This window comes from Butyricimonas sp. Marseille-P3923, from assembly GCF_900184685.1.
In the GTDB taxonomy this organism is placed as follows: domain Bacteria; phylum Bacteroidota; class Bacteroidia; order Bacteroidales; family Marinifilaceae; genus Butyricimonas; species Butyricimonas muris.
On sequence record NZ_FXXL01000005.1, the window covers coordinates 288,358 to 346,028 of the forward strand.

Annotated in this window: 47 protein-coding genes (2 of these 47 only partly in view); 15 read left to right on the forward strand and 32 right to left on the reverse strand. The window is 45.7% G+C overall.

Annotated features, from left to right (window positions below; genetic code table 11):
• The 8 genes from CS948_RS04805 to gnd all read right to left on the reverse strand — a co-directional run.
• Positions 1 to 131: the start of an RNA polymerase sigma-70 factor gene (locus tag CS948_RS04805; protein ID WP_099290584.1), read on the reverse strand. It extends 430 nt beyond the left edge of the window; the window shows 131 of its 561 coding nt (coding positions 1-131); the start codon lies at positions 129 to 131; its stop codon lies beyond the left edge, outside the window.
• Between the two features lie 562 nt (positions 132 to 693).
• On the reverse strand, positions 694 to 1,668 hold the full coding sequence (locus CS948_RS04810; RefSeq protein ID WP_099290585.1) for a phosphatidylinositol-specific phospholipase C: 975 nt from the start codon (positions 1,666 to 1,668) through the stop codon (positions 694 to 696).
• A 69-nt stretch (positions 1,669 to 1,737) separates the two neighbouring features.
• A complete protein-coding gene (locus CS948_RS04815; protein ID WP_176554921.1) occupies positions 1,738 to 3,348 on the reverse strand; it encodes an ABC-F family ATP-binding cassette domain-containing protein in 1,611 nt (536 codons plus the stop codon).
• A 283-nt stretch (positions 3,349 to 3,631) separates the two neighbouring features.
• Positions 3,632 to 4,408, reverse strand: a complete 777-nt coding sequence (locus tag CS948_RS04820; RefSeq protein ID WP_099290586.1) for a Cof-type HAD-IIB family hydrolase — start codon at positions 4,406 to 4,408, stop codon at positions 3,632 to 3,634.
• A 105-nt stretch (positions 4,409 to 4,513) separates the two neighbouring features.
• On the reverse strand, positions 4,514 to 4,927 hold the full coding sequence (locus tag CS948_RS04825; RefSeq protein WP_099290587.1) for a DUF2721 domain-containing protein: 414 nt from the start codon (positions 4,925 to 4,927) through the stop codon (positions 4,514 to 4,516).
• A 4-nt stretch (positions 4,928 to 4,931) separates the two neighbouring features.
• Entirely contained in the window at positions 4,932 to 5,783 is an 852-nt protein-coding gene (locus CS948_RS04830) for a patatin family protein (protein WP_176554947.1), read from the reverse strand.
• A complete protein-coding gene (gene zwf / locus CS948_RS04835; RefSeq protein WP_099290589.1) occupies positions 5,771 to 7,273 on the reverse strand; it encodes a glucose-6-phosphate dehydrogenase in 1,503 nt (500 codons plus the stop codon). The genes CS948_RS04830 and zwf overlap by 13 nt, the downstream gene beginning before the upstream one ends.
• A gap of 6 nt (positions 7,274 to 7,279) precedes the next feature.
• Positions 7,280 to 8,755, reverse strand: coding sequence for a decarboxylating NADP(+)-dependent phosphogluconate dehydrogenase (gene gnd, locus CS948_RS04840; protein ID WP_099290590.1), 1,476 nt, complete (start codon positions 8,753 to 8,755; stop codon positions 7,280 to 7,282).
• A gap of 119 nt (positions 8,756 to 8,874) precedes the next feature.
• Between gnd and CS948_RS04845 the strand changes: the two genes are divergently transcribed.
• Positions 8,875 to 9,456, forward strand: a complete 582-nt coding sequence (locus tag CS948_RS04845; RefSeq protein WP_218014298.1) for a sugar O-acetyltransferase — start codon at positions 8,875 to 8,877, stop codon at positions 9,454 to 9,456.
• On the opposite strand, the gene CS948_RS04850 is transcribed toward CS948_RS04845, so the two are convergent.
• From CS948_RS04850 to CS948_RS04870, 5 genes are all read right to left on the reverse strand, one after another.
• Entirely contained in the window at positions 9,453 to 10,361 is a 909-nt protein-coding gene (locus CS948_RS04850) for a PLP-dependent cysteine synthase family protein (protein ID WP_099290592.1), read from the reverse strand. The two genes, CS948_RS04845 and CS948_RS04850, sit on opposite strands and share 4 nt — an antisense overlap.
• 377 nt (positions 10,362 to 10,738) lie before the next feature.
• On the reverse strand, positions 10,739 to 11,641 hold the full coding sequence (locus tag CS948_RS04855; RefSeq protein WP_099290593.1) for a fimbrillin family protein: 903 nt from the start codon (positions 11,639 to 11,641) through the stop codon (positions 10,739 to 10,741).
• 124 nt (positions 11,642 to 11,765) lie between these two features.
• Positions 11,766 to 14,279 carry a leucine-rich repeat protein gene (locus CS948_RS04860; protein WP_099290594.1) on the reverse strand — a complete coding sequence of 838 codons (2,514 nt, stop codon included), beginning with the start codon at positions 14,277 to 14,279 and terminating at the stop codon, positions 11,766 to 11,768.
• A gap of 118 nt (positions 14,280 to 14,397) precedes the next feature.
• Positions 14,398 to 15,510, reverse strand: a complete 1,113-nt coding sequence (locus tag CS948_RS04865) for an AraC family transcriptional regulator (protein WP_099290595.1) — start codon at positions 15,508 to 15,510, stop codon at positions 14,398 to 14,400.
• A 44-nt stretch (positions 15,511 to 15,554) separates the two neighbouring features.
• Positions 15,555 to 15,914, reverse strand: a complete 360-nt coding sequence (locus CS948_RS04870) for a DUF1016 N-terminal domain-containing protein (RefSeq protein WP_099290809.1) — start codon at positions 15,912 to 15,914, stop codon at positions 15,555 to 15,557.
• A gap of 151 nt (positions 15,915 to 16,065) precedes the next feature.
• On the opposite strand from CS948_RS04870, the gene CS948_RS04875 reads away from it, so the two are divergent.
• Complete coding sequence (locus tag CS948_RS04875; RefSeq protein WP_099290810.1) at positions 16,066 to 17,703, forward strand: ABC-F family ATP-binding cassette domain-containing protein; 1,638 nt, start codon at positions 16,066 to 16,068, stop codon at positions 17,701 to 17,703.
• Between the two features lie 61 nt (positions 17,704 to 17,764).
• Here CS948_RS04875 and CS948_RS04880 read toward each other — a convergent pair whose 3' ends face one another.
• The 13 genes from CS948_RS04880 to CS948_RS21600 all read right to left on the reverse strand — a co-directional run bounded on the left by CS948_RS04880 (position 17,765) and on the right by CS948_RS21600 (position 35,519).
• Positions 17,765 to 19,468: a thioredoxin family protein gene (locus tag CS948_RS04880; protein WP_176554922.1), complete on the reverse strand. Its 1,704-nt coding sequence runs from the start codon at positions 19,466 to 19,468 to the stop codon at positions 17,765 to 17,767.
• Positions 19,469 to 19,563: 95 nt separating this feature from the next.
• Positions 19,564 to 20,979 (reverse strand): BACON domain-containing protein, encoded by a 1,416-nt coding sequence (locus CS948_RS04885; RefSeq protein ID WP_176554923.1) that lies wholly within the window; start codon positions 20,977 to 20,979, stop codon positions 19,564 to 19,566.
• Positions 20,980 to 21,034: 55 nt separating this feature from the next.
• Positions 21,035 to 22,141 (reverse strand): hypothetical protein, encoded by a 1,107-nt coding sequence (locus CS948_RS04890; protein ID WP_141560883.1) that lies wholly within the window; start codon positions 22,139 to 22,141, stop codon positions 21,035 to 21,037.
• An 11-nt stretch (positions 22,142 to 22,152) separates the two neighbouring features.
• Positions 22,153 to 23,733 carry a hypothetical protein gene (locus CS948_RS04895; RefSeq protein WP_099290599.1) on the reverse strand — a complete coding sequence of 527 codons (1,581 nt, stop codon included), beginning with the start codon at positions 23,731 to 23,733 and terminating at the stop codon, positions 22,153 to 22,155.
• Between the two features lie 12 nt (positions 23,734 to 23,745).
• On the reverse strand, positions 23,746 to 24,501 hold the full coding sequence (locus CS948_RS04900; RefSeq protein ID WP_099290600.1) for a DUF4843 domain-containing protein: 756 nt from the start codon (positions 24,499 to 24,501) through the stop codon (positions 23,746 to 23,748).
• Positions 24,502 to 24,522: 21 nt separating this feature from the next.
• A complete protein-coding gene (locus tag CS948_RS04905; protein WP_099290601.1) occupies positions 24,523 to 26,019 on the reverse strand; it encodes a RagB/SusD family nutrient uptake outer membrane protein in 1,497 nt (498 codons plus the stop codon).
• A 12-nt stretch (positions 26,020 to 26,031) separates the two neighbouring features.
• Entirely contained in the window at positions 26,032 to 29,328 is a 3,297-nt protein-coding gene (locus CS948_RS04910) for a SusC/RagA family TonB-linked outer membrane protein (protein WP_099290602.1), read from the reverse strand.
• 145 nt (positions 29,329 to 29,473) lie between these two features.
• Positions 29,474 to 30,607 carry a FecR family protein gene (locus CS948_RS04915; protein WP_099290603.1) on the reverse strand — a complete coding sequence of 378 codons (1,134 nt, stop codon included), beginning with the start codon at positions 30,605 to 30,607 and terminating at the stop codon, positions 29,474 to 29,476.
• A 49-nt stretch (positions 30,608 to 30,656) separates the two neighbouring features.
• On the reverse strand, positions 30,657 to 31,163 hold the full coding sequence (locus CS948_RS04920; protein ID WP_141560884.1) for a sigma-70 family RNA polymerase sigma factor: 507 nt from the start codon (positions 31,161 to 31,163) through the stop codon (positions 30,657 to 30,659).
• 185 nt (positions 31,164 to 31,348) lie between these two features.
• Positions 31,349 to 33,277 (reverse strand): glucosamine-6-phosphate deaminase, encoded by a 1,929-nt coding sequence (nagB, locus tag CS948_RS04925; RefSeq protein ID WP_099290605.1) that lies wholly within the window; start codon positions 33,275 to 33,277, stop codon positions 31,349 to 31,351.
• Between the two features lie 24 nt (positions 33,278 to 33,301).
• Positions 33,302 to 34,486 (reverse strand): ROK family transcriptional regulator, encoded by a 1,185-nt coding sequence (locus CS948_RS04930; RefSeq protein ID WP_099290606.1) that lies wholly within the window; start codon positions 34,484 to 34,486, stop codon positions 33,302 to 33,304.
• Positions 34,487 to 34,623: 137 nt separating this feature from the next.
• On the reverse strand, positions 34,624 to 35,385 hold the full coding sequence (locus CS948_RS04935) for a cation diffusion facilitator family transporter (protein WP_099290607.1): 762 nt from the start codon (positions 35,383 to 35,385) through the stop codon (positions 34,624 to 34,626).
• Positions 35,346 to 35,519, reverse strand: coding sequence for a hypothetical protein (locus tag CS948_RS21600; protein ID WP_176554924.1), 174 nt, complete (start codon positions 35,517 to 35,519; stop codon positions 35,346 to 35,348). The genes CS948_RS04935 and CS948_RS21600 overlap by 40 nt, the downstream gene beginning before the upstream one ends.
• Before the next feature lie 237 nt (positions 35,520 to 35,756).
• Here CS948_RS21600 and metK point away from each other — a divergent pair, with 237 nt between their 5' ends.
• Positions 35,757 to 37,043 carry a methionine adenosyltransferase gene (gene metK / locus CS948_RS04940; protein ID WP_099290608.1) on the forward strand — a complete coding sequence of 429 codons (1,287 nt, stop codon included), beginning with the start codon at positions 35,757 to 35,759 and terminating at the stop codon, positions 37,041 to 37,043.
• A 129-nt stretch (positions 37,044 to 37,172) separates the two neighbouring features.
• Here the strand turns inward: metK and CS948_RS04945 are convergent, their stop codons facing one another.
• Entirely contained in the window at positions 37,173 to 37,853 is a 681-nt protein-coding gene (locus CS948_RS04945) for a zinc metallopeptidase (RefSeq protein WP_099290811.1), read from the reverse strand.
• 186 nt (positions 37,854 to 38,039) lie between these two features.
• On the opposite strand from CS948_RS04945, the gene CS948_RS04950 reads away from it, so the two are divergent.
• The 6 genes from CS948_RS04950 (at position 38,040) to folK (ending at position 45,692) form a co-directional block, all read left to right on the forward strand.
• The gene (locus tag CS948_RS04950; RefSeq protein WP_099290609.1) at positions 38,040 to 40,199 is read left to right on the forward strand and encodes a translation factor GTPase family protein; all 2,160 of its coding nucleotides are present in this window, start codon (positions 38,040 to 38,042) and stop codon (positions 40,197 to 40,199) included.
• Between the two features lie 172 nt (positions 40,200 to 40,371).
• A complete protein-coding gene (locus CS948_RS04955; RefSeq protein ID WP_099290610.1) occupies positions 40,372 to 40,872 on the forward strand; it encodes a hypothetical protein in 501 nt (166 codons plus the stop codon).
• Between the two features lie 76 nt (positions 40,873 to 40,948).
• Entirely contained in the window at positions 40,949 to 41,668 is a 720-nt protein-coding gene (locus CS948_RS04960) for a 16S rRNA (uracil(1498)-N(3))-methyltransferase (RefSeq protein WP_099290611.1), read from the forward strand.
• A 428-nt stretch (positions 41,669 to 42,096) separates the two neighbouring features.
• A complete protein-coding gene (locus CS948_RS04965; RefSeq protein WP_227216275.1) occupies positions 42,097 to 44,367 on the forward strand; it encodes an ATP-dependent helicase in 2,271 nt (756 codons plus the stop codon).
• 145 nt (positions 44,368 to 44,512) lie between these two features.
• Complete coding sequence (locus CS948_RS04970; protein ID WP_099290613.1) at positions 44,513 to 45,145, forward strand: DUF4290 domain-containing protein; 633 nt, start codon at positions 44,513 to 44,515, stop codon at positions 45,143 to 45,145.
• Positions 45,146 to 45,212: 67 nt separating this feature from the next.
• Entirely contained in the window at positions 45,213 to 45,692 is a 480-nt protein-coding gene (gene folK, locus CS948_RS04975; RefSeq protein ID WP_099290614.1) for a 2-amino-4-hydroxy-6-hydroxymethyldihydropteridine diphosphokinase, read from the forward strand.
• 26 nt (positions 45,693 to 45,718) lie between these two features.
• On the opposite strand, the gene CS948_RS04980 is transcribed toward folK, so the two are convergent.
• The 3 genes from CS948_RS04980 to murA all read right to left on the reverse strand — a co-directional run bounded on the left by CS948_RS04980 (position 45,719) and on the right by murA (position 48,921).
• Entirely contained in the window at positions 45,719 to 46,720 is a 1,002-nt protein-coding gene (locus tag CS948_RS04980) for a hypothetical protein (protein WP_099290615.1), read from the reverse strand.
• A 98-nt stretch (positions 46,721 to 46,818) separates the two neighbouring features.
• On the reverse strand, positions 46,819 to 47,589 hold the full coding sequence (locus tag CS948_RS04985) for a virulence RhuM family protein (protein WP_369689224.1): 771 nt from the start codon (positions 47,587 to 47,589) through the stop codon (positions 46,819 to 46,821).
• 24 nt (positions 47,590 to 47,613) lie between these two features.
• Entirely contained in the window at positions 47,614 to 48,921 is a 1,308-nt protein-coding gene (gene murA / locus CS948_RS04990; protein WP_099290616.1) for a UDP-N-acetylglucosamine 1-carboxyvinyltransferase, read from the reverse strand.
• 200 nt (positions 48,922 to 49,121) lie between these two features.
• Here murA and sppA point away from each other — a divergent pair, with 200 nt between their 5' ends.
• The 3 genes from sppA to CS948_RS05005 are packed head-to-tail and all read left to right on the forward strand — an operon-like array spanning position 49,122 to position 52,781.
• Positions 49,122 to 50,927, forward strand: a complete 1,806-nt coding sequence (gene sppA, locus CS948_RS04995; protein WP_099290617.1) for a signal peptide peptidase SppA — start codon at positions 49,122 to 49,124, stop codon at positions 50,925 to 50,927.
• Between the two features lie 14 nt (positions 50,928 to 50,941).
• A complete protein-coding gene (gene lpxK / locus CS948_RS05000) occupies positions 50,942 to 51,994 on the forward strand; it encodes a tetraacyldisaccharide 4'-kinase (protein WP_099290618.1) in 1,053 nt (350 codons plus the stop codon).
• Positions 51,969 to 52,781 (forward strand): purine-nucleoside phosphorylase, encoded by an 813-nt coding sequence (locus CS948_RS05005; RefSeq protein WP_099290619.1) that lies wholly within the window; start codon positions 51,969 to 51,971, stop codon positions 52,779 to 52,781. The genes lpxK and CS948_RS05005 overlap by 26 nt, the downstream gene beginning before the upstream one ends.
• On the opposite strand, the gene CS948_RS05010 is transcribed toward CS948_RS05005, so the two are convergent.
• On the reverse strand, positions 52,776 to 53,273 hold the full coding sequence (locus tag CS948_RS05010) for a 3'-5' exonuclease (protein WP_099290620.1): 498 nt from the start codon (positions 53,271 to 53,273) through the stop codon (positions 52,776 to 52,778). The two genes, CS948_RS05005 and CS948_RS05010, sit on opposite strands and share 6 nt — an antisense overlap.
• A 175-nt stretch (positions 53,274 to 53,448) precedes the next feature.
• Here CS948_RS05010 and CS948_RS05015 point away from each other — a divergent pair, with 175 nt between their 5' ends.
• Together CS948_RS05015 and CS948_RS05020 are read left to right on the forward strand one after the other, a co-directional pair.
• The gene (locus CS948_RS05015) at positions 53,449 to 54,204 is read left to right on the forward strand and encodes a Fic family protein (RefSeq protein ID WP_099290621.1); all 756 of its coding nucleotides are present in this window, start codon (positions 53,449 to 53,451) and stop codon (positions 54,202 to 54,204) included.
• A gap of 217 nt (positions 54,205 to 54,421) precedes the next feature.
• Positions 54,422 to 54,685: a type B 50S ribosomal protein L31 gene (locus tag CS948_RS05020; RefSeq protein WP_099290812.1), complete on the forward strand. Its 264-nt coding sequence runs from the start codon at positions 54,422 to 54,424 to the stop codon at positions 54,683 to 54,685.
• Between the two features lie 54 nt (positions 54,686 to 54,739).
• Here the strand turns inward: CS948_RS05020 and CS948_RS05025 are convergent, their stop codons facing one another.
• A complete protein-coding gene (locus CS948_RS05025) occupies positions 54,740 to 55,915 on the reverse strand; it encodes a GlmU family protein (RefSeq protein WP_099290622.1) in 1,176 nt (391 codons plus the stop codon).
• 219 nt (positions 55,916 to 56,134) lie between these two features.
• On the opposite strand from CS948_RS05025, the gene lon reads away from it, so the two are divergent.
• A protein-coding gene (gene lon, locus CS948_RS05030; RefSeq protein ID WP_099290623.1) for an endopeptidase La crosses the window boundary here: on the forward strand, positions 56,135 to 57,671 show its 5' portion. It continues 878 nt past the right edge of the window; only the first 1,537 of its 2,415 coding nucleotides appear in the window; the start codon lies at positions 56,135 to 56,137; the stop codon falls past the right edge of the window.

Below are 57,671 nucleotides of genomic sequence, written 5' to 3' on the forward strand. Positions count from 1 at the left end.
CTCGCGTCCAAATCGTCCACGTAACCTTTCCCGAACAATACAAGCGGGGTGTAATACTGTTCGAACAACAACTTGATAGCGTTATCGTCATAACGCTGCAAAGCATTTATGGACAAATCCTCTCCCTCCACGGTTACCTAATTATTTTTTGAGAAGCTAAAAATACGTTCTATCCGCAAATCTCCAAAATTTTCCACACAATTTCTATCTATCAACGCATATTTATCCTGAAAAAAATCAAAACACCCCTAGAAAACCTATAAAGAGCATCAAGGGCACTTTCGCACACGCTCTCCCCTGGAGGTCATGCGCGAAAAAGCAAGAGTATACAATGTAAACAAATGGAATACAGACATGAAACAAATATTAAACCCATATCAATACCGCATTACTCCCGTATAAAACACAATAGATTCCCTGTAGGTTCGCTGTAGAAACGCTGTACATGTACAGCGTTTCTACAGCGAACCTACAGGGAATCTACAATATTTTTTGTACTATTAAACCGGAAGTGATACATTAGTAAACATGAATTAATGTATTACTGCGGTAGTTCCTCTCCGGAACTTTGGTTATACAAAACAAAAATTGCGCGAAATAGCCATTACGGTATCCCGTAAACCTAAATCGCACAATTTTAAAAGCGAGTCACCGCAGCATCATCGCTTTCCAAAGATTCGTGAGTTCGCCCTACTATTTTGAAACTTTAAAATTACTATTTATAACAGCCTGCACCAGTTGACGCCCTTCCGTTTTCCCGGCATAGTCCATTAGCACAAATCCGCATTTCCCTTTTCCTAAAGCCCCGATAGCATCCGCTACAGGTTGATTCACTTTATCGGCGAAAGCCTCCGGCGTGGCGGTAAGTCCTTTCGTAGCACTAACGAATGTTATATACCAATCCGTGTCGGCACTTGTCCGGGCTTGCCGTACATTCGCCATCACCGCGTCCACCTTCTTTTGAGAATCTTTCAACGCGTAGGATTCATACTCGTCCTCCACGACACATGTTGCCATTCTATCCCCGTTTCCCCAGATTTTCGTTTCAAAGGTTGCACTATTTTTCCATCCACCGGGAGCAAACTCACCCCCGACATATCTTTCTTTCCGCAAATTATAACGATGCAAGAACAAAATTTTCCCCCGACATTCCCCAAGCGTCAGGTTTGCCTTGAAATCCTCCACGACAAAGGGACGCATAGCATCACTATTCAGTACACGCCATACCTCATCAACATAAACCTCCGTGTTTTTGCAATTTTCATCTTTCAAACTTACAACCAGTGTTTCCGTCGGGTATTTCTCGAGATACCGGCGAAACACGGGTAACACGTCATTCTCGAAAGACAAGCCGAAAGATACTATGCCATGTTGAATTTCCAATCCCTCTTTCGCATCCTTCAACCGAATATCGAAACAGCGAACTCCCAACCCCAATTGTTCTTCCAAAGTTAAATCTTGAGCGTTAGCCATTCCTAAAATAGAACCTTTCGCCCCACTGTCATGCGTCCCGGGAATGGACAACATGCTCAACAAGCACTCGTCTTCAAGACTTCCCATCCAAGTATAAGTATCCAAAGATGATTCCGGAACTTGCTCAATCTTATCATCTTTACTCCCGGAACAACACACGCACAAATACAATATCCATAAAACACATGCTCTCATTTGCCAAATCCATTTTAATATCCACTCTCTATTACCAAACAATAATCGCAAATATAGGGAAATTAACTTTTAACACAAATCTCTCGAAGATAAATCAATACAACGTTCCACCCCTATCTCCTCCATAAAACGCTGATCGTGCGAAACGACAATCACGGTACCCCGGTAATCCCGAATCGTAGAAGTCATGATTTCAATATTCTGAATATCCAGATTATTCGTGGGTTCGTCCAACACGAACACATCGGGCGTGTTATTACTTATCATCAGACAACAAAAAATCAATCTCATCCGTTCACCTCCACTCAATTGCTCGCAAGGTTTATCCCATACCTCGGCAGGGAATAAAAAGCGATTAAGTCGCGTTTTCAATTCATGCTCCGGCAGATTGTTCACGTTGTAATATTCCGCCTGCCCGTAAACAGTAAGATTATCTCGTAGCATGGAATACTCTTGGTCAAGATAGACATACTTGAAATCTGCCCGTATCAGTTCGCCACTTGTCGGTTCCAACTTTCCCAACAGCATACGCAACAAGGTAGTTTTCCCCGAACCGTTTCGTCCGCTCAAAGCGATTCGTTCCCCGCTCTTAATTTGAAAATGAAGAGGATGCGCCCACAACATTTCCGTCGAGTATCCAAAATTAATATCCCGTGCCGTGAGCAAAATCTTTCCCTCGTGCAACACGGACGGGTTAAAGTTCACTTTCATCCGTCCCGGCTCAGGTAGTGCCGCACGACTTTCCGAAAGACTGTCGGCGATAGAGCCTATCTTCTCCGCGTGCACGTCCTTCAACTTGGACGAACTACTTTCCGCCCTGTTTTTCAACGTATTCATCATGATACGGGGAGTCCCTTTCCGCGAACTCAGTTTCTCACCCCGCGCCTCTCTCTTTTGCTGACGCTCTGCTGCCTCCCGTGCTATCTTCTTTGCCAGACGTAACTCTTTCTGTTTATCTTCAATACGTTCCTGCAAAGCATGAATATCAATCTCTTTCCGCTCTTGGTAAAAATCATAATTCCCACCATAAACAGTTACTCCTCTCCCGCTCAACTCCAACGTCTGGTGTAGCAAATTCAATAAAGTCCTGTCGTGACTCACTACCAAGACCGTGGCATTCCCCCGACAAATCGTTTCATACAACTTCTCCCTGCTCCAATGGTCTAAATGATTCGTCGGTTCATCCAGCAACACGACAGAAGGGGTATGGATATCAAGTCCGGCAAGGAAGACACGGGTTTTCTCCCCACCGCTCAACAACGCCATACACGTGGTTAGCTCCACGTGTTGCAACTCCCAACCGTCCAGCGCTGCCCGACACTTCTCCTCTATCTGCCAATCGTCACCAAGTTCCGAGAAATACCCTGCATCAACCTCACCTCTTAAAATAGCGTGCAGGGCGTTTATTTTTCTCTCCACCCGCAATGCACCCGCTACCGTCAGGGAATCATATTGTCCCAAGTGCTGCGGAATGTAATAAGATGCGGCATCACAGACAATCTCTCCCCCCGAAGGTTGTAGTTGTCCCGCTATAATCTTCAGAAGCGTGGACTTACCCGAACCGTTGTTTCCTACTAACGCCACTTTTTCTCCCGTGTCAACCGTGAAACTGATATTTTGAAACAACGGCTCTCTATCCGGGTGAATATAAGTTATTTGTTTTACTATTATATCACTCATAAATACAATGTTTAAAGGTAGTTTGTAAGGTTTATAAAGTTCATAAAGTCTGTAAAGTACGCATCCTTACAAGATACTTTATGAACTTTACAAACCTTATAAACTTTATAAACTCTTATAGATTAAGGGACATGATTCTAAATTAAAAGTCGGCACTCGATGACCCTCTGAATGGTCATACCGGCACATGAAACAATTGATAAAACCCGACTTAATTATTTAGACATCTTCATTGGTGTATTTTTTTAGTTTCCAAGCACAAAAGTAAGGATTTTATTCGGATTTACAACACCCCGAAATGACGTAAAGCATTTATCACACCATCCTCGTCCACGGAAGAGGTCACGTAATCGGCAATTTTCTTCACTTCATCCCCGGCATTTCCCATTGCCACGCCGATTCCCGCGTGCTGTAACATGGAAATATCATTCCCCCCGTCACCGAAAGCCATTGTTTCATCCAAAGCAATTCCAAAATGTTCCAGCATCTTGTCAATCCCGACACTTTTACTACTGCCCCGGGGAATAACATCGGTAAAAAGCGGGTTCCACCGAGTTGCCTCACAGTGGGGCATAGCCTCCATGATTGCTCTTTCCTGTTCTTTCGTGAAAAATGCAACCAATTGAAACGTTTCTCCCTTACTCGCTTCCCGCAAAGGAGCGACCGGGGGTTCCGAGAAATCCAGCATTCGAAAGATTTGATGGCTCTGTTCGTTATGGTAGTTCAAATACAGTGTATGCTCGTGAACAAAGATACAAGGAAACTCATTCTCCTTCTCCATGTATTGCACGAGCGAGGCAATATCCTCTTCGGGAATACTATGCTTGTAAATCACCTGCTCTTTCCCCGCGAGGCAATATCCCCCGTTCAAAGTAATATACCCGTCAAACACCAGCGAACCCAAGTTATTTATAGAAAGCAAATGTCTTCCGCTAGCGATAAAAACCAAAATGCCTTTCTCCCGCAAGGCAAGTATCGCTCTCTCCGCAGACTCCGGTATCCGGTGAGTTTCAAAACTCACTAAAGTCCCGTCAATATCAAAAAAAATTGCTTTTACCATCTCCTTATTATTTCGCCACAAAAGTAAAGAATAAATCGTACCGGAAAAATTGCTCTATATCAAAAAACATTTCCGACGACATTCCCCGTAAACATCAGGTAATTATCAGCGTGGATGTTCCTTTTCTTCCGGCAGTACATTATCCAACCTGTATTCCAACGCCTTCACGGAAATAAGTATCTCCTTCACGGATATTCCCAAAGAAATTACCAGCAGCAACAAAGCCAGCACGAAAGTATAAACCGCCACGGTCTGCAACCCGATATAGATAAAAAGGGTACATATCACGCAAAGCAGCAAACTCATTACCCCGTATATCTGCATCGACCTTGCCATATAAAGTCGCTTTTTCAGATTATCAATCTGCAATTTAGTCATCGCGTTCGGACGACTTTCATGTTCCCCTTTCAAATTCCGTATCACTTGGGCATAAGCCAGAAAACGGTTCGTGTACGCCAACATAATCAACGAAATGGCGGAAAATAATATCGAAGGGGTTGTCAACGTCAATTCTTCCATAACATCACAAATAACTGCTTAATACCTGTTTGGCACATTCATATCCTTGATTGTACAAATCCGTCAGTTTCAACACGTCCCGTTCTATCCGGTCGACCTCAAGCGGTCGCTCCGGTCGGATGATAATCACCTGTCCTTCCTCTTCCAGTTGCTCCACGTAGTCGAGGGTTTCATTATAATGCTTATTCTTCACCCTCAGGCTCTCCCGCAAAGCCGGGTAACGGCGGTACATAAACCACGGGATAGACTTATCGGTCACCTCTTTCCGGTAACCTTTATTACGTGTCAACACAACCACGTTCCGAGAAAAACCATCGGCAATCGCTCTACGGATGGGTATCGCGTCACTAATTCCCCCGTCGAGCATAGGCACCCCATCCACGTAAGATTTCGGGCACACGAAAGGCAAACTGCATGATGCCCGACAGATATTCAACAAACGTACCCTATCGTTCTTCTCCTCGAAATAATTCGCTTCGCCCGTCCGGCAATTACTCGTGACCATGACGAAACGCCCCGGTGAAGCAAAATAAGTGTCGTAATCGTAAGGAATAATACGAGTCGGGAAATCATTGAAAATCAAATCGAAATCCATGATACTCCGTTTCGTGAACAAATATTTCACCCCGATGTACCGGTACTTGTCCAACAAATCGATATTACAGATTTTCGCCCTCCCCCGTTGCCGGGAAGCATACGACAAACCGTTGCACGCCCCGGCTGAAACACCTATCGTGTAAGGGAAGTACATCCCGTTATCCATCAGCCAATCCAACACCCCGGCTGTGAAGACACCTCTCATGCCACCGCCTTCCAACACCAATCCCGTACGTTCATCTATCATCATAACCAACAAACATTTTTCTCTTCTTTCGACACGGGCGGCAACACGTCCCACATTCCGGTTAAATCAGGTCCCTCACTCCCTGCCGCATAACGCAACAAATCTTTCCCCGGATGTTCCCGCCAATAATTCTCGATAGGGTCAATAAAACGCCAGCTTGCCTCCAAAGCATCATTCCGGGTATAAAGCATGGAATCCCCCTGCATGGCATCCAGCAACAAGCGCTCGTAAGCCCCCGGCAAATAATTATTGCAAAGCGACGCGTACAGGAAATCCATACCCACCTGCTGCACCTTGAATCCGCCTCCCGGCATCTTCAACCCGAATTTCAGCATCACCCCCTCGTCCGGCGTCATCCGGATAATCAACTGGTTGCAGGACGTCCCTTGACATTGCCCCTCGAACAAGTTGTGCGGGGTAGATTTGAAATGGATTACCACGCCCGAACGTTTATCCTTCAAACGCTTTCCCGTGTAAATATAGAAAGGCACGTTACTCCATCGCCAATTATCAATAAATACTTTCAAGGCGACATACGTCTCCGTGTCCGAATCAAGGGCTACATCCTTCTCCTGCAGATATCCCGGCACGGTTTGCCCCTTCACTTCTCCCCCCTCGTACTGCGCCCGGATGACATTACGGGCAATATCTTCACCCGTCCATAGTCGCAGGGAACGCAATACTTTTGCCGTTTCGTCGCGTATCACCTCCGGTTCCATCGTCGCCGGTGATTCCATCGCCACGAATGCCAGCAACTGCATCAAGTGATTTTGCACCATATCCCGTAGCGCACCCGCCGTCTCGTAATATTTCCCCCGCTTCTCGATTCCAAGAGATTCCAAGGCGTATATCTCCACGTAATCAATATAATTCCGGTTCCACATCGACTCGAATATCTGGTTAGCGAACCGCAACACCAAAATATTCTGCACCGTTTCTTTCCCCAAGAAATGGTCGATTCGGTAAATCTCGTTCTCGCGAAATACTTCCAGCAAAGAATTATTCAACGTTCGGGCGGTTTCCAAGTTAATTCCGAAAGGTTTCTCCACCACGATACGATGCCAACCACCTTTTTCTTTCACCCGGAACAAACAACTCCGCCCTAAATATTTCGTTATCGCCTGTTGAGAAGTCGGCGGAGTCGCCAGATAATACACGACCTTCATGGGAATCGCGTTCTCCTCCATGAGAAACATCACCCGCTCTCCCAACTCGTCCGCCCCATTCTCCGGGTCGAACGGCTGGTAATACACTTTTCGCATGAAACTATCGACCTCCTCACCCTTCAAATTATTCTCCCCTTTCAACTCCTGCAGCATCACGCGTATAGACAAGCGGAACTCATCGTCACTCATCGGGGTTCGCGACGTCCCCAAAATAACAAAACGCTCCGGCAACATTTGTCGCACGTGGAGCTCATATAGCGATGGCATCAGCATACGTTTAGTCAAATCGCCCGATGCCCCGAAAATTACCAATACTTGATCCTCCGGTCTGTTCATATTCTTTTACACGTTATAAGTACCTGAAACTGTTTTTCCGCCCTCCCCTGTCCAGTCCGTGTGGAAGAAGCGCCCTCTCTCCGTGTCTGTCCGCTCGTAAGTATGCGCCCCGAAATAATCCCGTTGTGCCTGAATCATATTCGCGGAAGAATCCAACGTGCGCAAATTATCGAAATAACTCAACGCCGCGAAGAAACAGGGAGCAGCTATCCCGTTGAACACGCAATCCACGATAACTCCCCGCAAGGCGGAAAGTGCATCCTCCATCTTCTCGTGAAAAAAGGCGTCAAACAAAAGATTCTCCAAAGAACTGTTTTTATGAAATGCCCGCGTGATCCGCTCGAGGAACACGGAACGAATAATACAGCCCTTACGCCATATCTTGGCTATCGTTCCCAAATCCAAGTTCCACCCGTAACGTTCGGAAGCCCTGCGCATCAAGGAAAAGCCCTGCGCGTAAGAAATCAGCTTCGCCGCGTACAACGCATCCCTCACCGCTTCTATTCCCTCGTGATTCAAGGGGATATTCGTCTTCATATCACCCACTTTACCGGAAGGATATTGCTTGGAAGCCCGTTCCCGTTCCTCCACCAATGCCGACATGAAACGGGCGAACACGGCTTCGGAAACCAACGTCAGGGGATCACCTTCATCCAGCGAGGCGATGACACTCCATTTCCCCGTTCCCTTCTGTCCGGCGACATCCAGTATATGATCCAGAAGATAATCCCCGTTCTCCTCTTTATAGCGCAGGATACGAGAGGTAATCTCTATCAAAAAACTATTCAATTCTCCCCGGTTCCATTGCTCGAACACGTCGCCCAACCCGTCATTATCCAACCCGGTCCTCCTCTTCAATATGGAATATGTCTCGGCAATCAACTGCATATCCCCGTATTCGATACCGTTGTGAACCATCTTCACGTAATGTCCGGCACCCCCCGCCCCTATCCATTCGCAACAAGGCGAACCGTCATCCAGTTTCGCGGCAATCGATTGAAGTATATCTTTCACGAGCGGCCAAGCCATTTCAGACCCTCCCGGCATGATAGAAGGCCCGTGTAAAGCACCTTCCTCGCCACCGGAAATCCCTGCCCCGATAAAGTAAAATCCCTTCTCTTCCAACATCTTCACCCGGCGTTCCGTGTCGTGATAATCGGAGTTTCCCCCGTCAATAATCACGTCCCCGGGAGAAAGCCACGGCACAAGCTGCCCGATCAATTCGTCCACGGGATCGCCCGCCTTGACCATTAACATGATCTTCCGGGGCAGACGCACCGATTCCACAAATTCCTCTATCGTGTAGGTCCCATGAAAGCGTTTCCCTCTCCCCCGTCCCTCGATAAAACGAGTCACGACGCTCTCCCGATCAGGATGTACCCGGTTATAAACAGAAACCGTGTAACCTTTATCTTCCAAGTTTAACGCAAGATTTTCACCCATCACCGCCAAACCTATCAATCCTATATCTGATACCTGCATAATAATTTGTAATTTTATTCGTAACTACGTTTTACGATATTTCTTATCGTTTTGTTCTCGTTCACACTATTTTATTCTTAACTTTGTTAAACAATAAAGCAAAAAGAACGCCAAATATGATAAAATCTGAAAAAGAAAAAATGCTTGCCGGGGAAATCTACGATTGCGGGGATAAGGAATTGATCTCCCGGTGGCACAGGGCGAAAGAATTGACACGCCTGTACAGCCAAGCCCCGACAGACCAACCGGAGGTTCTCGACAAAATATTATCCGAACTTTTAGGCTCCCGGGGTGAGAACGTGTGGATAGCAGCCCCCATTCATGTAGATTACGGGGAAAATATACACATCGGTAACAACTGCGAGATCAATCTGAATTGTACCTTCCTGGATTGCAACACGATCACGATCGGCGACAACGCACTTATAGGTCCCAACGTTCAAATATTCACCGTGTTTCACCCTCTGAAAGCCTCCGAGCGCTTCGGGCAAGCATCGGACACCCGTTTCCCTTTCTGCAAATCACAAACAGCACCCGTCCGTATCGGCAATAACGTCTGGATAGGCGGCGGTTCCATTCTCCTGCCCGGCGTCGTGATCGGCGACAACACGGTGATCGGTGCCGGAAGCGTCGTCACGAAATCCATTCCCGCCGACAGCCTTGCCGTCGGCAACCCGTGCAGAGTTATCCGGCAGATTTAATCATCTGCCAAATCATCGAACATCGAGGTACTCAAGTACTTTTCCGCCCTATCGGGGAATATCACCACGATATTCCCGGCATCGATCCGTTCCGCTGTCCTCAATGCCGCCAGCATAGCCGCCCCGCTACTCATGCCGGCAAAAATACCCTCTTTGGCGATAATCTCCCGTGCCATAGCAATAGCCTCCTCGCTCTCGACCATAACCTGCATATCGATATGCAACGGATCATAAATAGCGGGTACGATTGCCTCATCCATGTTTTTCAGTCCCTGTATATAATGCCCTTTCACGGGATGGGCGCTCACGACCTTTATGTTCGGCTGCATCTTTTTCAGAAAACGGGAAACGCCCATAATCGTCCCCGAAGTACCGAGAGCACTCACCAGATAATCAATCTCCCCCTCTGTCTGCTGCCATATCTCGATCGCCGTATTCTCGTAATGAGCTTGATAATTCCCGACATTACTAAATTGATCGGGCATAAAATACTTCCCCGGGTTCTCCTCCACCAATTTATGAGCCAGCCGAATCGCCCCGTCCGTTCCCTCCGCCGCAGGAGTCAGAATCACTTTTCCCCCATACGACCGGATAATCTTCCGTCGCTCCACGGAAACCGCCTCACTCATCACGATCTCCACGTCATATCCCTTCACGATACCGATAATTGCCAACCCGATTCCCGTGTTACCGGACGTGGGTTCGATAATTGTCTTCCCGGGCACCAGCTTCCCTTCCCGTTCCGCCTGCTTGATCATCTGCATTGCAATCCGGTCTTTAATACTTCCCGTGGGATTAAATCCCTCCAACTTGGCGTAAATATTCACGCCGGGTTTCACGTACAAATTATTAATACGCACCATCGGTGTATTACCGATGGTTTCAAGAATGTTCTTCTTTACCATTTGTATAATTTTTGATTTATGATCGACGATTTATGACTCCATGATTCTAAATAATCACCGAATCAAAAATCATTACATCACTGAATAAATAAGTTCCGAATTATCTACATCGACAGCAACAACAGCAGCAAGCATTCCCTTTGACAGATTCAAAGTTCAATACCCCCACCCGCGATTGTTGTAAAAAAATTGCCATCGTGTTCATGTATTAGAAGATTAATATTGGCCTTGCGGCACTTTGTTTATACCGCAAATATAAGAAAAACATTATATTTTTTACCGTTTCCCTCTCTTTTTTGAAATAAACTCCCGATAAGTTCAGTTATTTTATTGTGCCGTCCTGAAATCGGTTTACTCTATTTCAGGACGGCACAGTTTCAATTTACCCCACTGTTGGTCAGCGCGAGATTCACCACCTGTTCCTTTCCGCCTTGCAGCTCGGTTAGTCCGTCAGGGACGGGATAGGTGACTGTTTTTCCGCCCACGGTGATTTCTATCCACGGGGTTCCGGGAGTTACATTCTGCGGCAGGAGGATGACACGGAAGGTGTTGCCGGCGGATTCCAAGGGGGTGAAGTCTTCGACATCCACAATAGTCCATGCCACCACGGCGCCGTTCTTAGCTACAAGACCTTTGGCATACATATTCTTTATCACAACCGTAGCGGCATCCACATCCGCTTGCGTCAATGAGCCGGGAGTGTCGGACAGGCTGAGGTTTACCGTGAGGCGGTGCATGAGGTGGCGGAACGTCAGTTGTATCGGATTGTCGGTTTTTGTCCCGGCGGCCGCCGCATAGAGCCAATCGTAAGCGGCATACTGCTCCAGGGCGCTTTGATCGGTGGGGAGATTAATCTCCATTTTACCGTTTTCATCAAAGTCGGTCAGAGACCGTTTCGGGAAAAAGGCGGAGAAAGAGACCTCCGCACCCTCGTCGAATTCATCCCATGTCATGCCGGTAGTCCACGTTCCGTCCTTGTAGGTGGCGGGGTATTCTTTCTCGACAAACGGCGTCGAGTTAAAGATGAATCCCCTAATCGTCGTTTCATCGCCGGCGTCGAAGCTGCCCGTGCCGTCCTCGTCGTTGATGATGGCGCGTGTGTCGGGGTCATCGGCGGCATCGCTGCCCATGAAGTCGGCGATGGCGGTGGTGAAGCGGATGGCGTTGCCGTCGTCCATGCCGCCATCGGGAGCCGGTACATCGTCCCGCGAACAGGCAGACAATCCGACCACACCCGACAGGATGGCGATAAGGCATATATTCTTTTTTATTATTTTCATATCGTTGCGTTTATTAAACTACGTTGTTTTTATTGACTGTGGTTGAAGTTCCCGAAGTTGAACTTTGGCGGTGCCAATGTTGAACTTTGACCGCCTCGAAGTTCAACTTCGGGAAAGGTGCGGATTACGGTTGCGGGAAGGAGATGTCCTTCCATTTCATGTTGCTGTCGAGCACAGTCCATTCGTTGCCGTTGGAGACTTTGGGGACGGCACTGCCATCCTGCTTCTTGTCGGCGTTCAGCTCGAGGTCGCACTTGGCGGGATTGAATGTGTTCTCTCCGGTATGACCGGAGCTGGTTTTGTTCTGAAAAACGGCGTTGTTCTCTATACTGCTGCCATTATTTATATTAACGAAATCTCCGTCTGCGGTGGCTTTTATCCGGGTGAGGCTGCTGCATCCCGTTACGATATAATTGCCGAACCGGGTACACATCGGTATTTCGAGCGTTTTGAGACCCGTGCATCCGAAGAAAGCACACAGGTCTATTGCTGTCACATGATTCAAAGTGAGCGCAGTCAATGAAGTGCATTCCCGAAATGCGTATTGACCAATCCGGGTAACCTGCGAAAGATTCACCGCAGTCAGCGCAGTGCTGCCATAAAAAGCATATTCTCCGATTACCTGCACGTCATCGGGCAGCGTCACCTCCTGCAAGGCGCTGCAACCCTGAAAGGCGCTGCCGGGCAGTGTTGGCGTTGCATCCCAGCCCGTCACTCCGGTGAGGTCGCATTTCGTGATTTTTGTATTATAGAAAAATGTACCCCACTGACCGCCCATTCCTATCTTGGAAAGTTGGCCCGTCAGCTTGATTTCGGTGTGGCCTGCGGCGATGGCTGCAAGGATGTTTAGCTGTGCTTCGTCGGCGGTCATGGAGGTCATGTCGATGTCGCCGGAGGTGGGGGGTGTGAAATTTTTCGGGCGTAGCTTGATTTGATAATCCGTCGGGTCGAGGTAAAGCTCGAAGTTGTCGCCGTATTTCTTCGGCTGCTCTCCATAGAGGCTGACTATTGACTCCGTATTCACTTTCAAATGCTTGCAGTCCGCCTGCGTCAGTTGGTTACCGTCGGTTCCCTGGGCGATGGAGGTTATGCCGAGCAGGCTGAGCTTGAGGTGCACATCACCCGTGAGGGCTTTCGGAACGGAGATAAGGGGATGGGAAACGGTCTCAGTGCGCTGTAGAGCGATGTAAGCCCCGTCGGCGGTCTTTCCCCCGTTCAGCACGAGGGTGGCGCCATCCCCGACGTATGCACAGTTCGAACTGCCTGCCACGTACGACAATTCGCAGCCGTCACCCAGTTCCAATGCTGCTTTCTCGCCGTAAACCGTAATCACAGACATAGCAAGACCCCCGTCCAATGTCACGTTCCCACCCAGCGTAATCCTGCCGTTGAAAGCACCTACCACGGCAGAAAATGCGTTCGGAGCTTGAACCAGCTTGATATTGGTGAGTTCGATATAAACGGCATCGGCGTCGGCATTGTTATTTCCGAGGAAGTAATAGCTGCCCTGTTCCCAAGCGAGGGTGTGTCCGCCGCCGTCCATCTTGAAGTAGCCGCTGCCGTTTATGAATGTGCCGCTGCTACTACCTCCTGCGGGTATCGTGATGTCGCCGCCCAGCGTAATGAGCGTAGGGGCGTCGGCCGAGGCGCCGCCCGTCTTGAGGGCTTCGAGCAGGGCGTCGTAGGTAGTGACACCGCCTATCACCACTTCATCCGTAATCGGGGGCTGCGTGCCCCAGCCGGAGATGTCGCTGCCGGTCAGTTCCACCTCGGTGTTTCCCGTGTCGGGGTTCTTCTTCAGCGTGAGGTTGAGGGTGAGCCGCTTTCCGCTTTCGAGGCGGGTTTGGTTGCCGGGTTCGGCAGTGTTCAGGTCGGCAGGTACATGATAGTACCACACATCCTCGCCTACGGTTATCCTGAGCCATTCCGCACCTGCGGTGAGGTCTTGCGGTGCTACTTTCCAATCGGCATTGGCACCACCTCCGTTGGTGAGGATTACACCGCTAGCTACCCGGTCATAGTTCACCACGCCGGTCAGCAGGTTCACCTCCACGCTGGCAAACATCGTTGGCGCATCATTCTTTGCCGCGGAGTTTATCAAGGCGGAAGATAAGTCCGCCCCCTCCATGCCATCTCCCGCGGTCAGCTTGACGACGAGCCGGTGCATCAGATGCTTGAATGTCAGCGCGACCGTCCCGCCCTTGCTTGCCGTGGTAGTGGCGTGGAGCAGGTCGTCCGTGTTGTTCCACGCTTCGGGCGTATACAGGTATGCCGCAGGATTGGTAATGTCTGCCGTGATGCGCGGGTAATGGGAGGAGAAAGTCACCGCTTCCGTCTCGCTGAGGTCATCCCAGTGCAAAGTAGTTTCCCCGTACTTGTATTCCGTGTTGGCGTTCATGTAATCGCCTTTAGCCGTGTAAGTGTAAAGTCCCCACGTGTCGCCGGGGTCGAATGTACCTTTCCCGTCGTTATCGACAGTCGCACGCCCCGCGGATACCGTTCCGCCATCGACAGTGCCGTCGATAGAGGCGGTGATTTGCACGACATTGTTGTCTTCTTCCGGGTGATGACCTTTGTCTTTACCGCACGAGGCAAGCAACAGCATTGCCAGCGCAAGGGAAAATAGATTATTTTTCATATGCTTGTATATTGATTGAATGATAATTCACCGTGGAGATATATCTACAAAAATACAAGGTAAAAGCCGCCGAGGCAAAAAAAATGAATTATCTTTCGTTTGTTTGCACGAAAGATAATTAGCGGGCTTCCCTATTAACTCTCTCCCGGTAACATTTAGGTGTTATCCCCGTCATCTGTTTAAAGTCCCTGTTGAAATTGCTGCAATTGTTGTAACCTACTTTTTCACAGACTTCATCTATGCCGTATTCCGCATGTTCGTCAAACAACCGGGTTGCCTCGCGTAAACGCAGTTCCTTGCGCCACGAACGGAAATCCATCCCGTGGCACGTTTTCATGTATTGCCGGAAGAATGACAGACTCACCCCGAAAGAATCCGCCACGCGATCGGAAGAAATATCTTTCAGGCAGTATTCTTTCTCGTCTATGTATTTTTGTAATTTTTCTTTTAACAACCGTTCCTTCCCGGCAGCATCCGCCACGGCAACCTCGCCATCGGGCTTTCTCGCGCTTTCAGCCGCTGCCGACGGGACAACCGTGATGACAGGCATCGCGAATTTCATTCTGCGATAGTAATTGACAAACCACATCACCATGAAACTATAGTAAAGCACGTACAACGGGACGAAGTATTTGTACAAGGCGGTAAAAAATAACACGGGTATTGCCATGACGCCGACAACCAACGCGCTATAAAATCCCGTTTTTATCCACGACAGACGGTACTCCTCGTCATTGTCATAATAATCCTCCACCTCGCGCACCGTCCGACGGTACGCCAACATGAATAGCCGCGTGTATATCACCAGCTGGATAATATAAGCAACAATGCCCGCGTAAAAAAGCCCCCAATAATAGTCGGCAAAACAGAACAGGGCAACAAACAAGATTACGCCCGCTACCGTGATTCCTCCTGCCTGCCGGAGCACGATTCCCCACCGGACTACATTCGGACGTATGAAAACCAACATGGACATGGTGAAGAGCAGAGCTTGAAACGAAGCGACAAAAAGCGTGCTGGCAGGTTCGACACAACGGTCATACCCCGTGAAACAGCACACCAGACTGAGAAGCGCCAACACGAAATACGAAGGCACAAGGATATTGCGCGCCTTACGCAACTTCTCCAACCCGCTTTCCGGCTGTATTGTCGTAGCCGCCAGCATAACCCCGAGTATCGCGATCACGAAAGCCGAGGTTCCCATCAAAAATTTATACGTTACGACATCCATCCTTTCCAATCATTACAATCGCGAAATTACTTGCTTTTCGCTGTTTATACAATATGGCATCCCCACGGTATGTTACACAATTCTTCAACAAGTTGTTGAAGATTTCGGGTACGGTCGGCATAAAGCTGAAAAAAACGCTTGGCATATCGTATATTCGATTCGGAAAGTCCTTCTACACCGGGCATTTCCCTACGCAAATCCGCACTAAGGGTAGCATAGAATTTACCCCCGTATTTATTATCCACTTCCAACGAAACGATATCGCTTCCCAATCCCCAATAAAATTCGATGAGAACACTGTTCACCTTTACCGCCGCTTTTATCTGACTCTGACGATAACGGATACTCAACTCCTTCACCCATTGCAGATAGTCCTTGTCTAATATACTAATAGATTTGCTCATATTTTTTCCTTCATTTTTCATGCCTTTTACAAAAGCAAGTTTTCTCTTTTCGCCGTTCATGCACAAATATAAACAAATTATTTTATCTTCGCACCGCCATTTGGAAATGGTGAATCCATTTTCAATTTTCAACTTTCAATTTTCAATTTATATGATTTCAGTAGACGGATTAACAGTAGAATTTGGAGACAGAGCACTTTTTAAAGACATATCATTCGTGATTAACGACAAAGACCGTATCGCCCTCATGGGTAAAAACGGGGCGGGCAAGTCCACCCTGTTGAAAGTCCTTGCCGGGGAAAGACAACCCAACCGGGGTAACGTTTCCTGCCCGAAAGACACGGTGATAGCCTATCTGCCCCAGCATCTGATGACTCAAAACGAGCGTACCGTCTTCGATGAAACCTCACAGGCTTTCGCCCATCTTTTCGAGATGGAGAAAGAGATTGAACGTCTGAACCAACAACTGACCGAAAGAACGGATTACGATTCACCCGAGTATTACAAACTGATTGAGGACGTTTCCACCCTGAGCGAGAAATTTTACAGCATCGACTCCACGCATTACGAGGCGGATGTTGAAAAGATTCTTTTAGGCTTGGGATTCCAACGGGAAGACTTCAACCGCCCGACCTCCGACTTCAGCGGGGGATGGCGTATGCGTATCGAGTTGGCAAAAATGCTGCTTAAAAATCCCGATGTATTACTGCTCGACGAGCCTACCAACCACTTGGATATCGACTCCATCCAATGGCTGGAAGACTTCCTCGTGAACAACGGGAAAGCGGTTGTCGTGATCTCCCACGACCGGGCTTTCGTGGATAACATCACCACCCGCACCATAGAGGTCACCATGGGACGTATCTACGACTACAAGGTAAATTACTCGCAATACCTCGTGTTGCGCCAAGAACGCCGTATCCAACAGCAAAAGGCTTATGACGAGCAACAAAAAATGATTGCCGAAACCAAGGAATTTATCGAACGCTTCAAGGGAACCTACTCCAAAACGCTGCAAGTGCAATCCCGGGTAAGAATGCTCGAGAAACTCGAAGTACTGGAAGTGGATGAAGTAGATACTTCCGCCTTACGACTGAAATTCCCGCCTTCCCCCAATTCGGGTAAATATCCCGTCATCGCCGAGGAACTCACGAAGGACTATGACGGTCATGTCGTTTTTCAAAACGCCAGCTTCACGATAGAGAAAGGCGAGAAAGTAGCATTCGTCGGACGCAACGGGGAAGGAAAATCCACCCTCGTGAAATGTATCATGGGAGAAATCCCCTACACCGGAAAGCTGACTTTGGGCTACAACGTCCAGATCGGGTATTTCGCCCAGAACCAAGCCTCGCTCATGGACGAAAACCTCACCGTTTTCCAGACCATCGATGACGTAACCCCATTGGAACTAAAACACAAAATCAAGGATATGCTTGGAGCCTTCATGTTCAGCGGCGACGACGTGGACAAAAAAGTAAAAGTCCTTTCCGGGGGCGAACGTACCCGTCTGGCAATGATAAAACTATTGCTATCCCCCGTGAACCTGTTGATTCTCGACGAGCCGACCAACCATTTGGACTTACGTACCAAGGACATTCTGAAAAGCGCCTTGAAAAACTTCGACGGCACCCTCATCGTCGTGTCGCACGATCGTGATTTTCTCACCGGACTGGCAGAAAAAGTCTACGAGTTCGGCAACAAGAAAGTCACCGAGCACCTCGAAGACATCCAAGGCTTCCTCCGGAAAAAGAAAATGGAGAACTTGAAAGAAATCGAGCGAAAGGGATAATAACATTAATTATTGTAGCGAATATTACAGTAATATTCGCTACAATAATATCCCCCACACGTTATTGACAATCCCTCAATCGTTGCTCAACGGTTTCCAACCCTTGTACCTCTACAAATTTTGTCCGATTCTTCAATAAAAATTTCTCCGCATCCGAACCGTTGGGACTGTATTCTTTTTCAGCAAAAATATACCAATAACGAGATGAAACTCTCTCCTCGTCACTTAGTACTCGAAATAATTCCTTCACAACCCCCGGAGCACGGGAATCCTTGACAGAGGCCAATGCTTCCGCGTACGAAGTCAACAATTTCTTATCCCGTCTTCCCATATTATAAAATTCTTCTAGACACTCCAACGCCGTATACCCATTAAACACATCTTCAAGTTTTGCGCGAAAATATTCCGCATCCCCTATTCCAGTAAATTTATGACGAACACCTCCTTTCCAATTCACCACAACAAAAGTCGGGTAAACATGTACATCAAATTTTTTGCAAACCTCCCGACCTTCTTGTTTTTTTATATCGCATTTCACGTATATAAAGTTTTCGTTCATAACACGTTTGAGCTCTTCATCCCGAAATACCGTATCTGACATATATCGACAAACCGGGCTATCTGAATCATAACAATCTATAAAAACACGTCCCCGTCTTTGTTTAGCCACTTCAAATGCCTCCTCAAAAGTCATCGTGCGGGCAGCTATATTAAAATCGACAAACATCTCTTTCAAAAATTTCCTTTTTGCTTCCGACTCGTTACCGGTGATATATTGACACTCTAAAGCTGCCACATTCTTCAACTGATCTATTGACGCCCTATGCACGAGCAATTCGCTAGCTCGTTTCCCCGTATGACTCCATAATTCCACGTTCCCTCGTGAAATCAAATTTATAATCTTTTCAATATCCTCATTTGCAATAGCTTCACAAAAGTCAAGGGAAACTTCCAATTTTTCCCGTTTTTCAAAATACGATTTCTCCAATTCCTCGCGAATTTGAGTAAAACGAGTGGAAAAATCTTTCGGGCGTTCAGAAACAAGTTGATTTAAAGTCGAGCTATAATTTTGATACAAATACGACTCCACGTTTTCTCCTCCCACGTTTTTTTTGAAAATAGCGATATTATTCAATACTAAGCTAAAATCATCTGAACCATAAACACTTTTTTCAAGAATAGGCCAATATTCTTTTTTCATTTTATCCTTTTCCGTCAACACGGAGTCCAACTTCTTTCCAATCTCCTTGCTCTTCGCCCTTTCACCCGCATCTTGCAGCACGACCATGTAAATCATCAACTGCTCTTTCGTCATTTCTCCTTTCTCGTACAGCTTGTTCAAATAAGTAAAAGAAGTTTTCTTGTCTAACCCTCGCTCTACTTTATTAATAAAAGGTTCCAACTCACCTCCCCCTACAATCATATGTTGTATGGCTCCATCCGGACGAATTATAAAAAACGTCGGGTAAGCTTTAATTTTCAACTTCTTACTCAATTCCAGCCCCTCCCCTTTCTCCATGTCAAATTTCACACAGACAAATTTAGGGTTAAAAAAATCACCGGCTTCCTTTTGCGGAAATACATTTTCTGCCATAACACGACACGGAACACACCATGCCGTATAACAATCTACAAACACGAGTTTATTTTCTTGCTTTGCTTTCGCCAAAGCTTCATTAAACGTAAGAGCTTCAAAATTTACTCCTTGTCCAAAAAGAGATAAACTCGATATCAACAAAAATAAATTGACAATAATAATTTTCATATTACAAATTAATTTCTTTAGAACACAAAAAGAGTTGCAATAAAACATCTAATAGATTCATTGCAACTCTTTTGTCAAACAAGAATCAAAAGCTTTTACTTCGCTAAATCACGTTTCCACCAGAAGCAACGAGCAATGAACATATTAGTAGAGCCTTTACTCATACATCTTCCACCCATAGTTGGATTATTTTCCAAATTCCAAGCCCATCCCCATCCATACATATCCATATGAGCATCACACCAATACCATCCCGTGGTATATTCCGGCACGTTCAACGCTTTCAATGCATTATTTACTTTCTCACAATTAGCTTTCAATTTAGGCCATTCAGATTTTAGATTACCTTCCAGTGTAACGAAATCCCCCTTTAAACGCCAAAAACTTGGCAAAACCCATCCTTCCATTCCGGTTTTCTCTTCCATTTCCGCACAATAAGCAAATGCAGGAAATGCATCTTTCCAATCATTCGGATACATCTCTTTGACTTTACTATAAATAGGCTCATACCCTCCCCCTGTTATCACTGCGCCATTAGCACAAAACATTACATTTTCTTTTTCTTCCAAGGCAATCACCAAAAGTCCTTCTTCATCATGACTAACGACAATACCAACAGCCACTCCATTATGTTTGAAAACATCTCCGGGATTAAACACTCCACCTTCTTGCTCCACAAGAACAATCGTTTCACCCATAGTTACAGTTGCGCTCCTTGCATCTCCCCCGACATTACCGGATGCACTTACCACCAACTTACCGTCTTTCAACTCTGCCGTACACCAATCCTCGCTTGATTCCGCGGTTGTTGCCCCAGCAGGAGCATCTAAAACAATGCGATAGCCGCTGGCATTTAACACCACAGCATCAACTTGCTTCACGGTAACTTCAATTACTTTTTGATTCTCTTCATCAATCCCTGCCACCACATTAAACTTTGTTTCATTCGGTTCTCCATCTGCATTTTCCTTCACCTCCACCGTAAACGACTTATTATCTTCAGCAAGAGTCACGCTAAACCAATCCTCCTTCTCCACATTTTCCAAGCGGATGGCAGCTTGATTACTTGTAATCGTGATAGCTTCGCTACCTCCTGCTTTATCAAATATGATTACATTTTTCGACAACTCCAAAGTAGCTTCTGCCGCCGCCGATTGAAGCACAGGAATCACTTTATCCGGATTCCCTACCGACTTAATCAATAATTTACCTTCTCTCTTTTCTACAGAATTATTCACTTCGGCCACAACTTCCAACCATTGCTGATCCAACTTGGTCACAGAGAACCATTTTTTATCCCCTTCCATCTCTACATCAACGGTCCAATCCTCTGCGTTTGTCGTGACACGGATACGCTCCATCATGCCTTCAGTTGTTCCCGCTTCAAATTCCAACTTTTCCTTGTCTACCGTCAACATAAACTTTTCATCTTCCCCTTCTTCCTTGTCATCACTACACGCAAAAAAAACAGAAAACATAGCCAAACATAAATACAAAAACCAATTTTTCATAATATTTGTCTTTTGATTGTTAATAAATATAATTATGCCTATTAAAAACATATTTCTAAAATTCTACACTTTTTGATTGTAATATTTTCATCACTTTTATTCCCATGGAATCCGCACCTTCTACCGAAAACTTGATTGAATACTTCTCTCCCGCTTCAAGATGCACATTACGAATAATCATAAACGTATCATCAAACAAAAGCTCTTCTCCTTCACGCAATTCCGCCAACAAACTCGGTTCCTCCAGACGCTTCGGGAAAAAGAAGATATACTCGTCAATATCACACGCCTTCCCGTTCGATTCGAAAGTCACCGTACAAAGCAAACGTTGCTTCTTACACGTCATCTTAAAAGGAGATAATACCTCTTTCAACCTGATATTCCACTTCGGATCCCCGTAATACACCAACACATCCCGGTTTTTCAGCAACTCGATCTGTTCTCCCGTACACTCTTTTCCCAATTCTTTTTTTACCAAGATTCTTATCGCCTCATCGTCAACCACGCATCCCTCTTCATTCTCCGGCAAAACCAAACCAAGCGACTTCGGGTCCCACGCCGCCAAACGTTCCAAAATACACTGCTGCTGCAAAAACACAGCCTCGGCTACCGTGTGCTTAGCCGGAGTCTTCATTCGTTCCTTCCAGCTATCTTTCCAAGCCCCCGTACACCAATTTACTCCATTATAACCTGATAACTTCCCCAACTCACACGCTTCCAACCATCCCATATCCACCTTTTTCGGAATCTGTGCATCTGTCACCATCCGCATCGCATCAACAGCTTGCTCTCCGGTTATTATTCCCCAGACAAAATCCTCGTACGGGGTATCACTCATATTACGACTCATGGCATGCATCATTCTCACGAACAACGGGGTTATCTTCTCCGCTTTCTCCACGACAGTCACGTAACGGGGCTGTGCCTGTTTCAACTTATCGAAAACCTCCCCGGGATATTGATTATAATCAAACTCCACTCCCCCGTGATTCATCTTCAATGTCTCGGTCAATTTTTTCCACGCTAAATCCTCTCGCACAGCCTTGCTCACCAGAATGGCATACTCACACGTCCCTTTCTTTTTCTGTGCATATACCTGAAAAGTACAGCCCAACAACACCGCGAACAGCAATCCCACTAAATTAACAACATATCTATTCATACCTGTATAAATCAGTAATCCGTACGCAACAAATGAAGTTTATAATACATATTCATTGGCTTGTATGCCACGTGTTCCCACTTTTTGAGCAAAGACAAATCAAACGAATCCAACACGTACACGCTACCTTTACGCTCTCCCTCTGCCGTGGGATCATACACCCCGACAAAGACATATTTATTCGTAATATCCTGTGTCATACAAGTAATCACGGCATTGGGATTCACACTGGTCACGTCAAAACAAAGCTCGGATTCTTCTGTCGGCAACTTAGGTTCCGTCGAAGCACCGGGTTTCCACATGTAAATCTTACGGTCTGTATTATACAAAATCGAACGATGTTGATACACGTTCAAAACCTGCGCTTCCGGTGTTAAAGTCAACTCTTCACCCTCCGGTAAATCATACGTATACGAAGATACCACATTGTATAAACCAAACAGAAGATACATACTCCCCGTGTATCCGACATCGGAAACTTGCCTTATCGTTATCTTCGACGGATTCTCGATATTTTGCGTCACAATATAAAAATCATGTACACCGATATTTGCCGTTTCAAACGGTATCGCGTAAATCACTTTTTCTCCCAGATAAGCTTCCGGCCCTATCCCACTATCGGAAAGTCCATCAGCCCATATGCCATATAACTTTGAATTCTCGTCATCATGCAAAAAAAGAATATCTAAAAAAGTGCTGTTTCTCTCTATGCCCGAACGTATTTTAACCCGCTGAAAGCGATCCCAATGATGAACATCTTTGAAAACTTTCCTCTCTACTTCCATTTGCCAATTCCAAGTTTGTACCCGCATATCCCCATCATCACAGAATGCAAACAAATCAAACTTGCCCACCCCACACATTCCTAACTTTAATGGCGTTCCTGAAAACTCGAAACCGGTAATCACTCTCAATGTATTGTGATCCAAATAATATGCCTGTTTATTTTTCCGGGAAAGAATATAAGGATAACCTACCCGAGGAAACCAAATATCGCCCCCCCCGCAAACAAACGCAAAATCCACGATATCATCTTTTAGAACAGGTACATCCTCTGAAGTCCGATACCAGAAATCGGAAGCCTCTTTTTGCACGAGTTCTATTTCATCCGTCACGGTATTCTGCACGGAAAACATGGCATCACCCTCATCATTGCGACTCAACATAACCAACCCCTCGTCAAAATTACTGCTCGGCTTTACAATAAAATAACGATACGCACTGCCAAATTCATTCGATACCCTTAAACGAGCAAAATAAGGCTCTTGCCTGTCGAAAGTGAATCTTAGCACTTTATCATTCGATAACATTTTCAATGAATCTTGTGGATGAACCATATACACCCCTTTAGCACTAACATAAATCTTTCCATAACGCCATTGATAAGTCAGCGGACAGGACGGATCTGTTTGTGATATCCGATCAGAAGGATCAAACACGAACTCTTCCCCAAGTTTAGGATATAACACGGTATCCTGATCGGAAATATATATATCGGAAACCTCTATATGCGGTCCGGTCGTCTTATCTTTGACGCAACTTACCAAGCCGACAAGAAAAACCGCAAGCACCACTAATATTACCTTTTTCATACTCATCTACTTTTATTTATTATTGTACCACTCCGGAATTTCCACCTCCGGATTAGGATGTTCCGTAAAATAATCAAACAGCGGCACCAACACTCCTTGCTTAAATAAGGGTTGATAAGCCAAATATATCCCACTCCACTTTCCCTCATTCGTAAGCATCTGCAACCGATACCCAAACAGATCAAGCATTGCGCGATATTCCTCCGGTCTTGGCCATTTATACCATAATTCATTATAAATCTCAAATAACTTTCTGTAGGCAACTTCCGAAAATTTCCCTAACAAATCTTCCACCCACCATTTAGGTTGCTGGGGATGCACGACCTTCACGCCAAAAGTCACTTCCGGACTCTGCATCATCGGTATAAATTCATCATTTTCCAAAATCCTCAATCCTACCCACAATTTCATGTCCTCATACTCCTTGTAAGACGGACGACGAGCCCACACTCGAATCGCTCCCCGCACGGCCCCTGCCGTTAAAACTGCCTCAATCTTATAATCCGTTGATGGCATATTCGTCAAACTATCAACAACTTCTACAAGAATCTTCCTATCATAATCAACCGGGACTCCAAGTATCGAATACGAGGCACCTCCCGCTGCCCAAGTCGTATCAGTATACTCTGAAAACTGTATTTCCACGACATTCCGATCTAAAACAATACCCGTCTTCCTACTTGTATCCCATACCCACGGATCTTTTTCACACGAAGCGAAAAACATCAATAAAATAATACTCCATATCACGTAAAATTTCTTCTTCATAACTCTTCTCTCTTTAATTAATCAATATGTCGATTCATCGCGGTATTCAAACTCCTCGTCCGGTATATTCAAATTCCATTTATCCTCATCCATGGTAAGTTCACCTCCAATCTGAGGAACCAATTTTAACTTATCCGGCTGTCTTTTTTTCAAACGAAACCAATATTGTCCTTCCAGTACAAACTCTTTTCTGAATTCCTCGTCAATAATTTCAATTGTCAAATCACCATCGAAGTTTCCCATTCCTCGCGAAGCATAATATTTATTAAAGAAAATTTTTGCTTCTTCTGGAGAAGATTCAACCAAAGATTCAACCAGTATCAAATACATTTCCGGAATACGAATCATATTCGCTCCGTTGAAACCGATTCCCGCCAAATCTTTATCGCCCGGATTTATCAGCACACGATCCAACACTTTCAGATAACGATCTCCATAGATACGGATTCTATCCGCTAGCGACATATTATATATATTAGGCACTCCTATCCATTCATTACGATAATCAAACTTATCATCCCGTCTTTTATACATTTCCGGCTCCGCAGGCAACCACCCCCCGCTCTGCAAAAGAAGCTCCCCAGACCAATTATCATACATATTGGAAACATAAAGTCCGAAAATAGCTTCATCAGCATTTACCGTCCCTCCCATACAGCGGATAAAATGCGTGGAACTAATCGTTGTTCCGTCACTCGGTAACGGAAACCTGCCGGATTCGATTACCTCACGAGCATACATTCCCGCACTATCCAAATCACCCGCCCTTCCCCTTGTCCAATAGACACGGGCTAAAGTTGCCTTCACCGCATAAAGATTAAAATGAGATACGCGTTCACTGGTAAACAAATCATACATATTCTCCGGCAAACGAGGATAAACCAAAAGCTTCTCGTCTTCTGTCAATAACTGTTCCGCTGCCTTCAAGTCTGCAATAATCTTCTCGTAACATTCTCCCGTCGTGGAAAAAGGTGTCACGTACATCCCGTATTGTGTAACATAGGGAATCCCCCTATTTTCTTCCAAAGCCGAACCGTACATCCTCAACAAATCAAACAAGACATACGCACGAACCCCTAAAGCTTCCCCTTTGTACATCTTTTCATGTTTCAACCTCTTTCCATCCCAAATTTCCAACCTCTCTAATATTTTATTCACGTCACTTACAAACTTGTAAGAAGTCTGCCACATTTTTTTATACCTGTCTATCGCCCGTTGGTCCGTGTGATCATGCATTATAATCTTGTCATATATACCACCCGCCGAAGCATCACTACCCGCCTCTTTCCCTATAGCGAAATACTGTCCCAACAAATCAATCGTCTGTTGGAAAGTTTCTCCATACATATCCCCCTTTGCTAACGTCACGTAAAGCCCGTACATAGCCTCCTCTATCCCCTCTTGATCCGTGAACAAATCATCTTCCAAAATAGAAGACTTATCGCGTGCCGTTAAAAAATCCTCACAGGAAGAAAAAAAAACTCCCAGTAAAAATACCAATACAATAACTCTATTCATAATTCATTTATATTAGAATGTAGGACTAATCATAAAATTGAAACCGCGCATAAACGGATAAGAAGTACCTCTTTCATACTTCACGGTAGATAACCGCAACACATCCGAGAATGTAACACCCACTGTCAATCGCTTCAAGCCGATTCCTCTCACCCACGTTTGAGGCAAATTATACGAGATTGACACGGATGACAAATAAACCTCGTTCTTCTTCTCCACAAACCGGGCCGATTTAACAAACCGTTGTTGCTCATACTCTCCTTTAGGATACGCCACCACATCACCCGGTTTTACCCAACGATCCGTGTACGCCCGCACATCCACGTTTTTGGTTATATCTATATTTTCCACCTTTGCAGCCCGTGTCGAATTATAAATATACCCCCCGAACGTGTAACTGAATGCCATACCCACGCTTATATCCCGCCAAGCTGCTGAGAGGGACGAACTTCCCTCGAACCAAGGTTTTGTATCCCCTAATGCGACCATATCTTCCACATTATAAGTATACGTGGGTTCTTTCGTATCTTTTTTTAAAAACACTTCCAACCCGTTAGCCGGATTAATCCCCCACGAATCCACGGCATAAATAGCATCCATTGACTCCCCTTCGCGAAGTTGCAACTTGGGTGCAACCCCCTTGTCCCGCATATTCGCTTCGTTCTGTCTGGCTAGTGCATTACTAATTTTCATCAATTTATTTTCCGTGTGATGCGTATTCACGGTCAAACGCAACAACCAATCCGTTGTCCTCACCAGCAAAGAAGAAACAGATATCTCCATTCCCCAGTTCAAACTCTCACCGAGATTGGCTTGAACCGTGGCAGCCCCGGTAGAAAGAGGAAGCCCGATCGGCAACAAGGCATCTTTCGTGCGTTGTCTGTAAAAATCAAGATTCACCTGAAACCACCCTTCAAGAATATCCAACACGACACCACCATTCATATTCAAGGTGCGTTGTGCCTTCAAGTCGGGATTCCCTAATTGCGATGGAATTGCTCCTAATCCTAACAGATATGCGTCCCCGTAAGTATAGATTGTCTGCGCCATATTACCACCAAAATTACCACTACCGACAAAACCTATACTACCGCGGAATCGGAAAGTACTTATCCAAGAAAGTGCTTTGATAAAACTCTCGTTATGAGCGTTCCAACCTATTCCGAAAGACCAATAAGGAGCCCATTGATTATTTCCTCCCAAAACCGAACTACCGGAACTTCTATAACTTCCATCAAGGAAATATCGATTTCTAAAGATAAAATTCAAATTCGCAAATACCCCCACGCTTGCCGAATAATCGTTACTACCTCTAGGCTTTCCTCCCGAAGGATAAGTTCGGGCAAAATTAATATCATTCATTACAGGTTTAAGAAAACCTCTTCCCTCCATACCGAATGATGATGAATTACTTTGAGTTATTGTTGAACCGACATTCGTTGTCAAAATACTTCCCTTGTCATCAAAAGGCAACGAATAACTTACCGACCCGGTCATACTCCAACTTGTCCCCTCTGCCCCCGACAAAACGTATCTACCTTTGGTATTGGCAGATTCATTCCCCACCATAGATGATGTATGCAAACTGGATATATAATCATCACTTCGATTATCACTTAAAGATAAATTCGCACTTAAATTTACAATCATACCCTTCATCACATCCCAACGAAACGTCAAATTGTTACTTATATTCTTCGACTTGCTCTTCGAGAAACTTCCCGTTGACGCATTATACATAGGATTAACTGCACCAAAAGAAAGTTTAGGTATTAATTCTCCATACTCATCGTACGGACAATCATATGGATTCAGCACCACCCATTGAGAATACGATCCGTAAGGAGAATTTTTCGAATCCGTCTTTCGAATATCCGAACGGAACGTAACCGTCAATTTATTTCTAAAAATATACGAGAAATAAAAACCGATACCATAATTCCGCCGAAAATCCCCTTTCATTACACCATGTGCATCCCCGTAACGGGCAGTCACACTATAATCCAAACCGCCTCCTCTACCGGTAACAGAAAGCGAGTGACTATGCGACCAAGCAATTCGCACGGGTATTGCAGCCCAATCGGTATAAACACCCGAGTTAACCAACTTCAATTTCCTGTTATACTCCATTTCCTTCTCTCCATTCATTCCCTCATATATTCCCCAACGTCTTTCCAATTCCAATTTCTGTCTTGGATTACACAAACTATAGGAACTCACATCAGGGAATTGGATATCAGGCACAAAATTGTAACGCATCCGCAATTTACTATCCGCAACTCGTTTACGAGTCACCACGATAACCCCGTTAGCCGCTTTATCACCGTAGATAGCCGTTGCCGAAGCATCCTTCAACACATCGACACGCTCAATATCAAACACATCCATATCATATAATCCTTCCAAAGTCGTTTCCACTCCATCCACGATAATCAATGGAGAGTTCAAACCATACTGGTCATCGGAAGTCTTTATCGAAGTCGTACCCCGGATAATAATCTCCGGGATATAATTAGGATTCGAACCCTGCTCGTTATTATCCACGATTCTCATTCCCGGCACAAGCACGGTCAACGCCTTGAACAAATTCGTCTGAGAAACTGCAAGAATATCTTCGGAACGAACCGTGGATACCGCTCCCGTGTAACTATTCTTTGATGCCGTGTATATACCGTTTACCACCACTTCATCCACCTCGTTCACCTCCTCGCTCATCGTGACGTTAATCGTCTTCTCTTTCCCGACCTTAACCTCTTCACTCTTCATCCCGATACAAGAGAATTGCAACACCGTTTCCGACGAAGTAGGGACAACAATCTCGTACATACCATCCGCATTAGTTGCCACCCCCGTGGAAGTACCCTTGATTATCACTGTCACTCCCGGAAGAGGCTCCTTATTTTTATCAAGCACCACTCCTTTGACTGTAACGACCTTCCCGTCCAAGTTCTTCTTATCGGATTGGTATTTCACCGTAATATACTTGCCATCGGTAATTTCCGAGTAAGTGAACGGCTTCCCTTCCAACACCTTTTTCAACGCATCGAGTATCGTGACATTCTTCAATGATGCCGTCACCTTATACCCCTGCACGTGATCATACGTGAACAAAATCTTATACGGGGAAAGTTTTTCCAACTTTTTCAACACCTCCCCTAAAGCCTCCTCTTTAAAATCTACCGTAATATTCTTCCGTTCTTGAGCCTGAACAAAAGACGTTAAAAGCAAGAAACACGCGAACAATACAATCCGAGAAACCCCGAACAGCCTAATTTGCCCTCGCGTGCAAAAAATACTTTGATGTCCCATAAATTTGTCTTGTTAATTTTATAATTCATATACAAGAACACGCGTAATCAAAAATAGGGTACCCCCCCTTTTAAAAAAAATTAGACAAAAAAATAACAGCCGCAAACACGGCTGTTAAACAACACAAACACAATATACTAACCTGTTAATCTACAAATATCGTATTTCCCTCACGAGTAATTTTCATATCTCCCATCATATTCAATAATTTTAAGGCATTATCCACAGGCAAATCCCTTTCCGCCAAGAAATGCAAACGCAAATGCATAAATGTTTCATCCCGGAACACGACACGCACACCATACCACCTGCACAACTCCCGCATAATCTCCGCCAAAGATTCGTTATCAAAATAAAAATACCCTTCAATCCATAAATAAAAACTATCCGTGTCAACATTTTTAATCTCGAAAGAACCATCTTCCCTTAAAAACGCATCCTCTCCCGGACGAATAACCGCTTCCGCGGCAGAAACCTTATCCGTCACCCGGACGCTCCCCTGCAACAACGTCACGTGAGTATCCTCTCTGGAATAAGCACGCACGTTAAACTCCGTTCCCAACACCTCCGTCACCAGCTCCCCGACCTTCACTTTAAAAGGACGTGCCGCATCATGTGCCACCTTAAAAAAACCTTCTCCCTGCAACTCGACAACTCTCTCTCCTTCCGGAAAAACACTAGGGTACCTTAACCTACTCTCCGCGTTCAACCACACCCGGGTTCCATCCGACAAACACAATTGATAAAAACACCCGCTGGATGTCGAAAGCGTGTGCATTTCCATCTCACTGTCCGGTTCTACAGGTTCATAAACCAACATCTTGCCGCTATCGGAAGCCACCATGATATTACCCGGCAAACTATCCGTTTTCGAATTCGAAAGAACCACCTTTCGTCCGTCACCCGTGCACAACACCGCGCTCGAGAAAGAAGTGTCCGGCAAAAATGTAACAAACTCCCGTTGAACAGAAGGCTGAAAAGCAAACCTAAAGATCCACAACAACAACAAAATACTTGCCGCCCCGCTCACGAAACCGACCAACAAACGTCTATACCTCTTCACCCGCTGTTTTCGTGCAAACTTACCCCACGCCTTATCCGAATCCGTTTCCAGCAACTCACGGACGAAATAACTTCTGCAATCTTCCAACAAACGCATATCACGTGCGCAGTCCGGATCCGATAACATTCTTTCCAGCTCCTCATCCTTGATTTGGGGATCATCCAAAGCATCCAACAACCTATCTGTTTTATCCATATCTTGCTTTATATTATCCATCTTCTAATCTTTAATAAATACACCTATCATCTTGTTTAGGGTACCCCCTTCATTCATTTTTTCCAAAAAACTCTTCTCTCAACAACTCCAAAACCCTCATCATGTGCTTCTTCACCGTATTTCTGCTAATTCCCAACAAATCCGCCGTTTCCAAATACGTCTTCCTATTAAAACAACATTCTTCCAACACTCTCCGGGTTTGAACAGGTAAAGTAGAGATCACCTTTTCCACACGCTTTATTCTATCCTCATCCTCTCCTGTCAAATCCTCCCCCTCTCTATCCGCTTTCATAAGCATTGCTGCATATTTATCGACCGCCTTGCGATGACGCAAATAATTCATGCTTCCATGTTTCACCCGCAAAACAAGAACTGCAAACAATTCATCTTTTTTGAGTTCCTTATACTTCTTCCATGCATACTCGAAAGCTTCACTCACCACATCCTCACTCGCATCCTTATCATTCAAGTAAGTATAAGCATACTGACACAAACGAGAATAGTTCTCCTTAAACATATTCTCGAACTCTCGCTCCAAATTTCGACGCCCCAACATAAATATCAAATATAAATCCTAAAGACAAATTAATACAATTTCATCGACATTTTGCAAAAACAAAACCATTTTCTTTCACCCCTCTCTCCATACGCAACCATTTAATGAGCTTCCACCGGCGAATAAAAAGAAACGGGATCCCGTAGAATCCCGCTCCCGCAAAAAAAAATATAAAACACAACATATTATTTTTCATGCTTGTAACGGACGAAGACCTCCATCGCCTCGTATTCCGCCATCCCGATCTTGTTATACAAATCGGCCGTGTTACGATTGCGATCTTCCGCCCGCTGCCAGAACTCCCGCGGATCATCTCCCGGGTATGCCGGACCGTTATTCTGGGAACCGTGCCTGTAAATAGCTTCCCGTTTGATTGTCAATTCCGACGGGCTCACCGGTACAGCCATATCGACTTTCTCCATTTCCCATTCCAACCATGCCCCGCGGTACAACCACGTGTAACAATCCCGGAACCATTCATCCCCACTCACGACATCAAACGCCTGCATGATAGCCTCCAGACAAACGGCATGTGTCCCGTGCGGGTCGGCAAGATCCCCCGCCGCGTATATCTGGTGAGGCCTGATCTCCCGCAACAATTTCACGATAATATCAACATCCCCATCTCCTAACGGCTTCTTCTTCACCGAACCCGTTTCGTAGAAAGGCATATTCAAGAAATGCACTCTCTCTTTCGGTATTCCCATAAACCGACAGGCTGACAACGCCTCTGCCGAACGCAGTGCCGCCTTGTACGGTAACAACTCCGGCGATTCGTTTTCCTCCGGTTTCCGGTTATGTATCTTGTCTTTCAATCTTTTAAAACTCTCGTTCTCCATTCCCAAGTTACGAGAGAACATATCGGCAACATCCATCATCTGGTACAAGTAATCGTCAAACACGGCGATATTCCCCGATGTCTGGTACGCCACATGCACCTCATGCCCCTGTTCCACCAGACGCGCCTCGGTACCTCCCATGGAAATCACGTCATCATCCGGGTGCGGGCTGAAAATCAACACGCGCTTCGGGTAAGGATTCGCCCTTTCCGGACGGGTTGAATCATCGGCGTTCGGTTTCCCTCCCGGCCAACCGGAAATCGTGTGTTGCATATCGTTGAACACCTCGATATTCACTTTATTTGCCGAACCGAACAACTCTATCAGATCACTCAGACCATTCTCCTGATAATCTTTATCCTCGACCTTCAATATAGGCTTCTTCAATTTCTGGCACAAACGCAAAACCGCCTTACGAATCAGTTTCTTGTCCCAATCCACCTTGCTCACCAACCACGGGTAATCCGCTCTCGTCAATTCACCCGCCGCACTCTCGTCAATCACGAACTGCACGTCCGAATGCATCTGCAAGAAAGTGGCAGGCACCGTGTCCGACACCCGTCCTTCCACGGTAGCCTTGATGATCGGGGCTTTCTTCTCTCCCCACGCGAGCAAAACAACCCGTCTTGCTTTCATGATCGTCCCCACCCCCATGGTAATCGCTTTCGTGGGTACCAGATTCCGGCTCCCGAAATCCTTAATCGCGTCTTTAATCGTCAAGTCATTCAAGTAAACCTTTCTCGTGGTAGACGTGATAAAAGACCCCGGCTCGTTGAAACCGATGTGTCCCGTCCGACCGATACCCAGTACTTGAAGATCAATTCCGCCCTCCGCGTCAATCGCTTTCTCGTAATCCTCGCAGAATTTCTCTATCTCTTCTTCCGTCTGTAAAGTACCGTCGGGTATATGAATATTTTTAGGATCAATATCTATATGATCAAATAAATGATGATGCATGAAATAATGGTAACTCTGCTCCGACTCTTTCGGCATCGGCAGATACTCGTCCAAGTTGAACGTCACCACGTTGCGGAAAGACAAGCCTTCCTCCCTGTGCATCCTCACGAGTTCTTGGTACAATTTGATCGGGGAAACTCCCGTCGCCAATCCCAGAACACACTTTTCACTGCTGGCAGCTTTGGTTCGCACCAAATCTGCGATTTCCCGGGCAACGGCTTTCACCGCCTCGTCCGCCGTTTCATAGATCTGAACGGGTATCTTCTCGAACCTGTCAGCTCCCTCTCCCTTCGCGATGTAGTTTTTTGTTATTACCATATTGTTCCTCCTTTTATATACCGGTTAATAGAGTGAATAAACACTCTCCGAATCATCATACAAATGTTCCATCACAATCATCAACGTTCCCAGTATCGCCGAATAACCTCCCAAGTTACTCATCACCAGCTCGCAATGATTGCGCATCCGCGCCAAAGCGTATTTATTTACCGCCTGTCGCACCGGAACAATCAGCAAATCCCTCGCCTCCGTGACTTCTCCCCCGATCACGACCATATCCGGGTTAAACAGGTGTATCATCGCGGCAATCCCTTCGCCCAACTTCTCGCCCGCCTGATGCAACACCTCGATTGCCGAAATATCGTCTTTTCCGGCGGCATCTATAACGGCTTGCAACGACCTCCCCGCCACTTTCTCGATTGCCCGACCGGAAGACACCGTTTCCAAGCATCCGATTTTCCCGCAATGGCAAGGCGCATCCAGTCCCGAAATACGGATATGCCCGAACTCTCCGGCCATCCCGATTCCCCCGCGATACAACTTGGAGTTCAAAATCATTCCCAAACCGATACACTCGTTTACGCTAATACAAAGAACATTGTTTATATTTTTCGCTATCCCGAACGTGTGTTCCGCCATCGCCATCACGTTCGAGTCATTATCGATAAACACGGGCATCCCCAACATTTCTTCCAGAATATCCTTCAAACCGGGACGTTCGTACGTCAGATAAGTATAGGTATTCCCTTCCCGGTCTATCAATCCCGGAAGCGCAACCCCGCACATTTTGATCTTCGCGCGGTCAACACCCAATTTCTCGATAACCTCGTCAATTCTCTCCTTGATATATTTCAGCGTGACATCATCATCCTGTCCTTCCAGTATGGACGGGTATTCCAGAATCCCCTCTATCGGCTCATTTTGCAGGTTAAAAATAGCTATTCGCAAATACTCGCGCCCTATATCCACGCCCAGTATATAGGCAGCATCGGGATTCAATGAAAAAACATGAGGACGTTTCCCCCCGATAGAATTTCCGCATCCCCGGTCAACAACCCAACCTTCCTCCATCAACTCATCAATCATCTTACCGACCGTGGGAGTAGTCACGTTTGTCAACCGACAGATTTCAGGCTTCGACAACTCGCCCATCTTGTAAAGGAAGCCGATAATCGCCTTCTTCTGCAAGTACCGTTTCTCCTTCAAGCCCGGTAAAAAACCTTTATTTATGGTGTTCGAGTCGTTCATAATTTCATCTATCCGAAGAATTCATCATTATCACACCACAAATATATAAAATACTTTCTAAAATATTTACGAAAGTATCACTCAAAATGAAAAATATTTTTCTTACTACATAACTTTTACCCGCTATTCAAAACATGCTATTCATCCGGGCAACTGTAACAACCTTCCGATTCGTACTCTATCTCGACGGTCAAGTGGTCGATTCCCATCTCTTTCAATTTATCGACAGCCTCGTGCTTTACCTTGATAACATCTTCCCGCGAGGCAACGTCCGGGACAATCAAATGAGCGGAAGCGATATTCTTCTCCCCGTCCAACGTCCACACGTGCAGGTCATGCACTTCCTTCACCCCCGGCACCCCCTCCAGAACAGGCTTCACCTTATCTTCCGGTATATGTTCCGGCGTCGCTTGCAGAAGAATCCGGAAAATAGCGTACAGGTTGCGACACACGTTTGTCAGGATAAAAATACCGATACACACGGACAGAAGCGGGTCTATGAAATACCATCCCGTGTAACGGATAACCAAGCTGCCGACCAGTACCGCCAACCACCCCAGCACATCTTCCAGTAAATGCAGCATCACGGCACGCTGGCTGATGGAATTTCCCTTCATCAGACGCAATGCCGCAAAACCGTTCACCGCCAACCCCGCGATAGCCAACCACATCATCCCCGAATAATTTACCTCGGCAGGATGAAAAAGACGGGGTATCGTTTCCATAAAGACAAAAACAGACCCGACGAGCAACACGATAGAATTAATCAAAGCTCCCAAGGTTGAAAACCGCTTGTACCCGTAAGTAAATGTCCGGGTTCTCCGTTTCTTCGAGTATCGTTCCAAGAAAAAAGACACCCCTATCGAAAAAGCATCCCCGAAATCATGGAATTCGTCCACACGCCCCCGATAATCTCGATAACAGCGAAACCTAAATTCAAGAAAAAAGCGATACCCAAATTCTTCGTACTATCCCCGTGAGAATGATTGTGACCTGCATGTGAATGTCCCTCGTGCGAATGTTCGTTCTTCATGGCTACTTATTTTTTGTAAAAATACTCAATTCTTCCATGAATGGTTTCATTTCATCGAGAAAATAATTACCTTTGCACCCGATAAAAGTGGAAAGATTTGGCTGATTGCAACCACGGAAAAAAAGTGCTAAAACGCAGAATAATTCTGAATTCAACCATCCATGTACTTTCCTATAGTTTAATTTACGATTTATGATTCAATCTAAAATCTAAAATCCTTAAATCTAAAATTAATTTATGGGATACTTATTTACATCTGAATCCGTATCGGAAGGACATCCGGACAAAGTGGCAGACCAGATTTCGGATGCCGTGCTAGACAAAATCATCGCGTTCGACGCGGACGCCAAGGTTGCCTGCGAAACACTGGTAACCACGGGACAAACCGTCATCGCGGGAGAAATCAAAACGAAAACTTACGTGGACGTGCAACAAATCGCCCGTGACGTGATCAACCGCATCGGTTACACCAAAAGCGAATACATGTTCGACGGGAACAGCTGCGGAGTCCTCAGTGCCATTCACGAACAATCTCCCGACATCAACCGGGGAGTGGTACGCGAAGACCCGATGGAACAAGGAGCCGGCGACCAAGGCATGATGTTCGGTTACGCTTGCAGCGAAACGGATAACTACATGCCGCTAGCTCTCGAGTTATCACACCTGCTGTTATTCGAGCTCGCCCGAATCCGCAAGGAAGGACAGGAAATGACCTACCTGCGCCCGGACTCGAAATCACAGGTAACCATTGAATACGGCGACGACAACAAACCCGCCCGTGTTCACACGATAGTGATCTCCACCCAGCATGATGAATTTGTCCGTGCCAAAGAAACATCACCGGAAGCCCGGCTTGAAGCTGACGCCCAAATGGTGGATCAAATCCGTTGGGACATCATCAACATTCTGCTTCCGCGGGTAAAACAACAATTGCCGGAACGCGTGCAAGCCCTGTTTGACGAGAACCTGATTCTCCACGTCAACCCCACGGGCAAATTCGTAATCGGCGGTCCTCACGGGGATACCGGGCTTACCGGAAGAAAAATTATCGTTGACACTTACGGCGGAAAAGGTGCGCACGGCGGCGGCGCGTTCTCCGGCAAAGACCCTTCCAAAGTAGACCGTTCAGCCGCTTACGCCGCCCGTCATATCGCTAAAAACATGGTTGCGGCAGGCATCGCCGACGAAATATTAATTCAAATCTCCTACGCCATCGGTATCGCCCGTCCCGTGGGAATATTCGTGAACACTTACGGCACGGCAAAAGTAAACCTGAGCGATTCCGCTATTGCCGGGAAAATCGAACAACTTTTCGACCTTCGCCCGAAAGCCATCGAGCAACGCTTGAAACTCCGTAACCCGATCTATCAAGAAACGGCAAGCTACGGCCACATGGGAAGAACTCCCAGAACCGTGAAAAAAGTATTCACCTCGAACTATTGGCCGACTAAAGAAGTAGAAGTCGAACTTTTCACGTGGGAAAAACTCGATTACGTCGAAAAAATCAAAGAAGCCTTTTTATAAAAAAACGAGAGGGAACACCTCTCGTTTTTTTAGTTCGTAAAGTTTATAAAGTTCATAAAGTTGAACCTTCGGTTCTCAAAGTCCTTATACCTTACGAACCTTATAAACTTTATAAACCTTACAAACTTATTAATCCCTCCGCCCCATAAAGATCATGACATAATATAATAAGGTAGCTAAAGAACCAAGCGCGGCAATCACGTACGTGTAAGCAGCCCATTTCAAGGCATCCTTAGCACTTTCTTGCGATTCGTAAGTCGTTATACCGGAATTCCGCAACCATGCCAATGCCCGATGACTGGCATCAATTTCCACGGGTAACGTGATAAAACTAAATAAAGTCATTGCTCCAAAAAGAATAATCCCAGCCAACATTACTTGAGGGAATGCCTGTAATGTTAAGATTCCCGCCAACAGTATCCATTGTACCCACCGGGAAGCAAAACTTACCATCGGCACCAAAGCCGAACGCAATTTCAACATACCGTAAGCCTGCGCGTGTTGCAAAGCATGACCGCACTCGTGTGCTGCCACAGCCGCGGCTGCCACATTGGCACCATAATATACTTCCTGACTCAAATTAATCGTCTTGTTCGTCGGATTATAATGGTCGGTCAGTTGCCCCTGTACACTACCGATCTTCACCCCTTGTACACCATTATCCCTCAACATTTTCTCCACCACGTCTTTCCCGGTCATCCCGTTAGCGGTGGGTATTTTAGAGTACTTCTTAAAACGAACTTGTAACTGGTGGCTTACCAACCAACTCAAGATCGCAAATCCAATAAATATTATCCAAATCAAACTCATTCCTGTCATAAATCAATCAAATTAAAATTCATTTCAAATATATACAAAAAACAGACCATTCCCCCCGTTGATAAATATTTTTAGCAAGAATGACATAAACTATTGCTTTTTAATAAAATCTTCACTAATTTGTAACCCTCGAATTATTTGAACAGTTATATACGTTATTAACTAAACTGTATTATAATGAAGACCTATAAACCTAACGAAATTAAAAACATCGCGCTGGTGGGTAGTGCCGGGTCCGGCAAAACCACGTTAGCGGAATCCATGATGTACGAGGGCGGGGTCATCCCGCGCAGAGGTAGCATTAGTGCAAAAAACACTTCATCCGACTACCGTCCGGTAGAACAGGAATACGGATCATCAGTATTCCCGGCTGTACTATACACGGAGTGGAAAGAGCACAAGCTCAATTTTATTGACACCCCGGGTGCAGACGATTTTGTCGGAGGAGTTATCTCTGCGCTGAACGTTGTCGATACCGGAGTAATGGTCATTAATGCCGTTAGAGGTGTCGAGGTAGGAACCGAGATCATCGCACGTCACGCGAAAAGACTCAACAAACCGTTGATTTTCGTTATCAACCAAGTAGATCACGAGAAAGCAAATTTCGACCACACGATGGAACAAGCGAAAGCCGCTTTCGGTTCAAAAGTCGTGCAAGTACAATACCCCGTGAACCCGGGACTCGGATTCAACCGGGTAATTGACGTTTTAAAGATGGAAATGTACCAGTGGAAACCCGAGGGCGGCAAACCGGAAGTACTCCCCATCCCCAAAGAAGAAGAAGAGAAAGCACACGAACTGCATAACGCATTGATCGAGGCTGCCGCCGAGAACGACGAGCAACTCATGGAATTATTCTTCGAGAAAGGCTCGCTAACAGAAGACGAGATGCGCGCGGGAATCCGCAAAGGACTCATCGCACGGGATATGTTCCCCGTGTTCTGCGTGTCGGCAGAGAAAGACATGTGCGTGCGTCGTTTCATGGAATTTGTTATCAACGTGGCACCGAGTGCCGGCAGTATGCCCCCGTCCATCACGGAAGACGGTCAGGAAATTCCTTACGACGAAAAAGGCCCAACCTCCCTGTACATGTTCAACACCACGGTAGAGCCTCATTTGGGAGAAGTGATTTATTTCAAAGTGGCTTCCGGCACGGTACATGAAGGTGACGATCTATATAACGCCACCAACGACAGTAAAGAACGTATCTCCACGCTATACGCGGTAGCCGGGAAAAACCGCACGAAAGTACCTGAAATGATGGCAGGAGATATCGGCGCTACCGTTAAACTGAAAAACACGAACAACGGCGACACGCTGAACGAGAAAGACGTTCATTACAAATTCGGTCAAATCCAATACCCGAATCCCCGTTTCAGAACAGCCGTACGTGCCGCTAACACGAGCGACGAAGAAAAACTCGCCGAAGTACTGCAACGTATTCATCAGGAAGACCCCACGTTCCTCGTGGAATATTCCAAGGAATTGAAACAAATGATTATCTCCGGTCAGGGAGAATTCCACCTGAACACGATGAAATGGCGCATCGAGCACAACGACAAGTTGGAAATCGAATTTTACCCGCCAAGAATACCGTATCGCGAAACCATCACCAAATACTCTTACGCCGACTACCGCCACAGGAAACAATCGGGTGGTGCCGGACAATTCGGAGAAGTACATCTCGTGATAGAACCTTATGCCGAGGGCATGCCCGCCCCGACCATGTACAAAATCAACGGTGTCGATAGCAAAATTTCAGTGAAAGACACCGAAGTCGTTGAATTGCCGTGGGGTGGGAAACTGGTATTCTACAATTGTATCGTGGGTGGTGTTATCGACGCCCGCTTCATGCCGGCAATCTTGAAGGGTATCATGGAGAAAATGGAAGAAGGCCCACTTACCGGCTCATACGCCCGCGACATCCGTGTCAGCGTGTACGACGGCAAGATGCACCCCGTGGACTCAAACGAAATCTCGTTCAAACTTGCCGGACGTAATGCCTTCAGCGCCGCATTCAAACAAGCTGGTCCGAAAATCCTTGAACCTATCTACGACGTGGAAGTCCTCGTTCCGGACGAATACATGGGCGACGTGATGGGCGACCTCCAAACCCGTAGAGCCATCATCATGGGAATGGAAGCCGACTCCGGGTTCCAGAAACTAATGGCGAAAGTACCGTTAAAAGAAATGCAACGCTACTCCACGGCATTAAGTTCCATCACCGGTGGACGCGCCTCCTTCACGATGAACTTCTCCGGCTATGAAAAAGTTCCGTCAGAAGTTCAGGATGAGCTGCTGAAAACTTACCAAGAAGAGAAGGCAGACGAAGATTAATTATTCAATTATAAAATTTTTCCCCTTTTGAAAATGCGCAATGTGCTTGCCACTTCAAAAGGGGAGGTTTTATGGCAACAACCACTGCCCGCGGGGGAATGAGTGAACAAGAATATCAAGCGGGAATAAATTTCTTAATTCGAATATATAAATCAATAAACAAACAATAATTATGAAAACACTTTCTCCCAAAGGAATGAAATGGTTGAAATTTTTTCACGTGTTGTGCGCGATTTGCTGGATTGGCAGTGCTTTCGGGATGAATGTATTAAAACATTTTATCGACACGACGGTTCCGGAAGGACGGTACATTCTCTCGCTGGCGATAAAATTGCTTGATGATGAACTCATCTATATCGGAGTTTCCGGATGTCTTATCACGGGTATTATTTACGGGTGTTGCACGAAATGGGGATTCTTCAAGCATCAATGGCTGACACTCAAATGGATTCTAACCTTTGTCATGATTGTACTCGGCACTTTCATCATCGGACCGGCAGTCACCGGTAATGTTCATCCTGATCTTGAATGGTACACGACGAATCTTTCGGAATATACACGTAATATGTCCGTAACCGCATGGTGGGGCGGCTCGCAGATAATAATCCTGTTAATTGTCCTTTACCTTTCCGTGTTCAAACCGACAAAAAAGAAAAACAATGCCAGAGTCTAGATAGTGTCTTGAAATATCATACTTGCAAACTCCCCATCATTTTCATACTTTTGCCCCGTCATTAAAACACGGAACTATGCACCTATTTTACACGCCGGACATCACGGGCAATGAATACACGCTACCGGAAGAAGAATCAAAACACTGCATCAAAGTACTTCGCCTCGAAACGGGTGACCGAGTATCGCTAATCGACGGTAAAGGGGGATTCTACATCTGCGAGATCATCCAGCCGAATGCCAAGCGCTGTGAAGTCAGGTGCATCGAGAAAATAGAACGTTACGGGCAACGGGAGTTCCGCGTACATATCGCCATTGCCCCGACCAAAAACATCGAGCGCATCGAATGGTTCCTCGAGAAATGCACGGAAATAGGAATCGACGAGATCACCCCGCTACTTTGCGAACACTCGGAGCGAAAGATCATCAAACCGGACAGACTGGAAAAAGTGATCGTTTCCGCCATGAAACAATCGCTGAAAGCCTACCTTCCCGAGCTTCACCCGATGACACCCTTCGACGATTTCGTGCAGGCGCGGCGGGAAGGCGTAAAATGTATCGCCCACTGTGACGAGGACAACAAAAAACGACTGGACGAAGCCTATCTCCCCGACCAGCCGATCACCATACTAATCGGTCCCGAGGGCGACTTTTCCAGCCGGGAAATAGAACTTGCCAAAAACAACGGCTTTATCCCCCTGACACTGGGCGAAAGCCGCCTGCGCACGGAAACCGCAGGCATCGTGGCTTGCCACAGCATCAATTTCATACAGGAAACCCGAGTAAAACACGACTGACAAACGCCATCTTCCCTTACTTGGCTATAACTTTTCCTACCCGCAAATTAGGGATATACTACCCCGTTAGGCGACTAAAAGGCGACAATTGGCAGACTATTGGGCGGGATCGCCCACTCTTCGCCTACTTATAGCCCACTCTTCGCCCACGTTTTAGTAAAAAATACGCTTTTTTAACTTGGGCGAAAAATCCTCGTTCCGTAGCAATACACGACCAAAATTTTAACAAGTTTTACCCGACACCGGAGCTTAACCCTAGCATAACCGTTATGCCTCCCTCACTCAAGCCAAAGAGAGTGAGATAAATATTCCCCGCATAAATACTCCTTCGGAACAAATTGTAAATTTTCACGCGATACACCCGTCGATATGGAAATGATTTTATATTTTTGCACAACTAATTCAAGATTCCAGAAAACTCAAAAATCGTGGACTTTATTAACGAATTGAACGAGAACCAGAGAGAGGCTGTTGTAAACACGGAAGGCCCCACGCTTGTGATTGCCGGTGCAGGATCGGGAAAGACAAGGGTATTGACATATCGCATCGCTAACTTGCTGAGCAAAGGCGTACCCGCCTACCGTATTTTGGCGCTAACCTTCACGAACAAAGCGGCACGCGAGATGCAAAAACGTATTGCCACGCTCGTCGGACAAGGAAATGCCTCCAACTTGTGGATGGGGACATTTCACTCCATCTTCTCGAAAATCTTACGGGTGGAAGCCGAACATCTCGGGTACACGTCCAATTTCACGATATACGATTCGCAGGATTCTAAGAACCTGATCAAATCGATCGTTAAAGATTTAAGACTGGATGATAAGGTATATAAACCGAACGACGTGCTGGGACGAATCTCCATGGCTAAAAACAATCTGGTCGTGGCGCAGGCGTACGCCCAATCAGCAAAAATCGTGGCTGCCGATCAAGCGGCGAAAAAACCGATGATCACGGAAATATACAAGTATTACCAGTTACGATGCCGCCAAAGTGATGTCATGGATTTTGACGATCTGTTGTTGCAAACCAATATATTGTTCCGTGACTTCCCGGAAATACTTGAAAAATACCAGAAGAAATTCGATTACATTCTGGTCGACGAGTATCAGGATACCAATTACTCGCAATACCTTATTATCAAGAAACTCGCTGAACAACACAAGAATATATGCGTGGTCGGGGATGACGCGCAAAGTATTTATTCTTTCCGGGGCGCCCGTATCGAGAACATTCTGAATTTCCGAAACGACTACCCCGGCTACAAGCTCTGCAAACTGGAACAGAACTATCGCTCCACGACCACCATCGTGGACGCGGCGAACAGTATCATCAGCCGGAACAAGGAGCAGATACCCAAAAAGACTTTCTCGGAAAACGAGGAAGGCGACAAAATACGGGTAATGAAAGCCATGTCGGACAAAGAAGAAGGTTTCCAAGTCGCCCAAGAGATATTCCGCATCTCCCAGAACGAGCAAGCGGAATTTAATGACTTTGCCATCCTTTACCGGACAAACGCACAATCCCGTATCATGGAAGAGGCCTTGCGCAAAAGAAATATTCCTTACAAAATATACGGGGGACTCTCTTTCTATCAAAGAAAGGAGATCAAAGACCTGTTGGCATACCTTCGCCTGACCGTCAACCAGAATGACGAGGAGGCCTTGAAGCGAATCATCAATTATCCCAAAAGAGGTATCGGCGACACGACCGTGGACAAACTCAAGGAAGTCGCCCTGAAATACAACGCGAGCATCTGGACGGTACTCTGCAACTTGAACAAAGTACCCGGCGTGGTTTCTGCCGCGACGGCTGCCAAACTGACGCATTTCAGGCAATTGATCGAGGGCTTTACCGAGTTGGCAAAAGAAGAAAACGCGTACGACACGACTTACCGTATCGCCAAAACATCCGGTATCATCGACGATCTATCCGCCGACGATACCCCGGAAGGCGTATCCCGAAAGGAAAATATACAGGAGTTGCTAAACGCGGTGAAAGACTTCAGCGAAACGGCTTACAACGAGGGACGGGATGATAAACTCCCGTCGTTCCTCGAGGGAGTTGCCTTGTTGACTGACCAAGATAGCGAAAAACCGGAAGACAACAACAAGGTGACGCTGATGACCATTCACTCGGCGAAAGGATTGGAATTCGAGAATGTCTTTATCGTGGGCATGGAAGAAGACCTCTTCCCCGCTCAACAAAGCGCTTATACCCCCGCGGCTCTGGAAGAAGAAAGACGCCTGTTTTACGTGGCACTGACCCGCGCGGAGAAAAAAGTGGTCATGACATACGCCACCACCCGCTACAAGAACGGGAACGTGGTGTACCCGCAACCGTCACGATTTATCGCGGAAATCGACCCCGTGTATCTGGAAGGTTTTTTCACCCCCACCCGCTCGCGGGAAGACCGGCAATTGCAAGTGCCGGGACGCGTGACGAGGATGGCAAAACCGACTTTATCCCCTCAGCCGAACGTGGAAATACCGGATGTGGACACCTCCAGATTGCAAGCGATCAGCGGCGACACGGTAGTACCCGGAATGATTATCTATCACCCGAATTTCGGGGCGGGAAAGGTCATCACGCTCGACGGATTGGGGGTAAACAAAAAAGCTAAAGTGCTATTTGCCAAGCATGGTCAGAAAGTACTTTTGTTAAAGTTTGCAAAACTATACGTGCAAGGGGATACAAATTAACGACTTATAAATAAAAAGTATTATATTTGCGGCATATTCTAAATATCTATAATTACACGTGAGGGAGTTTTATTCCGGTATAGCGAAATGATTTTTCCGGCGTTTCCCCATAAATAACTAATTTAAATACAAAACATATCCTGTAATGGACTATAATAGCCAAAGAAAAAAACTGATTCTTCCGGAATATGGGAGAAATATTCAAATAATGATTGACCATCTGGCAACAATAGAAGATAGAGACGAACGCACCCGTGCAGCCAGAACGATTATCAGCGTGATGGGAAACTTGTACCCGCATTTACGCGACGTGCCGGATTTCAGGCATAAACTGTGGGATCACTTGATGATCATGTCGAATTTCACGTTGGATATCGACTCCCCCTACCCGCTTCCCGATAAAGCCATTCTGGAAGAAAAGCCGGAAAGGCTGCCGTACAGCAAACACCGTATCAAATATAAACATTACGGGTTGCTCACCGAAAAACTAATCGAGAAAATCAAAGAAACAGAAGACCCTGAAATAAAGAGAGTTCTTACCGTATTGACGGCAAACCACATGAAAAAATCGTTCCTCACGTGGAACAAAGACTCCGTGGAAGACGAACAAATCTATTGTGATATAAACACGTTGTACGGTGGTAATATCGAAATGCCGGAAGGAATGACATTATCTCATTCTAAAGACTTGTTGCAGAAGACGAATAAAAAACCTTCCAACAACAATAATAATAACAGGCAACAAAAGAATAGAAAGTTCAATTACAAGAAACACTAATTTATTTTAGATTTCAGACTGAGGTTACTCAATCTAAAATCTAAAATCTAAAATCTAAAATTAGTACATGCTGGTAACTCTTATTTTCGGGGGAAATCAAGGTGACCGGAAAGCACTCATTGATGAAGCGGTAAAAGAAATGTCGGAGCTCGGGAAGATCGAAACTCGTTCTTCCCTCTACGAAACCGCCCCTTGGGGATTTGAATCAGAGAATACCTTTTACAATCAAATCGTGACCTACAACACGGAATTATCCCCGGAAGAAGTTCTCGACAAATGCCAGCAAACCGAACAAAAACTGGGAAGGGTACGCGCGGGAGTACAATTCTGTTCCCGTACCATGGATATCGACATCCTGTTCTGTGACTCACTGCTCATCGACACCCCCCGTCTGACAGTACCCCATCCCAGAATGGCACAACGCAATTTTGTCCTGTGCCCGTTAAATGAAATCATGCCGGACTTCATGCATCCCGTTCTCCGTAAAAAAATATCCGAACTCCTGCAAGAAAGTCCGGATACTTTAAAAACCGAAATAATTGGGTGATTCGGAATTAAAGACACAAAGTAAATTCATTTTTCATCTCTGATTGTAAACTCACAAGCCTTGAAATTTCCCCTCTCGATACTGACCAAAAAACCCTTGTTTTCGGCAGCAAATCCGAGGTATCCTCCCATGGAATCTCCTAAACTTTTCCAAACATTTTCACGAGGGGCATATCCCCAACTCCCACTATCTCCAAAAACATAAACAAATTCTTCTCCATCTTTAGTCAAAACAAAAGATTTGACATTTGTTCCTTCACGAAGTTCTCTCGTTTCTTCATCCTCGTATTGCACGGGTAACTCTTTCCACCGAGCGGAAACCGGATCATACACTTGCACGTCCTGCTTGTTGCTAGAACTATATAAATTCCCGAAACAAACGTACCCCAGATTACCCGAAACAAACGAAATAGCCCCGTAACGAGGGTAATAAATATTAGAGATTTGTTTCCACCCCTTTTGAGGGTCAAATTCATAGAAATCTGCAAAATATTCACTATTTGTCGGTATAGATTCATCCACTCCTGTCCCGACATACGCTTTCCCTCCTATCACGAAAGCAACGGCTCCCCAACGCGGTTTACCCGGAAACTTAAATTTCAATTCTTCCCATTCTCGCGTAAGAGTATCGTACACGAAAAAATCATCATACGCTTCATACGATGTAGTGGGAGGATCCAATTTTGAACGTCCTAAACCAATATACGCCTTTCCTCCTATCGCAAAAGTAACGGCATGAGTCCGGTGCTTCCCCGGAAAGGGTTGTTCTATCCACACCCATTCTCGATATTTAGGAGAATATTTATAAAAATGTAGATTATCTCCCAATACATTATACCAACCCAATCCCATGTATGCCGAAGTACCAACATTAAAAGTCACGGCATCATACAATCCTAAACATCCGGACATTTCGATATATTTTTTATCCAAATCCGGAATTTTTATATTTACTTTCTTGTCATCGTCATGACAAGAAAGTAAAAGAATAATTCCTATAAATATACAACAAATCTTTTTTAATATCATATTCTTACATTTTACATCAAATATACAAAAATCTTAAATACAATTCATGATGATACTTATCATCATTTCCTTCTCCTCCGTCCGTGATTCGGCAATCATTATGGTAAGCGCCACAAGAGTATGATCGGCAATATGCTTGCTGCCATCTTCATTATAGAGAATGCCATTCTTGTCAAGAAAAAACTTTGATAAATATTACCTATACTGCCTTTGAAGGAATCGTCCTTTTCATGCCCGAACAAGTTGGAATCAGCACTAAAACGCATTTGGTCTATCAGATGGCGACATTCTTCATAATTTAGAATATATGTTGCCTGATTTCCCTTCGGGCGTTTCATACTCTGGTGATCATAATCATCAAGCAAAGTAAGGGCAGTGTTGTAGTTCTCGATCACGCTAAGCACTTGTTTGGCATCAAGTTCATTTTGGGTACGTTTCATAATGCGTATCACTTCTCCAAGCTGTTGCAGGCGTTGATCGTTGATGGCGTAGCCTTTGATAAGAAATTGTTTCAGTACAGAAGTTGCCCAAATTCTGAATTGAGTTGCGTTTTTTGAATTTACCCTATAGCCTACGGAAATAATCATATCCAAGTTATAGTAAGGTATAACTCGCCTAACGATTCTTCCACCCTCTTCTTGAACCTGTGCATTTTTTGCACAAGTTGCCTCCTCATATAACTCTTTGGCATTATAAATATTTCGAATATGTCTGACTATTACCGTTCTATCTACCCCAAACAAATTAGCCATTTGAGGTTGTGTCAGCCATACCGTATCTTTTTCTAATTTTACATTCAACTGTATATTGCCATCTTCACTTTTGTAGAGTACCAAAGAGTCTTGAGTGACAACCTGCATATTATTCATTGTCTGTTTCTGTTAAATCCGAAATCATTTACTCCTCTTGATCTCCGCTCCGATAGCGTTCAGTTTCTCGTCGATATTTTCATACCCCCTGTCGATCTGGTCGATATTGTCAATCACGCTCTTTCCCGGTGCGGAGAGGGCAGCGATCAACAAGGCGATTCCGGCACGGATATCCGGAGAGGTCATTTTCGTGGGACGCAGTTGCGACTCGTGGTTTTGACCGATAACCGTGGCGCGGTGCGGGTCACAAAGAATAATCTTTGCTCCCATGTCGATTAACTTATCCACGAAAAACAAACGGCTCTCGAACATCTTCTGGTGAATCAGCACGCTACCCCTAGCCTGCGTTGCCACAACCAAAAAGACACTCAACAAGTCGGGTGTCAAACCCGGCCACGGGGCATCGGCAACCGTGAGAATGGACCCGTCGATAAAGTCCTCTATCATGTAATGCTCTTGACGGGGGATGTATAAATCATCGTCCCGTTCCTCGATGCGGATTCCTAACTTGCGGAAAGCATTCGGGATAATTCCCAACTGGGGAATGGCGCATCCCTTGATCGTGATCTCCGAACGCGTCAAAGCGGCCAACCCGATGTAACTACCAATTTCAATCATATCCGGCAAACAACGGTGACGGCAACCATGAAGACTCTCGACACCCTCGATAGTCAACAGATTGGAAGCAATCCCCGAAATACGGGCTCCCATGGCATTCAACATCTTGCAAAGTTGTTGCACGTAAGGTTCACAAGCCGCATTATATATAGTCGTAACCCCTTCGGCGAGGACTGCCGCCATCACGATATTCGCGGTTCCGGTCACAGATGCCTCGTCCAGCAACATGTAAGCCCCCTTGAGCTTTTGTGCCGACGCCTTAAAACACCCGGACACCCCGTCATACTCGAAAGTAGCCCCCAACTTCTCGAAGCCCAAAAAATGGGTATCCAGACGACGACGTCCAATCTTGTCCCCGCCCGGCTTCGGCACCAACCCGAAACCGTGGAGCGCCAACAAAGGCCCGAGAATCATGATGGAACCGCGCAAACTGGATGCCTTATGGTAGAAATCTTCCGTTTCCAAGTACTTCAAATCGACATTGCAAGCCTTGAAGGAGTATTCCCCTTTTTGCAATCGCTCCACCTGCACACCGATACCTTTCAGCAACTCGATCAACTTGATCACGTCCAGTATCTCCGGTATATTGCTAATCACTACTTCTTCTTTCGTCAACAGGCAGGCACATATCACCTGCAACGCTTCATTCTTCGCTCCTTGAGGGACCAGTTCGCCCTTTAACCGCTTCCCTCCTATAACTTCAAACTTACTCATTCCGTATCTATTTTGTTCCGACGTAAAACTATCAAAAAATAGACGAGAAACAAAACAACACCAATTTTAAATTTGCATGACCAAAATTATTGCATACATTTGTGAAAATCATTTTTTATTGAAAAATGATTCTCACGTACCCAATATAAAAAGCTAACTCGTTTATTGTATAATAAATAATTAACGACTAAAATTACATTATGAAAAGCTTTCTAAAGTATCTATTAGCGACCGTCATCGGCGTATTTATCGTGAACATATTCATGCTCATTATCTGCATGGTAATGTTCATCAGTTCTGTCAGCCTCATCAGTTTTGCCGGCAGCAAGAGTGTTACTGTCACGGACAATTCTATTCTGAAATTATCCTTCAGCGATCCAATACCGGACAGAGCTTCCGATAACCCGTTAGAAAATCTGAATATCATGTCTTTATCCATGAACAAACAAACCGGGTTAAATAAAATACTGAAATACATCGAACAAGCCGGGAAAGACGACCGGATCAAGGGAATCTATCTTGACTTGACGGAAATAAAATCCAACTTCGGGGCACTCGCCACGATTGATGAGATTCGGGACGCGCTATTGAAATTCAAAGAAAGCGGAAAATTTATTTATAGCTACTCGAACTTGGGATACGACCAGAAAAGTTACTATCTGGCAACCGTTGCCGACAGTATATTCGTGAACCCGGAAACCCCGTTATTACTCACGGGAATGTCCGCCAACGTATCGTTCTACAAGGATCTGTTGAAGAAAATAGGCGTAGAGCCGGAAGTTATCCGTGTGGGGAAATTCAAATCGGCAGTAGAGCCTTTCCTGCAAGATCACATGAGCGACGCCAACCGTGAACAAGTGCAAACCTACTTAAATTCTCTCTGGGGAAATATCATCAAGGGAATCTCAGTAACCCGTAATATACCGGTAGAGAAAATCACTCGACTGACGAACGAGTTTCAAGTATATCCTGCCGGGGAATTCGTGAAAGAAGGCTTCTTCGACGGTACTCTCTACGAATACGAAATGCTCCGCAAATTGAACGCGGCTTGTGGCATTCCGGACTCTACCCAATTATCCATGATCACGCTCGATAAATATCAAAGAGCCGTGCTCCCGACCATTAACCTTGCCAAAGACAAGATTGCCGTTATCTACGCGCAAGGGGATATCGGTTTCCAACAGTCAGCTACAAGCATCGGACCGGAATTAGCGCAAACCATACGCAAGGCCCGGGAGGATAAAAATATAAAGGCTATCGTACTACGTGTAAACTCACCGGGGGGAAGCGCCTTGACATCCGATATCATCTGGAAAGAAGTTCAGCTTGCCGCCCAAGAGAAACCGCTTATCGCGTCGATGGGAAATGTTGCCGCTTCCGGCGGGTATTACATCTCCTGTGCTGCCGACACGATCGTTGCCGATCCCACAACATTAACCGGTTCCATCGGGATATTCGGGTTGCTGTTTAGCGGGGAGAAATTGATAAAGGACAAATTAGGTATCAATTCCGACGTGGTAAAAACCAACGACCACAGCGATTTCGGCGGTGGTTACCCGTTACCTATTCCAATCAGCGACAGACCGATGACCACCTACGAGAGAAACGTGATGCAAAACTACATCAACCGGGGATATGATACATTCCTCGACCGGGTTAGCCAAGGACGCCACATGACGAAAGAGGAAGTGAACGAGATCGCCCAAGGGCGCGTATGGACCGGAGAGGACGCCTTAAAAATCGGATTGGTTGACGTGCTGGGCGGATTGAACGACGCCATTCGGATTGCCGCCGCGAAAGCCGGTCTGACGGAATACCAGATCACGGAACTCCCGACGGAGCGCAACCCGCTTGAAGATATCCTGTCCAACCTTACCGAAACGGTAAAAGCAAAAATTGTCAAAGAAGAGTTGGGCGATTTCTATGATATATACCGGAGTCAAAAAGAATTACTAAAAATAAACGGTATGGTAGCCAGAATACCTTACGATCTCTCTTTTAACTAAAGCGAATGTAGAACATGGTGCTCAAATATCTTACTTTATGGCCATTAAGCGTCCTGTACGGTCTAGGTGTCAGCGTCAGAAACAGACTATTTAACCTAGGTATACTGGAATCTCACGAATTTGATATTCCCATCATCTGCGTTGGAAATATCACCGTGGGCGGTACAGGCAAGACTCCCCACACGGAAGCCTTAATCAACGTGCTGAAAAACGACTACCGGGTAGCTTGCCTGAGCCGGGGCTATAAACGTAAAACGTCCGGTTTCGTGCTGGCAACGGAGACATCGACTGCCAGCGAAATCGGTGACGAGCCCATGCAAATAAAAAACAAATTCCCGGATATCACGGTCGCCGTTGATGCCAACCGGGTGAGAGGCATCAAGAAACTGATGCAATTGCCGGAGAAGCCGGATGTTATCGTTCTGGATGACGGTTTTCAACACCGGTACGTGAAAGCGGATATCAATATTTTGTTGATCGACTACCACCGCCCGATATACGAAGACCACCTCCTGCCCTTGGGACGCCTCAGAGAGAAAGCAAGCGCCAAAGACAGGGCAAACTACGTGATCGTGACAAAATGTCCGCCTAACATTTCTCCCATCGAGAAGCGGATTATTTTGAAACACTTGAACTTGATGGCTTACCAGCAATTGCTGTTCACCACGATGAAATACGGGGACATCACCCCGCTGGATAAAACTAGCCGTTGCTCCATTACCCCGGACAGCGCTATCCTGTGTGTAACGGGAATCGCCCAACCGGCCCCTTACATCGAGTATCTTGAAAAATTAACCAAACAAATACACCAAATCGCTTTCCCCGACCACCACAATTACCGGGACGGGGATATTCACCGTATCATTCAGGAATACGACAAAATCAGCAACCCGAACAAATACATCTTCACGACAGAAAAAGATGCCGTGCGGTTAGCCTTGAGTAATATCCCGGATGAAATCAGACAACGGATATTCTATGTTCCCATCGAACCGGAATTTCTGACATCACAAGACCAACTCATTAAAAATATATACAACTATGTTAGACAAGATAAAAGAAAGTAGCCGATACTTGGCACCTTATATCAAAGGAGAACACACGATCGGGATTATCTTGGGTACCGGATTGGGAGAACTCGGGAAATCCATCGAAATAGAACACGCCATTCCTTACATGGCCATCCCTCATTTCCCCGTATCCACGGTACAGGGACACCGGGGACAATTGCTTATCGGAACATTCGGGGGCAAGAAAGTGATCGCCATGCAAGGACGTTTCCATTATTACGAGGGCTATTCCATGCAAGAAGTAACCTTCCCCGTGAGAGTCATGCACGCCTTGGGTGTAAAGACATTGTTCGTGTCGAATGCTGCCGGGGGCGTGAACACGAGTTATCTCGCGGGCGACCTTATGATCATCCGGGATCATATCAACCTCTTTCCCGAACACCCGCTCAGGGGTAAGAATATCGACGAATTGGGTCCCCGGTTTCCAAGCATGGCGGAAGCATACAGTACCCGCCTGATCGAGCTCGCCGAGGAAGCCGGGAAAAAACTGGATATCAAATTATGGAAAGGCGTCTACGCCGGACTGCAAGGTCCCTCGTTCGAAACCCCGGCGGAGTACAATTGGATTCGCGTTATAGGCGGGGATGCCGTGGGAATGTCTACCGTACCGGAAATCATCGTGGCACGCCACATGGGGATGGAATGTTTCGGCATGTCCGTCATCACGAACAGTACCGCCACTCCGGATTTACTCGACACCAATCACGCGGAAGTACAAGACGTGGGCAACCACGCCCAACCACGCATGGGAGCCATATTCAAGGAAATTATCAGCCGATTATAAACGGCCGAGTTCTATCATGATTTTAGCTGCACCACGGGCATCACTCAATGCCTCGTGGTGATTCAGTTCTATCCCGAAATGCTCGCACAACGTGTTCAGTTTATAATTAGGTAAACCTTTTACCAATTTTCGGGAGAGTCGGCACGTGCAATACGATTGGGGCATCGGGATATAGATGTCCGACCGCTCCAGACAAGCCTTCAAAACACTCATATCAAACCCGGCGTTGTGAGCAACCAACGCCTCCGTGTCAAAATATCGCCCCATCTTTCCCCACAAATCGTAAAATGAAGGAGCGTCTTCCACCATCGCAGGGGTAATGCCGTGAATCCCGATAAATTTCCGGTAAAAATAAAACGGTTCCGGTTTTATCAAATGCGAAAACTCATCCGCGATAACACCGTCACGCACCACGACTATCCCGATAGAGCAAGCACTCGTCGGGTGGTGGTTAGCCGTTTCAAAATCTATTGCCGTAAAATCCTTCAACATACTTTATTCTTTAAGCAGCATACGCTTGGTGAATCATAATCAAACATACAAAAATACGATATTATTGTCAATATCCACCCCTGTATTGTCAACAGATAATCTCATCTATCAAATAAATATAAAAACAAAACTAAACCAACAAATACCACGTACCAAATAGAAAAAATGAACGATTATGTGGCAAGAACTATGTAGAACAAGAGAAGAATATCTCGGAAGAGCCAAACTGGCAACAAAAGGTTATTCCCCAAGAAGAGTGGAAACCTTGCTTTACGAGATTGCCCGTCTGGACGGGATGGATATAAAGAAACAAGATTTTTTCAATATCTTGAATGACATCGAGATTTCACCCAAGGTAGAGCGGGAAACCGTACTACGGATAAAAGACTTGAGCAACGCTTTTCTCTTCCTCATGAAATGTGCCCAACAGCGCAAGCGGCTTTCGTCCGATTTCGTTCGGGAGGTCAGTGCCAAAGTAATGCACCATACCGGGAAAGAAGAAACGACTCCCGTGGGCAGTTACGATACCTCTTTGGGAGATTTCCGCTTAGGTGAAGAATACTACGAAGAAGGCGTCACGGCAAACTATGATCAAATACCGGACAAACTGGACAGCCTGTGTAAAGAAACAAACGAGAAACTGAATAACGTTCATGATATACTTACCGTGAAATTGGGAGCAGACTTTCATTATTATTTTTCCCACATCAAGCCTTTCGGGGCGGCAAACATCACTGTTGCTTTATTATTCATGAACTATATACAGATGATGTTCCTTGAACCCTTGATTATCATTCCGGGCGAGGACAAGGCAAAATACCTCGCAGCTTTAAAGATGCAGAAAGACAACCCGACACCGGAGGTCTTCGAGCGCTTCGTGGGAGAAGAATTGCTGAAAAACTTAAGGAAGGAAGTGGTCCCGCAAAAATGATATAATCCATTTCCCGACGCCGGAAGGTACGTGCTGACAAGCGTAAACCCCGGCGTCATTTTTTTCCCAAAATACAAACAAACGGTACTCTTCACGGAAAAATGACGTTTTAATACCTCATCTCGAAAAAAGTCCTTGAATTTCTTTGTGATTTATAATGAATCGACTATCTTTGCTGCCCGTTAATGTAGAAACAATTTTAAAAATTATATACGAGATGAAAAAGGGCATACATCCTGAAAATTACAGATTAGTAGTATTTAAAGATATGTCTAATGGCATGACTACTATCACCAAGTCTACCGCCGCAACGAGGGAGACTATCGAAATCGACGGAGTTGAATATCCATTGATAAAAATGGAAATTTCTAACTCTTCTCACCCGTTCTATACCGGTAAGATCAAATTGATCGATACTGCAGGACGTGTTGACAAGTTCATGAACCGTTACAAATCGCACATGGAAAACAGAAAGAAATAATCTTTCTGAAATAGAAATAAAAAAAGGAGATTCTGTGAATCTCCTTTTTTTATTTTATCTGTCCGGATCAGCAAACACATGCTCGATAATCCGACGATCCACGTCATCGAATACTTTATTCCGACGTTTCATCACGGCTTCGGCAGTCGCGATAAACTGAGGCATCATATGTTCGGTAAATCCACAGGCACCGCCCCAAGCAAAAGAGGGAATAAAATTACGGGGAAATTCTGCCCCGTACACGTTAGCTCCCACGCCGATCACCGTTCCGGTATTAATCATTGTAGAAATTCCCAACTTGGCATGGTCACCCATAATCAGACCACAAAACTGAAGTCCGGTTTTCCGGAAACGTCTCGTTTCGTAATCCCATAACTTCACCTCCACGTAGGTATTCTTCAAGTTCGAGTTGTTTGTTCCCGCCCCGATATTACACCATTCCCCCAGCACGGAATTACCCAAGAACCCATCATGAGCCTTGTTGGAGTACGCGAGCAAAACCACGTTATTTACCTCACCCCCGCACTTGCAATAAGGTCCTAAAGTCGTGGGACCGTACACTTTCGCCGCCATCGTCAATACCGCATGTTCGCACATGGCCAAAGGACCTCTCACGAGGACTCCTTCCATGATTTCCGCATCCTTCCCGATATACACGGGACCGCCTTCCGTGTTGATCACGGCACCGCGAACAACGGCACCTTCCTCCACGAAGACAGGATACTTCCCGTATACCCGCACGCCACTATCCAACGGCGCACTCTTCCGTCCCTCGGTCAATAACTTGAAATCAATCTCCAACTCTTGCCCGTTCAGTGAAAACACGTGATAAGGATATTCCACACGATTAAATTCACCCGTGAACTCCTTTCGTACTAAACCCGGTAACACGGCAGGCTCAAAGGCTGCGACCTCCCGTTTATCCACACGCAAAGCGATTACGCAATCGCCCTGTAATAACATTTCCCCCGGCTGCAGACCACCGATCTCACCCAACAAACGTGGGTTCGGACACACGGACGCGTTGATCAGCAAATTATCATCTTCCACAGACAACGGGTATTTTTCTTGCAGATAGTCCTTGGTCAGGTATGCAACCTTGTCACCTAACCGTTTTTCCCACTTCTCTCGAATCGTGAGAATCCCTACCCTTAGTTCAGATACCGGACGAGTCAAAGTAAGAGGTCTCAACGTTCTCCAACTTTTATCGTCGAATAAAATTATTTTCATTTGTGTTTTATATTTGTGTGCAAAAGTAACAATTGCATCTTTTTTTACCCTATTTCGACCAAAAAATCTTTGGCATAGGAATTGTCCTATTAAGTAATGGTTTATTTTTCAGGATTTTTTTGCCAAAATGGCAGTCCTCCGATTCAAGGCTAATCAAGGGACTCCCGAAAGAAACCAAATCACACGAAGAAACAACTACAAATAGATAAGGAGATTATAATGAGCAATATAGATTTAAAAGATTTTTTACAAGATAATTTATCAGAGGAAAATCAGGATTATTTATCTATACTGGGTGACGAGAAAGAGATGCTGAACGATCACAGTAATATACCTGACACTCTGCCAATTTTACCACTACGGAATACCGTGTTATTTCCGGGGGTAATTATCCCAATCAATATCGGTAGGGAAAAATCGCTAAAACTGGTACGTTTCGCTTACAAGCAAAGCGCATTAATCGGTGTCATCGCACAAAAGGATATCCTCACGGAAAACCCGCAGCAAACCGATCTGTACACGACAGGTACGGTCGCTTCCGTGCTAAGATTGCTAGAGATGCCCGACGGAACGACCACAGCTATTATCCAAGGGAAAAGACGCTTCCATTTGGATGACATCTTGTATGATGAACCCTATCACGTGGGTAAAATCATCGTGAAAGAAGAGGAAAAAATACACACGGAAGATCAGGAATACAATGCCATTTCCGAAGCCCTAAAGGATATGGCAATGAAAATCGTGAGATTTTCCAGCAATATTCCCAACGAGGCAGGCTTCGCCTTGAAAAATATCGAGAGCATGTTATTCCTTGTCAATTTCATATCTTCAAACACAGAGATTGATTACAGGGATAAACAAGAATTGCTCGAAATCGACAGATTGAAAGAACGGGCAAACAAATTACTGGAACTACTGGGCAAACAAGTCAAAGTTCTGGAATTAAAAGAGGATATTCAACAAAAGGTCAAGGTCGACCTTGATAAACAACAAAGAGAATACCTGCTTCATCAACAGATGAAGACTATCCAGAACGAGTTGGGCGCAAATCCCGTGGACGAAGACCTGCAAGAACTGGAAGAGGCCGCATCAAAGAAAAAATGGCCGAAGAACGTGGAAGAAATATTCCGCAAGGAACTCCAAAAACTGAAACGCCAGAACCCGTCAACCCCGGACTATTCAGTGCAATTCAATTACGTGAAGGAATTGACCGAGTTGCCGTGGGAGCACTATTCGGAAGACAATTTTGATTTGAAAAAAGCATCCGAAATACTGGATGCCGACCACTACGGGCTGGATAAGGTGAAAGAGCGCATTCTGGAATACCTTGCCGTGTTAAAACTGAAAGGAGATATGAAATCCCCGATTCTCTGCCTGTACGGCCCCCCGGGTGTGGGTAAAACCTCTCTCGGCAAATCCGTTGCACGTGCCTTAAACCGGGAATTCGTTCGCATGTCATTAGGCGGCTTGCATGACGAATCCGAAATCCGGGGACACCGCCGTACATACATCGGTGCCATGCCGGGTAGGATTATACAAAGTATCAAAAAAGCAGGGACCTCGAACCCCGTGTTTATTCTGGACGAAATCGACAAGGTAGGACAGGATTTCAGGGGAGATCCGCAGTCTGCATTATTGGAAGTACTTGACCCAGAACAGAACACGGCTTTTCATGACAATTATTTGGATATCGATTATGATTTATCAAAAGTCATGTTCATCGCCACGGCGAATGACATCTCCACGATCGCTCCCC

Excerpts from the sequence above, each read along its gene's own strand:
- CS948_RS04890 (WP_141560883.1), bottom strand. The coding sequence starts at position 22,141 with ATGAATAGATATGTTGTTAATTTAGTGGGATTGCTGTTCGCGGTGTTG.
- CS948_RS04870 (WP_099290809.1), bottom strand. The coding sequence starts at position 15,914 with ATGAGCAAATCTATTAGTATATTAGACAAGGACTATCTGCAATGGGTG.
- CS948_RS05020 (WP_099290812.1), top strand. The coding sequence starts at position 54,422 with ATGAAAAAGGGCATACATCCTGAAAATTACAGATTAGTAGTATTTAAA.
- sppA (WP_099290617.1), top strand. The coding sequence starts at position 49,122 with ATGAAAAGCTTTCTAAAGTATCTATTAGCGACCGTCATCGGCGTATTT.
- CS948_RS04920 (WP_141560884.1), bottom strand. The coding sequence starts at position 31,163 with ATGTTGGGGCGTCGAAATTTGGAGCGAGAGTTCGAGAATATGTTTAAG.
- CS948_RS04945 (WP_099290811.1), bottom strand. The coding sequence starts at position 37,853 with ATGAGTTTGATTTGGATAATATTTATTGGATTTGCGATCTTGAGTTGG.
- CS948_RS04895 (WP_099290599.1), bottom strand. The coding sequence starts at position 23,733 with ATGAAAAAGGTAATATTAGTGGTGCTTGCGGTTTTTCTTGTCGGCTTG.
- CS948_RS04825 (WP_099290587.1), bottom strand. The coding sequence starts at position 4,927 with ATGGAAGAATTGACGTTGACAACCCCTTCGATATTATTTTCCGCCATT.
- murA (WP_099290616.1), bottom strand. The coding sequence starts at position 48,921 with ATGAGTAAGTTTGAAGTTATAGGAGGGAAGCGGTTAAAGGGCGAACTG.
- CS948_RS04850 (WP_099290592.1), bottom strand. The coding sequence starts at position 10,361 with ATGGTAAAGAAGAACATTCTTGAAACCATCGGTAATACACCGATGGTG.
- CS948_RS04960 (WP_099290611.1), top strand. The coding sequence starts at position 40,949 with ATGCACCTATTTTACACGCCGGACATCACGGGCAATGAATACACGCTA.
- metK (WP_099290608.1), top strand. The coding sequence starts at position 35,757 with ATGGGATACTTATTTACATCTGAATCCGTATCGGAAGGACATCCGGAC.
- CS948_RS04930 (WP_099290606.1), bottom strand. The coding sequence starts at position 34,486 with ATGAACGACTCGAACACCATAAATAAAGGTTTTTTACCGGGCTTGAAG.
- folK (WP_099290614.1), top strand. The coding sequence starts at position 45,213 with ATGCTGGTAACTCTTATTTTCGGGGGAAATCAAGGTGACCGGAAAGCA.
- CS948_RS04860 (WP_099290594.1), bottom strand. The coding sequence starts at position 14,279 with ATGAAAAATAATCTATTTTCCCTTGCGCTGGCAATGCTGTTGCTTGCC.
- CS948_RS04865 (WP_099290595.1), bottom strand. The coding sequence starts at position 15,510 with ATGGATGTCGTAACGTATAAATTTTTGATGGGAACCTCGGCTTTCGTG.
- CS948_RS04950 (WP_099290609.1), top strand. The coding sequence starts at position 38,040 with ATGAAGACCTATAAACCTAACGAAATTAAAAACATCGCGCTGGTGGGT.
- CS948_RS04900 (WP_099290600.1), bottom strand. The coding sequence starts at position 24,501 with ATGAAGAAGAAATTTTACGTGATATGGAGTATTATTTTATTGATGTTT.
- CS948_RS04855 (WP_099290593.1), bottom strand. The coding sequence starts at position 11,641 with ATGAAAATAATAAAAAAGAATATATGCCTTATCGCCATCCTGTCGGGT.
- CS948_RS04810 (WP_099290585.1), bottom strand. The coding sequence starts at position 1,668 with ATGAGAGCATGTGTTTTATGGATATTGTATTTGTGCGTGTGTTGTTCC.
- zwf (WP_099290589.1), bottom strand. The coding sequence starts at position 7,273 with ATGAACAGACCGGAGGATCAAGTATTGGTAATTTTCGGGGCATCGGGC.
- CS948_RS04955 (WP_099290610.1), top strand. The coding sequence starts at position 40,372 with ATGAAAACACTTTCTCCCAAAGGAATGAAATGGTTGAAATTTTTTCAC.
- CS948_RS05010 (WP_099290620.1), bottom strand. The coding sequence starts at position 53,273 with ATGTTGAAGGATTTTACGGCAATAGATTTTGAAACGGCTAACCACCAC.
- CS948_RS04910 (WP_099290602.1), bottom strand. The coding sequence starts at position 29,328 with ATGGGACATCAAAGTATTTTTTGCACGCGAGGGCAAATTAGGCTGTTC.
- CS948_RS05015 (WP_099290621.1), top strand. The coding sequence starts at position 53,449 with ATGTGGCAAGAACTATGTAGAACAAGAGAAGAATATCTCGGAAGAGCC.
- CS948_RS05005 (WP_099290619.1), top strand. The coding sequence starts at position 51,969 with ATGTTAGACAAGATAAAAGAAAGTAGCCGATACTTGGCACCTTATATC.
- CS948_RS04985 (WP_369689224.1), bottom strand. The coding sequence starts at position 47,589 with ATGAATAATATGCAGGTTGTCACTCAAGACTCTTTGGTACTCTACAAA.
- CS948_RS04885 (WP_176554923.1), bottom strand. The coding sequence starts at position 20,979 with ATGAAAAATTGGTTTTTGTATTTATGTTTGGCTATGTTTTCTGTTTTT.
- CS948_RS04880 (WP_176554922.1), bottom strand. The coding sequence starts at position 19,468 with ATGAAAATTATTATTGTCAATTTATTTTTGTTGATATCGAGTTTATCT.
- CS948_RS21600 (WP_176554924.1), bottom strand. The coding sequence starts at position 35,519 with ATGAAGAACGAACATTCGCACGAGGGACATTCACATGCAGGTCACAAT.
- lpxK (WP_099290618.1), top strand. The coding sequence starts at position 50,942 with ATGGTGCTCAAATATCTTACTTTATGGCCATTAAGCGTCCTGTACGGT.
- CS948_RS04980 (WP_099290615.1), bottom strand. The coding sequence starts at position 46,720 with ATGATATTAAAAAAGATTTGTTGTATATTTATAGGAATTATTCTTTTA.
- CS948_RS04875 (WP_099290810.1), top strand. The coding sequence starts at position 16,066 with ATGATTTCAGTAGACGGATTAACAGTAGAATTTGGAGACAGAGCACTT.
- CS948_RS05025 (WP_099290622.1), bottom strand. The coding sequence starts at position 55,915 with ATGAAAATAATTTTATTCGACGATAAAAGTTGGAGAACGTTGAGACCT.
- CS948_RS04905 (WP_099290601.1), bottom strand. The coding sequence starts at position 26,019 with ATGAATAGAGTTATTGTATTGGTATTTTTACTGGGAGTTTTTTTTTCT.
- nagB (WP_099290605.1), bottom strand. The coding sequence starts at position 33,277 with ATGGTAATAACAAAAAACTACATCGCGAAGGGAGAGGGAGCTGACAGG.
- CS948_RS04915 (WP_099290603.1), bottom strand. The coding sequence starts at position 30,607 with ATGGATAATATAAAGCAAGATATGGATAAAACAGATAGGTTGTTGGAT.
- gnd (WP_099290590.1), bottom strand. The coding sequence starts at position 8,755 with ATGCAGGTATCAGATATAGGATTGATAGGTTTGGCGGTGATGGGTGAA.
- CS948_RS04970 (WP_099290613.1), top strand. The coding sequence starts at position 44,513 with ATGGACTATAATAGCCAAAGAAAAAAACTGATTCTTCCGGAATATGGG.
- CS948_RS04820 (WP_099290586.1), bottom strand. The coding sequence starts at position 4,408 with ATGGTAAAAGCAATTTTTTTTGATATTGACGGGACTTTAGTGAGTTTT.
- CS948_RS04815 (WP_176554921.1), bottom strand. The coding sequence starts at position 3,348 with ATGAGTGATATAATAGTAAAACAAATAACTTATATTCACCCGGATAGA.